This is a genomic window from Colwellia sp. BRX8-4, from assembly GCF_014077345.1.
In the GTDB taxonomy this organism is placed as follows: Bacteria; Pseudomonadota; Gammaproteobacteria; order Enterobacterales; family Alteromonadaceae; genus Colwellia_A.
On record NZ_JACGVS010000012.1, the window covers coordinates 57,672 to 115,342 of the forward strand.

General features: G+C 38.5%; 42 protein-coding genes and 1 pseudogene (2 of these 43 cut by a window edge). 9 read left to right on the top strand and 34 right to left on the bottom strand.

The window, feature by feature from the left end; genetic code table 11:
* The 3 genes in view from xdhB to deoD are tightly spaced (at most 35 nt apart) and all read right to left on the bottom strand, a layout consistent with a single transcriptional unit that may run on beyond the window.
* On the bottom strand, positions 1-1,445 hold the 5' portion of the coding sequence (gene xdhB, locus H4J56_RS11500) for a xanthine dehydrogenase molybdopterin binding subunit (RefSeq protein ID WP_182215973.1). 928 nt of this gene lie to the left of the window's left edge; the window shows 1,445 of its 2,373 coding nt (coding positions 1-1,445); its start codon is at positions 1,443-1,445; its stop codon lies beyond the left edge, outside the window.
* Positions 1,438-2,991, bottom strand: coding sequence for a xanthine dehydrogenase small subunit (xdhA, locus tag H4J56_RS11505; protein WP_182230780.1), 1,554 nt, complete (start codon positions 2,989-2,991; stop codon positions 1,438-1,440). Before xdhA ends, xdhB begins: the two co-directional genes overlap by 8 nt.
* A gap of 35 nt (positions 2,992-3,026) precedes the next feature.
* On the bottom strand, positions 3,027-3,731 hold the full coding sequence (gene deoD / locus H4J56_RS11510; protein WP_182215970.1) for a purine-nucleoside phosphorylase: 705 nt from the start codon (positions 3,729-3,731) through the stop codon (positions 3,027-3,029).
* A gap of 267 nt (positions 3,732-3,998) precedes the next feature.
* Between deoD and H4J56_RS11515 the strand changes: the two genes are divergently transcribed.
* Complete coding sequence (locus tag H4J56_RS11515) at positions 3,999-4,574, top strand: TetR/AcrR family transcriptional regulator (protein ID WP_259364916.1); 576 nt, start codon at positions 3,999-4,001, stop codon at positions 4,572-4,574.
* 235 nt (positions 4,575-4,809) lie between these two features.
* On the opposite strand, the gene H4J56_RS11520 is transcribed toward H4J56_RS11515, so the two are convergent.
* The gene (locus H4J56_RS11520; protein ID WP_182215966.1) at positions 4,810-6,447 is read right to left on the bottom strand and encodes an endonuclease; all 1,638 of its coding nucleotides are present in this window, start codon (positions 6,445-6,447) and stop codon (positions 4,810-4,812) included.
* Between the two features lie 433 nt (positions 6,448-6,880).
* Positions 6,881-7,072, bottom strand: coding sequence for a transketolase-like TK C-terminal-containing protein (locus H4J56_RS19715; RefSeq protein ID WP_259366834.1), 192 nt, complete (start codon positions 7,070-7,072; stop codon positions 6,881-6,883).
* 553 nt (positions 7,073-7,625) lie between these two features.
* On the opposite strand from H4J56_RS19715, the gene H4J56_RS11530 reads away from it, so the two are divergent.
* A complete protein-coding gene (locus H4J56_RS11530; protein WP_182251948.1) occupies positions 7,626-10,865 on the top strand; it encodes a TonB-dependent receptor in 3,240 nt (1,079 codons plus the stop codon).
* 165 nt (positions 10,866-11,030) lie between these two features.
* Here H4J56_RS11530 and H4J56_RS11535 read toward each other — a convergent pair whose 3' ends face one another.
* The gene (locus tag H4J56_RS11535) at positions 11,031-12,038 is read right to left on the bottom strand and encodes an AraC family transcriptional regulator (protein WP_182222433.1); all 1,008 of its coding nucleotides are present in this window, start codon (positions 12,036-12,038) and stop codon (positions 11,031-11,033) included.
* Positions 12,039-12,136: 98 nt separating this feature from the next.
* Here H4J56_RS11535 and H4J56_RS11540 point away from each other — a divergent pair, with 98 nt between their 5' ends.
* Positions 12,137-12,601: an SRPBCC family protein gene (locus tag H4J56_RS11540; protein ID WP_182250863.1), complete on the top strand. Its 465-nt coding sequence runs from the start codon at positions 12,137-12,139 to the stop codon at positions 12,599-12,601.
* Complete coding sequence (locus tag H4J56_RS11545; RefSeq protein WP_182250864.1) at positions 12,592-13,413, top strand: sterol desaturase family protein; 822 nt, start codon at positions 12,592-12,594, stop codon at positions 13,411-13,413. Before H4J56_RS11540 ends, H4J56_RS11545 begins: the two co-directional genes overlap by 10 nt.
* 35 nt (positions 13,414-13,448) lie before the next feature.
* Here the strand turns inward: H4J56_RS11545 and H4J56_RS11550 are convergent, their stop codons facing one another.
* Both H4J56_RS11550 and H4J56_RS11555 read right to left on the bottom strand, forming a co-directional pair.
* Entirely contained in the window at positions 13,449-14,690 is a 1,242-nt protein-coding gene (locus tag H4J56_RS11550) for a CaiB/BaiF CoA-transferase family protein (RefSeq protein WP_182259336.1), read from the bottom strand.
* Positions 14,690-15,871 carry an acyl-CoA dehydrogenase gene (locus H4J56_RS11555; protein ID WP_182222437.1) on the bottom strand — a complete coding sequence of 394 codons (1,182 nt, stop codon included), beginning with the start codon at positions 15,869-15,871 and terminating at the stop codon, positions 14,690-14,692. Before H4J56_RS11555 ends, H4J56_RS11550 begins: the two co-directional genes overlap by 1 nt.
* A gap of 132 nt (positions 15,872-16,003) precedes the next feature.
* On the opposite strand from H4J56_RS11555, the gene H4J56_RS11560 reads away from it, so the two are divergent.
* The gene (locus H4J56_RS11560) at positions 16,004-16,885 is read left to right on the top strand and encodes a LysR family transcriptional regulator (RefSeq protein WP_182215951.1); all 882 of its coding nucleotides are present in this window, start codon (positions 16,004-16,006) and stop codon (positions 16,883-16,885) included.
* Positions 16,886-16,963: 78 nt separating this feature from the next.
* Here the strand turns inward: H4J56_RS11560 and H4J56_RS11565 are convergent, their stop codons facing one another.
* Together H4J56_RS11565 and H4J56_RS11570 are read right to left on the bottom strand one after the other, a co-directional pair.
* Positions 16,964-17,398: a GNAT family N-acetyltransferase gene (locus tag H4J56_RS11565; protein WP_182215950.1), complete on the bottom strand. Its 435-nt coding sequence runs from the start codon at positions 17,396-17,398 to the stop codon at positions 16,964-16,966.
* A gap of 214 nt (positions 17,399-17,612) precedes the next feature.
* Entirely contained in the window at positions 17,613-18,458 is an 846-nt protein-coding gene (locus H4J56_RS11570) for a carboxylate/amino acid/amine transporter (protein ID WP_182215948.1), read from the bottom strand.
* A 191-nt stretch (positions 18,459-18,649) separates the two neighbouring features.
* Here H4J56_RS11570 and H4J56_RS11575 point away from each other — a divergent pair, with 191 nt between their 5' ends.
* On the top strand, positions 18,650-20,833 hold the full coding sequence (locus H4J56_RS11575) for a prolyl oligopeptidase family protein (protein WP_182259337.1): 2,184 nt from the start codon (positions 18,650-18,652) through the stop codon (positions 20,831-20,833).
* A gap of 228 nt (positions 20,834-21,061) precedes the next feature.
* On the opposite strand, the gene H4J56_RS11580 is transcribed toward H4J56_RS11575, so the two are convergent.
* From H4J56_RS11580 to H4J56_RS19920, 16 genes and pseudogenes are all read right to left on the bottom strand, one after another.
* Positions 21,062-21,886, bottom strand: coding sequence for a hypothetical protein (locus H4J56_RS11580; RefSeq protein WP_182222439.1), 825 nt, complete (start codon positions 21,884-21,886; stop codon positions 21,062-21,064).
* 332 nt (positions 21,887-22,218) lie between these two features.
* Positions 22,219-23,004 (bottom strand): tetratricopeptide repeat protein, encoded by a 786-nt coding sequence (locus tag H4J56_RS11585; protein ID WP_182259338.1) that lies wholly within the window; start codon positions 23,002-23,004, stop codon positions 22,219-22,221.
* A 5-nt stretch (positions 23,005-23,009) separates the two neighbouring features.
* The gene (locus H4J56_RS11590) at positions 23,010-23,369 is read right to left on the bottom strand and encodes a hypothetical protein (protein ID WP_182259339.1); all 360 of its coding nucleotides are present in this window, start codon (positions 23,367-23,369) and stop codon (positions 23,010-23,012) included.
* Positions 23,370-23,417: 48 nt separating this feature from the next.
* Positions 23,418-23,630 (bottom strand): annotated as a pseudogene (locus tag H4J56_RS11595) (RHS repeat-associated core domain-containing protein); the annotation flags it as partial.
* A 177-nt stretch (positions 23,631-23,807) separates the two neighbouring features.
* Positions 23,808-25,343 (bottom strand): Fic family protein, encoded by a 1,536-nt coding sequence (locus tag H4J56_RS11600; protein ID WP_182259341.1) that lies wholly within the window; start codon positions 25,341-25,343, stop codon positions 23,808-23,810.
* A gap of 206 nt (positions 25,344-25,549) precedes the next feature.
* Positions 25,550-26,101: a hypothetical protein gene (locus H4J56_RS11605; RefSeq protein WP_182259342.1), complete on the bottom strand. Its 552-nt coding sequence runs from the start codon at positions 26,099-26,101 to the stop codon at positions 25,550-25,552.
* Between the two features lie 613 nt (positions 26,102-26,714).
* Positions 26,715-31,409: an RHS repeat domain-containing protein gene (locus tag H4J56_RS11610; protein ID WP_182259343.1), complete on the bottom strand. Its 4,695-nt coding sequence runs from the start codon at positions 31,407-31,409 to the stop codon at positions 26,715-26,717.
* Positions 31,410-31,988: 579 nt separating this feature from the next.
* Complete coding sequence (locus H4J56_RS11615; RefSeq protein ID WP_182259344.1) at positions 31,989-32,303, bottom strand: DUF4144 family protein; 315 nt, start codon at positions 32,301-32,303, stop codon at positions 31,989-31,991.
* 54 nt (positions 32,304-32,357) lie between these two features.
* Entirely contained in the window at positions 32,358-33,806 is a 1,449-nt protein-coding gene (locus tag H4J56_RS11620; protein WP_220465946.1) for an NAD(P)/FAD-dependent oxidoreductase, read from the bottom strand.
* A 429-nt stretch (positions 33,807-34,235) separates the two neighbouring features.
* Positions 34,236-34,505, bottom strand: a complete 270-nt coding sequence (locus H4J56_RS11625; protein WP_182215934.1) for a hypothetical protein — start codon at positions 34,503-34,505, stop codon at positions 34,236-34,238.
* A 113-nt stretch (positions 34,506-34,618) separates the two neighbouring features.
* Entirely contained in the window at positions 34,619-35,029 is a 411-nt protein-coding gene (locus H4J56_RS11630) for a PaaI family thioesterase (RefSeq protein ID WP_182259363.1), read from the bottom strand.
* 138 nt (positions 35,030-35,167) lie between these two features.
* Entirely contained in the window at positions 35,168-35,548 is a 381-nt protein-coding gene (locus tag H4J56_RS11635; RefSeq protein WP_070376776.1) for a VOC family protein, read from the bottom strand.
* 233 nt (positions 35,549-35,781) lie between these two features.
* Positions 35,782-38,067, bottom strand: coding sequence for a xanthine dehydrogenase family protein molybdopterin-binding subunit (locus tag H4J56_RS11640; RefSeq protein ID WP_182222613.1), 2,286 nt, complete (start codon positions 38,065-38,067; stop codon positions 35,782-35,784).
* Positions 38,068-38,073: 6 nt separating this feature from the next.
* On the bottom strand, positions 38,074-38,568 hold the full coding sequence (locus H4J56_RS11645) for a (2Fe-2S)-binding protein (RefSeq protein ID WP_182259345.1): 495 nt from the start codon (positions 38,566-38,568) through the stop codon (positions 38,074-38,076).
* 639 nt (positions 38,569-39,207) lie between these two features.
* A complete protein-coding gene (locus tag H4J56_RS11650) occupies positions 39,208-40,101 on the bottom strand; it encodes a DMT family transporter (protein ID WP_182222614.1) in 894 nt (297 codons plus the stop codon).
* Between the two features lie 104 nt (positions 40,102-40,205).
* Positions 40,206-42,206, bottom strand: a complete 2,001-nt coding sequence (locus H4J56_RS19920; RefSeq protein WP_182259346.1) for a prolyl oligopeptidase family serine peptidase — start codon at positions 42,204-42,206, stop codon at positions 40,206-40,208.
* Positions 42,207-42,613: 407 nt separating this feature from the next.
* Between H4J56_RS19920 and H4J56_RS11660 the strand changes: the two genes are divergently transcribed.
* Entirely contained in the window at positions 42,614-43,387 is a 774-nt protein-coding gene (locus H4J56_RS11660; RefSeq protein WP_182222616.1) for a hypothetical protein, read from the top strand.
* A gap of 155 nt (positions 43,388-43,542) precedes the next feature.
* Here the strand turns inward: H4J56_RS11660 and H4J56_RS11665 are convergent, their stop codons facing one another.
* From H4J56_RS11665 to H4J56_RS11695, 7 genes are all read right to left on the bottom strand, one after another.
* The gene (locus H4J56_RS11665; protein ID WP_182259347.1) at positions 43,543-44,952 is read right to left on the bottom strand and encodes an aldehyde dehydrogenase family protein; all 1,410 of its coding nucleotides are present in this window, start codon (positions 44,950-44,952) and stop codon (positions 43,543-43,545) included.
* A 59-nt stretch (positions 44,953-45,011) separates the two neighbouring features.
* Positions 45,012-46,652: an acetolactate synthase large subunit gene (locus H4J56_RS11670; RefSeq protein WP_404842638.1), complete on the bottom strand. Its 1,641-nt coding sequence runs from the start codon at positions 46,650-46,652 to the stop codon at positions 45,012-45,014.
* 166 nt (positions 46,653-46,818) lie between these two features.
* Positions 46,819-49,938 carry an efflux RND transporter permease subunit gene (locus H4J56_RS11675; protein ID WP_182259364.1) on the bottom strand — a complete coding sequence of 1,040 codons (3,120 nt, stop codon included), beginning with the start codon at positions 49,936-49,938 and terminating at the stop codon, positions 46,819-46,821.
* Positions 49,939-49,940: 2 nt separating this feature from the next.
* A complete protein-coding gene (locus H4J56_RS11680) occupies positions 49,941-51,527 on the bottom strand; it encodes an efflux RND transporter periplasmic adaptor subunit (protein ID WP_182259349.1) in 1,587 nt (528 codons plus the stop codon).
* Positions 51,524-52,993 carry a TolC family protein gene (locus tag H4J56_RS11685; RefSeq protein ID WP_182250931.1) on the bottom strand — a complete coding sequence of 490 codons (1,470 nt, stop codon included), beginning with the start codon at positions 52,991-52,993 and terminating at the stop codon, positions 51,524-51,526. Before H4J56_RS11685 ends, H4J56_RS11680 begins: the two co-directional genes overlap by 4 nt.
* Before the next feature lie 286 nt (positions 52,994-53,279).
* Positions 53,280-53,723 (bottom strand): CopL family metal-binding regulatory protein, encoded by a 444-nt coding sequence (locus H4J56_RS11690; protein ID WP_310733520.1) that lies wholly within the window; start codon positions 53,721-53,723, stop codon positions 53,280-53,282.
* 45 nt (positions 53,724-53,768) lie between these two features.
* Complete coding sequence (locus H4J56_RS11695; protein ID WP_182242684.1) at positions 53,769-54,044, bottom strand: metal/formaldehyde-sensitive transcriptional repressor; 276 nt, start codon at positions 54,042-54,044, stop codon at positions 53,769-53,771.
* Between the two features lie 102 nt (positions 54,045-54,146).
* Between H4J56_RS11695 and dmeF the strand changes: the two genes are divergently transcribed.
* Complete coding sequence (gene dmeF, locus H4J56_RS11700; protein ID WP_182259350.1) at positions 54,147-55,076, top strand: CDF family Co(II)/Ni(II) efflux transporter DmeF; 930 nt, start codon at positions 54,147-54,149, stop codon at positions 55,074-55,076.
* A 207-nt stretch (positions 55,077-55,283) separates the two neighbouring features.
* Here the strand turns inward: dmeF and H4J56_RS11705 are convergent, their stop codons facing one another.
* The gene (locus H4J56_RS11705) at positions 55,284-55,973 is read right to left on the bottom strand and encodes a tetratricopeptide repeat protein (RefSeq protein ID WP_182259351.1); all 690 of its coding nucleotides are present in this window, start codon (positions 55,971-55,973) and stop codon (positions 55,284-55,286) included.
* 495 nt (positions 55,974-56,468) lie between these two features.
* Here H4J56_RS11705 and H4J56_RS11710 point away from each other — a divergent pair, with 495 nt between their 5' ends.
* A protein-coding gene (locus tag H4J56_RS11710) for a lyase family protein (protein ID WP_182259352.1) crosses the window boundary here: on the top strand, positions 56,469-57,671 show its 5' portion. 183 nt of this gene lie beyond the right edge of the window; only the first 1,203 of its 1,386 coding nucleotides appear in the window; it begins with the start codon at positions 56,469-56,471; the stop codon falls past the right edge of the window.

Here is a 57,671-nt window from a genome sequence, read left to right on the forward strand (position 1 = left end):
TGTGTAACATCAACACTTCCGTCGGTATAAATATTAATCAGCGCCCCTGCTTGATTAAGATGCTGAGCAGTAAACGAAATACCAAATTTAACCGGTGTTAGTGAAATACCTTTTTTAAGAAATTTACTGCCGGCATTAAATTCATCAATTTCTTGGCAACGCTTGGCATAACGAGAGCTATGCTCAAGTTTGGTTATCATCTCAGCTAAATTATTGTGCTCTACTTGCTGATGGTACGGGGTAATATTGCGCGTATCTGTACCGTAAAGGTTAGCTTTACGCACAGCAAGTGGGTCTAATCCTAGAGAGTAAGCAATATCATCCATGACACACTCAATAATCATCATACCTTGTGGACCACCAAAACCTCGAAAGGCGGTATTGGAGGCGGTATTCGTCTTACAACGATTACCGATAATACTAACATGGTCCAAGTAATAACCATTATCAGCATGAAACATGGCTCTGTCGACGATGGCATCTGATAAATCAGGTGAGTAACCACAATTACCATTGACCGTTATATCTATGCCTTCAATAACACCTTGACCATTAAACCCTACTTGATAATGATTTTCAAAAGGATGACGTTTACCGGTCATCATCATATCGTCGCTACGATTTAAACGCAGCTTTACTGCTTTTTGGGTTTTATCAGCAAGTACCGCCGCTAAACAAGACCAACCAGCCGCTTGTGTTTCTTTACCGCCAAAACCACCACCCATACGTTTCATATCGACAACGACGCGATTAAAAGGGATACCTAACACTTCTGCCACAAGTTTTTGAACTTCAGCAGGATGTTGGCTAGATGAATAAACGGTCATTCCGCCATCTTCGGTGGGAATAACACTGGCTATTTGACCTTCCAAATAAAAATGCTCTTGGCCACCAATGGTAATCTCACCACTCAGCTGATGCTTAGCTTGCTCAATAGCAGTGGCACTATCACCACGTTTCATACTATGCGGTGGACGAACAAAGCTCTTAGCTTCTAACGCTTGTTTAATAGTCAGTACTGGTGTTTTTTCTTTATAGTCAATTTTTGCCAACGCTACCGCTTGTTTTGCTAACTCATGGCTCGTCGCAGCGACCGCAAAGATAGCTTGACCATAAAATTCAACGACATCTTTGGTGAGTATTGGATCGCCCGGAAAAACAGGACCAATATCAGTATGACCAACAATGTCATCTAAGGTAATAACAGCAACTACACCCTTGGCGGCGCGTACTGCCGATAAATCTATCGCGGTAATATTACCACTGGCAATTGTTGCCATACCAACAGCAGCATGCAATTGCCCTAACGACTCTAATTTGTCATCGGTATAAACGGCTTTGCCGGTAACATGCATTTCAGCACTTTCATGCTTGGTCGATTGCCCAACCGCGCCAGAACTTTTTTTACTTTCAAGACCTTTATCAATTTCACTTAATTTACGCATGAGTCACTCCTTTCCCTTCAAAGGTATCAACTTCAAAGGTTTCGATTCGGGTTGCTGCATGCGTTTGCTCTAGTTCATAAAAGCATTTTCTCACTAAGTTTTTTGCCACTTGTAAGCGATATTCACTGCTCGCGCGCACATCTGACATCGGAGAGAAGTCTTTTGCTAATGCTGTCATCGCTAAAGCAATATTTTGTTCGCTGGGCTCTTTACCCATTAAAGCTTGTTCACAGGAAAAAGCGCGTTTTGGGATGCCTGCCATACCGCCAAAAGCAATGGTAATATTAGCCACTTTTTTATTGGCAAACTTAATATAGAAACAGGCAAGCACCGTTGAGATGTCGTCATCTAAACGTTTTGATATTTTAAAGACTTTGAGATGTTTATTACTGTTAGCTTTTGGAATTTCAATACGTTCAATGAACTCACCACTTTCGAGTTGTGTTACTTTGTAATCAACAAAATAATCTTCAACAGATATTTCACGAGTACGCTCGCCTTTGCGAAGCACTAACTTAGCACCTAAGGCGATTAACACGGGTGGCGTGTCTCCAATAGGAGAAGCATTACCGACATTTCCCCCTAACGTGCCCGAGTTTCTCACCTGAGTTGAACCAAGGCGATAAAGCATTTGACCAAATTCTGGATAATGCTGGCTTAATAACTGATGGCTTTGCTCATAGCTCACCATAGCGCCAATAGACAAAGTTTCTGCTGTTTCATTAATTTGTGCAAGCTCGCGCACATTGCTCATCGAAATCATGGTTTGTATTTGCGCCATACCTTGGGTAACGCTTAACGCTAAATCTGTACCACCGGCTAACAATTTAGCTTTCGGGTATTGTTCAACCAATTTTGCTAATTTATCTAAGGTATAAGGAAGATAAAGACTCTTGCCATTATTGTGCAGTTCAACAGTTTCTTGTTGCTGAGCTATGAGTTTTAATTGCTTAATAGTCGCCGCTTGCTCGTGCTCAAACTGATCAACGTCATTGTTATCACAAGCTTGTTTTGCCGCTTCAGTAATAGAGCGATAGCCAGTACAGCGGCACAAGTTACCCGCTAAGCCATGCTCGATGTCTTTGTCTAGATCAACAGCAGGAGAATTATCTGTCGCATCAATAAACTTGGCTTGCGCTAAATTTTTCTTTAATGAAAAAAGTGACATTACAAAACCAGGAGTACAAAAGCCACATTGTGAGCCATGGCAATCGACCATAGCTTGTTGAACACTATGTAATTTATTTCCTTGCTGTAAGTCTTCTACTGTAACAAGCTGTTTGCCATGAAGTGCAGATAAAAAAGTAATGCAGGTATTAATCGATTGATAGCTAAGATGTTCGGTTATTGTTTGACTTTTTGCTGAGTGAACCACTTCAGCAAGCACTGCTGTACAGGCACCACAGTCTCCTGAAGCACAACCTTCTTTCGTCCCTTTTCGACTCAACTCTTCTCTTAAATAGTTGAGTACCGTCATATTAGGATCACAATTTTCGATAACTTTACGTTCGTTATTTAACAAAAATTGAATTTTATTTTCTGACATATGGTTAATTACCTATACAAATATGCGTACTAAAACTAAAGAATACTTTCTAGAGTAACTTCAATCATTTCGCCAAATTTTAACTGACGATCTTCTGCTGACATTTTTTCGCCCGTTTTAATATGATCACTTACTGTTAGCAGGCATAGCGCTTTTTTACCTAATTCAGCGGCAACGCCATAAAGACCAGCCGCTTCCATTTCTACCGCAAGAATGCCATATTGTTCTAACTTCGCGAATACTTCAAATTCTGGTACATAAAACAAATCAGCTGAAAAAACATTACCTACTTTCGGCGTTTTGCCTAAACGCTTCGCGGTGCTAACCACTTTTTCGAGTAACTCATAGTTAGCTATAGCCGCAAAATCATAATTATTCAATCGTTGACGATTAACATTAGAGTCGGTGCTGGCACCCATAGCAATAACGATATCTTCAAGTTGTATATCGTCACGAATTGAACCACAGCTACCAACACGAATAATATTTTCAACGCCATAATCTCGGTAAAGCTCAGTCGCATAAATAGACATCGAAGGGATCCCCATACCTGAGCCCATCACTGAAATACGTTTACCTTTGTATTCGCCCGTGTAACCAAACATATTTCTAACTTCGGTGACCTGTTTAACATTGGTTAGGTAGTTGTCTGCGATGAATTTTGCACGTAAGGGATCACCCGGCATGATAACCGTTTCGGCAAAATCTCCGACATTAGCTGAGATATGTGGTGTTGGCATAATAAATTTTCCTAATAGTTCAGAGATGTTTTAATTATTTTATAGCTATTTATTTTCACATAATAGAAATAACCTGACACCAGTGTCAAGTAAAATCATAATTCTGCTAAAATTAAACCCTAAATTGACTATTAACTTTATTGTTGAAATAGCTTATATTTGCCACCCTGCTAATAAATGCTGCAAAGATGATTGATTAATATGCCAATAATAAAGAATCAACAACCAAACACGTCATCAACTGGGCGGGTCAGAAAAAAGAATCAATTGATCATTTTAAAAGCTGCCGAGCAAGATTTCTTAGAGCATGGTTTTAAAGGGGCATCAATAAAAGGCATTGCTGAACGCGCCGGTATCCCACGGGCAAATGTTCATTATTATTATAAAAATAAAGAAGCTATTTACTCTGATATATTATTAGAAATTCTTACCTTATGGGATTCATCCATTATTACCTCGACTGAAGAACCTGCTAAAGTCTTAGGTGATTATATTCTTGCTAAGGTGATGTATTCAAAAACTAATCCTGAAGCATCACGGATATTTGCCGGTGAATTTATACACGGTGCTCCTCGCTTGCAGGAATACTTAAAAACCAGTTTTAAAACTTGGATAGATGAGGTTAAAGCGACTATTGAAGGCTGGATTAAGCAAGGTAAGATGGACCCAATTGATCCACTTTATTTACTCTTTACTATTTGGGGAGCCACGCAACATTATGCTGATTTTGCCCCACAAGTTAACGCAGCCATGGGTAAAGATAAGTTAAGTAATGAAGACTTTGAACAAGTGGCTAAAACCCTTACCCAGATAATTCTTAAAGGTTGTGGTATCAGTAAGTAAAAAATTTACACTGATAGATATAAAGCTAGACGTGCAATATTACGCACTAATTCCTTGAAAGACAGGATGTCTGAGAGAGGCCATCCTGAACATCGTCTCTCCTTCACATCCATGTGACCGTGACATACCGTTCATCCTGAACATAAAAAGGCATTACACTTTTAAAAATGAAATGCCTTAACGTTACTTTGTTAGCTAATACTTTAAAAGCTATGAATAAGAGAAGTTCCCTTAATTAATTACCCCAGATACTGTCAACATATTCAGGGTGGTCAACAAAAGGATTACGGTTGCCTTGATGACCAAGTGCCGCTTCATTTCGATCTATTTCTTTTTGACTGACCGGGTCATTGGTATGCCAACGTAATAACATTTCTAATTGCCATAATTCAAAAACTTGATTACTACTACCATCTAAAATAGCATCACCATACACCGAATTATTCTGCCAGCCGCCAATCAAGTTTTCATAACGCGTCGCCATGTAAAATTGTGCGCGGGCTAAATCACCTTTAAATTCATCAATGGGTTCAAACACAGTACCGCTATAACCTAAAGTCGTGGTTGCTGAGCCTAATTTACTGTTATTAGTTGAAGTAAAAGATGCTGTGGCAACTTCACCGTAAGGGTAACCACCGCGTTTCGAATTAACAAAGCCGTCGGTTGCATAGATGTGATGAACATCAGAGTTCATTGGCTCTACTTTGCCGCCAAACCAGCTTTTTGGGAAAGTATGTTCTCGATTATAACAACCGCCTTCACCGCTATAATTACCACACTGATCGGTGACTTTAATAAAATTATAATTGTCACTCACCAGCGGATTTTCAGAATATATATCTAATATAGAGCCATCATTTTCAAAATAAACATCCAAAGAATGGTTTTCATAGAAGGTCCATAGCGCTGAATAGCCCTGATTTGCATGATCTTTGATTAAATTATAAAGCTCTGTTTTTAACGGGTAACCTGATGTCGAGCTAATGCCGTCATAATAGGTACCAGAATAAGTGCCTGAGCCACTGCCTCCTCCACCCGGAATTCCGCCTGTGTTACCTAAAGTAAAGGTTTTGGTTTCACTACTGTTGAAGTCACCACCGTTAATTAATGCAGTTCCAGCAAGGGAAAATTCATAAGAGCCATTGCCGTAAGTACAGCAAATACCATCACCATAAGTATCATTAATGGTAAAAGTATAATCGTCATCGGCTAAACAATAACTTTCATTATAGCTGGTCGAACTTTCGTAGTTATTACCACTAGCAACTTCTTGATTACTCGTGTTTGTTAATGTCCAACTAGTTTCGTAACCGTAATTATCTGTGGTTAAACTAAAAGTCACATTATTGGTACTGCAACTGCCTGTCCCACCGCCCGATGCTTGAGTAGGTTGAAAATAGTCAACATAGACAATTTCAGAACCATCAAAACCGGCAATGTCGTAAAAACGTAAGCCAACAGCAATATCTGACGTTGCGCTTGCGGTATAACTATGGGTAACTTGTTGCCATTGATTAACTAGACTTTCATTCGAGTAGCCCTGATAGCCATCGATATATAAACGCGCTTTAATACTACCTTCTGTATGGTAAACCCAAACAGAAAATTCGTAAGTTTGCCCTGCAACAACACTAACCAGTTGTTGAATGTCGGTAGAACCTTGTGTACCGGTATTAACGGTAATTTCAGCTGAACTCAAACCTTCTTGAAAAACAGTGGTATTTTTATTCACGCTAATACCAGAATCAATCGTCGTCCAACCCGAGGGGGAGCCTGCTAACCATGTTTCAAAGCTTCCATTATTAACGTCTGCAACAGCATAGTGGCTGGTAGCACAGAGTAATAAAGCAGCAATATTATTTTTATAGTTCATTTATATACCTTATGTTTTTATTAAATAATGGTAACACTCCCTATATTATCCATAATGCTTGCAACTCCGTAATAAAACCCGAATAAAACGTACACAAATACAGTGCAAATTTGACACGACACCAAGATAAATAATCTTAACCAAGTAGTCAACAAATAACAAAAAGTAATAGTGCAGATTGTATATTAATACCACAGCATAAATTATTATCTAATGGCTGTGGCATTACTTTTAAATTATTATTACCAAACGTTAACTTTTTTAACAACCTCATCAACAGTAAAGATAAAGTACGCCATTAATACTTTACCCGGAGCTAACTCTCAAAACGACTAAGACCAACAACGCCGCCACTTAAACCGACATACTTTCTCCAAAAATCGCTATGGGCGGCTTCAATTCCAACAGGTTTAGTCAAAGCGACTGGCAGTACTTATTCTTTATAATCGCTACTTTGCTCATCAAATATATTGGTTGATGGCATAGAAACAACTTGTACTTTTTGTCCTTGCGCGGTCAGTACTTTGCCAGCATTGAAAGTAAGTTCAACTTCATAGCCTGTCACAATTAAGATAACCTCTGGTGCCCCTTTACAAGTGGTTAATACGCAGGCACCTTTTTTCAATATTTGCTAACTGTGATTCATTGCGGGGTATGGCTGATAAATTTTGACGTAAAAAAATTAATGCACTGGTGATTTTTAAAGGCCATTTTCCAAACAACAGTAGATTCAGTGGCATCACAAGGACGCCAAGTTGTCAGGTTAGGTATAGTAGGTAAATGGGTTAGTTGTTCTATCGGTTAATGCGTTGGGTCATCTTCTCCTTGCCCAAAGGAAACATAGCATTAGTTAACTTTTTACGTGGCAAGAGGGTTACTCCTACTTTAGGTTTCATTGTTTATGATACTATTATTTAAAATATTATTTTCTTGTCCAATTGGTCAAGTAAAACTTGACACATATGACAAGATAGTATTATTTTAATGATGACTCTATAGAAGAAAAATGCTGCTCGATATTGAAAAATATTGCTAAATAAAGCTTAAGAGTAAAAATAATTATTTGAAACGTTGATTATTTTATAGAGATTATTTGAACTAACGGATCACTGATATTTCAATGAAAATGTTACAGAATAACGTTGGTTCTTTTTAAAAACTTAGGGAACAAATATAAAATGAACAAACTAAGACTGTCAAAAATAGCCAGTGCGATTGTGATCGCTGTTGGCTTATCGACTTCTGCAATGGCTGCAGATACCTCGTCTTCAATGCGAGGTAAAATTCTAAGCCCTACGGGCGAAGCCGCTAGTAATGTTAAAATCACCGTTATTCATGAGCCTTCAAAAACTAGCCGTGAGTTTATGACAAATGCCACAGGTACCTTTACCGCTAAAGGTTTACGTGTGGGTGGTCCTTATACTGTTATTATTGATTCAGACACATATAGTGATACCACTTTAGATAATATTTTTCTTAATCTTGGTGATACCCATCGTATTAGCCAACAACTACAAGCAGATAATATTGAACGTATTCAAGTAACAGGCTCAAGTTTTCTTCAAAAATCAGGTGGTTCAAGCAGTATTTTTGGAGCAGAGCTTATTCAGAATACGCCAAGTTTTAACCGCGATATTAAAGACATTGCCCGTTTAAACCCATTAGCAAGTATTAATGGTAACGGCGAGTTAATTATTGCTGGTGGTAACCCACGTTCAAACAGTTTAACCGTTGATGGTATTGGCCAGAATGATGACTTTGGACTTAACTATGGTGGCTACCCAACAGAGCAACCACCAATATCGTTAGATGCTATTGCGCAAATATCAGTCGATGTGTCACCATTTTCAGCACAAAAAGGTAACTTTGGTGGTGGTACCATTAATGCAGTTACTAAATCAGGATCTAATGAATTTAAATTTTCAGGCTTTGCTGAAACTTCAACACCGGATATGGCTGGTGATGTTCAAACAATCGATATAGCAACTGAAGTTTATTATACTGATTCAGACGTTGATAAAAAGAACCCCAGAGTACGTAATATATTAGATGATGATGACCATCAAACATTTGTTACGAAAACGGTTGCCCCTATCAAAACACAATCACGTTTTGGTTTTAACGTTGGCGGCCCTATTATAGAAGACGAACTATTTTTCTTTGTTAACTATAGTAACTGGTCTAGTGAGTTGGCCATGGATTATGGTTTCCAAGGCAGCGGCGCTACCCATGAATACGACATTTCTCAAGAGCAATTTGATGACTTCAATACAATTTTAGTTGATGTTTATGGCCGCACTGATTCTTTAGGTGGCGATCAAGAAGACACCAATGAAACGTTATTAGCTAAATTAAGCTGGAACATCAATGATGATCACCGACTTGATTTCACCTACCAATGGCAAGATGATCAAGATGAGCGAAATGCCGGTACCGGTGGTACAACCGTTAGCATGGCATCAAACCGCTATACTTATGCAACTACATTTAATAACTTCGCCACTAAAATTTATTCAGACTGGACTAATGACTTCAGTACTGAAATGGGCATAAGCTACAAAGATGTTGCAACAGATAGCAATACTAATAGTGATATCGGTGAAATAACCGCTATTACAGAATATCGTGGTCCACAGTTTGTTTTTGGACAAGACCAGTTCCGTCATGCCAATGAATCAGCCACTCAAAACCTGACATTGTCGTTAGATGCGACTTACTTGATGGATGACCATGAAATTAATTTTGGTCTCCAATATGAAGATTTAAACTTATACAACTTATTTGGGGCTAATTCACTAGGGTCTTGGGAGTTTGCAAGCTTTAAAGATTTTGCCGCACGTGATTTAGCTAGATATGGCGAATTTACTTATCAAAATTCCTATACCGGCGATACTCAAGACCTTGCTTACGATGTTTCACGTAGCCAACTATCCTTTTATATTGAAGACAACTTCGACCTAACAGACGATATCAATGTTACTGCAGGTGTTCGTTATGAACGATTATCATCAAGCGACAAACCAACACTTAATAGCAAATTTCAAGAAACTTACGGTTACACTAATCAAGAAAATCTTGACGGTTTAGATATTATTTTACCACGGGTTAATATTGAATGGAGATTCTCTGAAAAACTAACACTTTCTGCGGGTATTGGTCGTTTTCAAGGTGGTATCCCAAATGTTTGGTATAACAACCCATTTCAAAATGACGGTATTACGCTGGTTGCTGCATCAAGTAAAGTGGTTGAAGATTATTATAAAGATAGACTTGTTGAGATTGACTTCAATGTTCCTAGCGAAATAATCAGCTCACTTGAAAAAGGCGCTGGTAGTACAAACTATACTGACCCGAATTTCAAACTCCCTTCAAGTTGGCGTAGCCGCATTGCCGCAGATTACACTTTTGACATTGATGGCTTAGGCGAAAACTTTAACTGGTCAACAGAGTTGATGTACCATGTTAAAGAAAATGAAGCTGTTTGGAAAAATACCGCATTACTTTATCCTATTACCGCTGCTGATGGTGAACGTCTAATCTATGAAAGCCGTTACACCGGTGATGTAGAGGATAACTTTGATATTCAAATGACTAACGCGCAAGACAATGGTCGCTCTATTATCTTCTCAACAGCGCTAGCAAAGCGTTGGGACAACGGCTTAAGTATGACCATGTCTTACGCTCATCAAGATATCGAAGAAAATCACGCAGGCTCATCATCACGCGCACAAAGTAACTACAAAAATAATGTTATTAAAAGCCGTAATATTGATTTCGTTGCTCGTGGTAATTATGAAGTTGAGCATAACCTAAAAATTAACTTAGGCTATGAAACTGAGTTTTTTACCGGTTATAAAACCAATATCAACTTATTCTTTGAACGTCGTTCAGGCCGTCCATTTAGCTGGGTAACAGGTAACTATCAAGATGAAGACTTAGGTGATACTCGCGACTTTTATTCAAACTCGGCTTACTTAGCGTACATTCCAACAGGTGCTGAAGATCCAAATGTAAATTGGACCGATTCAGGAATGAAATGGAACGAGTTAGAAGCGCTTTTAGACCGAGCAGGTATTAGCGAACGAGGTGAAATTCTTGACCGTAATACTGGCACACAACCTTGGGTAACAACTATGGATCTAAGCATTAAGCAACAGATCCCAGGTTTTGCAGAAGGTCATAAAGGTGAAGTATTCTTGATGGTGAACAATTTTGCTAACATGTTAAATGATGACTGGGGTGTTGAAAAGCGAATGGGCTATCCACAACAAGCTATTTATGATTTTGCTGGTTTAGATGGTGATGGTAAATATAAAATAGATAAAGTTTATAATGGCTCTGATACTCGCAGTTACGATCGAACAGTATTAGGCTCATCTGGTTGGCAGATGAAGGTAGGTATTAACTACAAATTCTAATACCAATTGGTAAAACTGCTTAATAACAGTTTTGTATAAAAATCGAACGGCTTTGATTTAATTCAAAGCCGTTTTTTTATTTTACGGCTAACTTTTAACTGATAAGAATGCTCACAAATATCATTACCTGCTGGGGTTTATCTAGCGCCCCCCAGAAGAATAAACTTATGTTTTAATTAATTTATATTTTAAGTAATACAGAGGGCTGCAACCATACCAACGTTTAAATGCGCGATTAAAAGAACTTTGATCGTTAAAACCAAGTTTTAAGGCGATAGTACCTAAGGGATATTTACCCATATAGCCTTGTAACCGCCTTTTGCGTTCGCTTTCAAGTAAATAAGCAAACGAGGTCTGTTGTTGTTTTAACTGACGTTGCACCGTTCGAACTGTCATGTTTAAAGCACTTGCTGTGCGTATTAAATTGCAATCGTCCAAATCATTTTTAGCCATTAGGAGATGGCTTATTTTCTCGGCTAAGCACTGTTGGCTTTTAAAACCTGACAATTGCTGCGCCGATACTTGTTTAAGTGCTAAATTAATAGCGGCGTTATCAGTTTTAAAAGGCAGTGCTAAATAGCTACTAGGAAAGATAATTTGATTATATTGTGCATTAGTTTTAATCGGGCAGTTAAACCAATCAGCGAGTCTCTTTATTTCAATATCAGGCCAAGACTCAGTAAAAAAAATATAACTAGGTGAAAGCTGGGAGTTAAGCAATTGGCGAATAACACTGACCCAAGCCGTCATATTACGTAAAATAGCCTGCGGGCTGCAGCTTGCGTCTGGCAACCATCGAATAATAGCAATATCTTCTTGTTGTTCAAATTCAGCCTTGCCGATATCAGCGACCAAACGGTCATAAATTAACAGCGATGAAATTGCGCTTGCTAAATTATTACTCGATTCGATGAGATAACCCAGCACACCAAAATCGGCGGCTCTGATCTGCTGACCTAATTTAAATCCAAAAATTGGCTCATTTAGAGTCTGTTGCGCATAATCAAGCAGTGCATTATAACTGCCTAAACTAATGCGAGGCGCTAACTGTTGTGCTTGCTTATTAGCGTATTCATCAAAGTGTATCGCTGACAAAACGCTTTGACTCTCTAAACCAAGCGTTTCAAGGTAATCAAGGCAACTTGTATAATAATGATCGGCCAACGTAGTCATTTGTCACCTAAAGCTAAAAAATGGTCATCTATGAGCAAGTCTGCCACGGAAGTTTTTTTTATACTAGTGGTAATTATCAAGAGTGGTGCGTTGTAACTATGATCTCAATAACCTTAAAACAGAATATCAATGCAACGCCGCAACAAATTTGCGAGACCTTGCTAGAGCATCAGCAATTAAGTCGTTTTTTTGATGCAACTTTTAGCCTGATTCAACCACAAAATAAAGATGAACTAAAAGGAGGTAAAGGCGCTATTAGGCAAGTAAAAATCAGTGGCATTAAGTTTTCTGAGCGTATTATTAGCGCTGACCATCACCATATAAGTTATCAATTAATGGGTAATAAACCCGTTGCAGAGCATCGCGGCGACATTTATTTTAATGAAAAAGACTTGGCTAAAGATAGTAACATCCCAGCAACCACTGAAGTTACCTACCATATTAGCTGCAAAGCCCCCTGGTGGTTACCGAGCTTTATACTGGCTTTTTTTATTAGAAAAGATTTAGTGCAAGCACTTAAAAAATTAGCGTTACACTTTAAAGGTGACATGGTATGTCCATAGAAATTATTTTACTGGCGCTAAGCCCAGTCTTTATTATTTTTGTTACGTTAGAATTTATTAAATATCGCCGTTATTACGATATCAAAGACAGCTTCGCCAACACGGCACTGGCTCTGATGCATCAAGGTGCAGATGCTGTCGCCTTACTGATATTAATGCCCTTTTTTTATTGGCTTTATGATTATCGACTATTTGATATAGCGCTAACCCCTATCAGTATTTTTGGCGCCTTTATCTTGCAAGACTTCTTGTATTATTGGTTTCATAAGGCATCGCACCATATTCATTGGTTATGGGCCGCCCATGTTGTTCATCATAGTTCGACCAAAATGAACTTTACTACCGCCTTTAGACAGAGCTTAATGTATCCGCTTGCCGGTATGTGGCTATTTTGGTTGCCGATGATATTAATAGGTTTTGACCCCATTACCGTATTTACTGTAGTGGCACTTAATTTGGCTTATCAATTTTTTGTGCACACTCAAGTTGTGAATAAGTTAGGGTGGTTCGAAAAAGTTTTTAATACCCCATCGCATCACAGGGTTCACCATGCAATAAATGCAGGTTACCTTGATAAAAATTTTGCTGGGGTTCTGATTATTTGGGATAAATTATTTGGCACCTTTGCCGAGGAAGAATCAGAGAAACCTTGTAAATACGGTATTGTTGGACAACTGCACAGTAATAACCCACTGACGATTACCTTTCATCAATGGCGTTATTTAATAAGCAGTATGTTGACCAGTAAAGGCATGAAAGCAAAACTGAAGGTACTCTTTGGTTATCCGACCAGCTCCGTTAAAGAGAAATAAGTGAGATAACCGCTAAGCTTTGCTGGTTCTTACGACTAAGCAACAACACCTTGCTCAAAAGCACTTGAGATAATGGCGTCATCATAGTTAAGCATATCCTTTAAAACAAAGTAGGTATGCTGTCCTAACTCGGGTGCTGCACTATGGTATTGCAGAGGTGTCGCCGACAGATTAATGGGTGATGCCACAACATCGATTAAATCGCCATTATCGTTTGGCAGTTGCTTAACCATAGCTCGGTGTTTTATTTGAGGATGGTCAAATACTTGCTCTAGGGTATTTACCGGTCCACAAGGTACTGATATCAATTCAAGTTGCGCTATCCACCACTGCGTTGTTTGTGTCTTTATTTTTTTAGCCAATGTCGACACCACATCGTCTCGATGAAGAACCCGTTGAGCATTCGTGCTATAGCGGTCGTCTGCTGCAAACTCGTTTAGCTGACACAAATGACAAAACCTTGAAAATTGGCTGTCATTGCCGATGGCTAAAATTAAGTCACCGTCTTGGGTGGTAAACGTTTGATAGGGCACGATGTTTGGGTGTGCATTACCTAATCGAGGTGGGTTTTCATTAGTGGTTAAGTAATTCATCGCTTGATTAGCCAGCATTGCTGTTTGAACATCAAGTAAAGCCATATCAATATATTGACCACACTTGGTGTGATGCCTAGCCATAAGAGCGGCTAAGATAGCGTTACAGCTATATAGCCCTGTCATAATATCCACGACTGCAACCCCAACCTTCATTGGACTGCCTTGCTGTTCACCGGTAATACTCATTAGGCCACCCTCGCCTTGTATCATGGCATCGTAACCGGGTTTGTGAGCATAAGGACCCGTTTGCCCATAGCCAGTAATTGAACAATACACCAAATTAGGATTAATTTTTTTCAACTCAGCATAATCTAAACCATATTTAGCTAAATCACCGACTTTAAAGTTTTCAATAAAAACGTCTGACTGCGCCACTAAATCTTTAATGATCTGTTGACCTTGCTGACATTGAATATCAATGGCAATAGATTTCTTGTTGCGATTAGCGCAATGAAAGTACGCCGCTTGTGGCGGTTGACTGGCTGTTTGGGGTTTTACAAAAGGAGGCCCCCAAAAGCGGGTGTCATCACCTACTTTTGGCCGTTCAACTTTTATCACCTCAGCCCCCAGATCAGCGAGCATTTGCGAGGCCCAAGGCCCCGCAAGTATCCGGCTTAAATCGACTACCTTGATACCTGCTAATGCCGATGGAGGGTTTACGTTTTTAGGAGTATCTGTCATTAGCAAAAAGCTTGTAAACCGGTAATGGCACGACCTAAAATCAGGGCATGAACATCATGGGTACCTTCATAGGTATTAACCGCTTCAAGATTCATCATATGGCGAATAACCCCATACTCATCACTGATGCCATTGCCACCGTGCATATCACGTGCAACACGAGCAATATCAAGCGACTTACCACAATTATTACGTTTCAATAGTGAAATTAATTCAACCGGACATTGATCCGCATCCATTAACCGTCCCATTTGTAAGCAACCTTGTAGACCAAGACTTATCTCAGTTTGCATATCGGCAAGTTTCTTTTGAATTAATTGGTTAGCAGCCAAGGGGCGACCAAATTGCTCACGGTCTATCGTGTAAAGTCTTGCGGCATTAAAACAGAACTCTGCAGCCCCTAAAGAGCCCCAAGCGATGCCATAGCGCGCTTTATTTAAACAACCAAAAGGCCCTGCTAAGCCTTTAATCTCTGGGAACATATTTTCATCGGGTACAAAAACGTTATCCATAACAATTTCGCCAGTGATTGAAGCACGTAAAGAAAATTTGCCCTCGATTTTCGGTGCTGTTAACCCTGTCATACCTTTTTCAAGCACAAAGCCGCGAATTATTCCTTCAAACTTTGCCCAAACAACAAACACATCAGCGATAGGCGAATTGGTGATCCACATTTTACTGCCCGTTAAAGCATAGCCACCCTCAACTTTCTTGGCGTGCGTGCTCATTGAAGCAGGATCACTACCTGAATTAGGCTCAGTTAACCCGAAACAACCCACCCATTCGCCGGAAGCAAGTTTAGGTAAATATTTCATCCGCTGCTCTTCTGTACCATAGGCATAGATAGGATGCATAACGAGTGATGATTGCACACTCATCGCGCTACGATAGCCACTGTCAACGCGTTCTACTTCACGAGCGATTAAGCCATAGCTAACATAATTAACTTCACTGCCACCATACTTAGCAGGCAAAGTAGCCCCTAGTAAACCCAATTGACCTAATTCACGCATTATTTCTCGGTCAAAATGTTCATGTCGATTGGCTTCGAGTACTCTGGGCATCAATTTTTCTTGGCAATAATCATAAGCGGTATCGCGTATCATACGCTCTTCTTCGGTTAATTGATTATCAAGGAACATCGGGTCTTGCCAGTTGAAAGGCGTTAATTTGTCGCTCATCAGGTAACTCCATTAGTAGGCGGTTATGCGCTAAAGTTTATATTTATACGTTAACTCTATCCTCAAAATAAAAATAAATATAATATATAGTTATTATATTTATCATAACTTTTACTTATCAGTAGGCTTAATATGAATTTAAAGCGTTTAGCATATTTTTGTCAATTAGCCTTATTAGGCAATTTTACTCGGGCTGCACATAAAATAGGTATTGCTCAGCCAGCGTTGAGTATAGCTATTCAAAAGCTAGAACAAGAAGTTGGTTTGAAGCTAATTAATCGTACCGATAAAAACTCCTTATTAACCGCTGAAGGTGAAGTGCTCTATAAACTGGCAACACAATTATTAAGCCAAGCAAAACAAGTTGAATTAGAGTTAGAAGAACTGAAAGATTTAGAACGAGGTACCATTCGCTTTGGTGTTTCCGCGATGATGGGCTCATATTATTTTCCGAAAGTATTAACGGCATTTAAGCAAAAGTATCCAAAAATAAAAATACACTTGATTGACCAAGGCACAGCGGCACTCGAGAAAATGTTAATGAATGGCGAACTCGACTTAGCCTTGATCCGCGGTGATTTAGAGAATCAACAACTGCGTTATACCGAACTTATTGATGAGGAAATTGTTGCTGCTATGGCGATTTCACACCCGCTAGCAAAAGAAGAAACTTTATCATTGGCACAATTTTGTCAAGAGCCACTGGTGTTGTTTCATCAAGGTTATTTTTTACGTGAAGTGGTTAGCCACTATGCAAAAGCGCATAACTTATCATTAGACATACGTATGGAAACGAATCTTATTGAACTGCAAAAATCATTGGTTCGCAATGAAGTAGGTATCACTACCTGTTTATCGCGTATTTTGCAAAATGAACAGCAGATAACATCAATTCCGTTTGAACCAAAACTCGCCTTTAAATTGAGTTTGGCATGGAAAAAAGATCATTACCTTTCTAAAGCGAGTAAAGCTTTTATGACTTGTTTAACCTCTACACTCGATCCCATCAACTAAGTATTTTTTGCTGGCTATAGCTTAGGCTTAGGCAACATAGAAAATTATCTTCGTTGTTTTGGTCTTTATAGATTGACCTTATGTTGAACTTAATATGCCAACATCGATTGCCTGCTGTTCATTACTAAAAATAGCCATTGCCGTATTCATTTGTTTAAAGCCAAGCTTTTTATAAAAACCTTCTTTACCCGGATTAGCATATAATATTATTTTTTTATGTCCGAAAGATAACTCAACTAATTGATTAATCATTTTACGCCCTAAGCCCATCCCCTGATATTCAGGATGAATGGCAACGTCACATATATATGAACAATCAAGTCCGTCAGCTAAAGCTCTCCCTGCACCAATAAGCTTTTGTTTTTCATAAATAAAGCATTTAAACTTACTGTTTGAAAAAACAATATTAAGGTCGTCTTTGGCTTTATTACCTAAAGGCGCAATACGATATAACCTTGATAACTGCTGCCAATCAATGTCGGCTTGGTCGTAGACCCATGAAAAATTCTGCATATATTCCTTATTTAACATCACAACAAGTGGCTAACAATTGTCGACTATTATCGTAAAATAATGACTAGTCTTTTTATCATCTTTTATCAATAAAAGAGAAACCGTAAGCACGTTATAAAGCGCTGTTCATTGTTTCAGACAACTAAATTTAGTCATTGCCCTTTTGAATAAAGTCGTACGTTGAAACTAACAATAAGTAGAGCCTTTATAAATACTATTCTCTATTATTTATATGGTTGAATAATAATGCGGCTAAAATAATTCCCGCGCCAATACTTAACTTCACTAGGTCGGCATCTCTGTTCCAAATAAGTACGTTCACAATAATACCTGCTGGAATAAGTAAATTATTCATCACGGCTAATGCACCGACATTGACTAAGGTAGCACCTTTATTCCAGCCAAAGTAGCCTAAACCCGACGCTACAATGCCTAGGTAAATAAGGACACCCCATTGCGTTGCTGTATTGGGTAATTTATCTGAATTGCCGAATAAGGCATAGCAAACAACAGCAACGATTAATGCACCAATAAAAAACCAACCAAAGACCGTTTTATCATCTAACTTGCTATTAGCCATTAAGCGTTTGTAAGTAACTTGTCCAGTTGCAAAACAGATGTTGGCGGCTTGTACGAGCAGAAAGCCTGTCCAAAAGTTGCTGTTAATACTTTCATAACGGATAGCTACAGCGCCACCGACGGCGATAACGGCAGTTAGAAAAAATTTAGGGTTAAAGTGTTTTTCAAGGGCATCATTTAATAGCGTAATATAGATAGGCGTCATTACCGTAAACAATAAGACTTCCGGTACAGATAAATATAAAAAGGAATGATAATAAAAGCTATACATAACGCCAAGTTGCACAGCGCCTATCATCATAAGCTTTAGCGCTAAGGGCTTTGGTGTTTGTGTTAATTTCAAAAAAGGTAAAAAGACTAAGGTAGCAAGCGTTATACGCATAAGCACGCTAAACCATGCATCAACCTGCCCTGCCAAATAAACGCCAATTAAACTAAATGAAAATGCCCATAGCAGGGTAACTGCAAATAAATAGCCCATAAATTCTATCGTTAAGTAATTAATGACCGCAGTCTATCTGTTATTAATTACGGTATAAACAATAAAAGATCGCAACAAGCTATATAAAGACTAAACCAAGCAAAATCAATTATTTCAGCTGCGACTTGAATGTAATGCCGAACTCTGTTTATATTGATGCATATTCAGCAAAATCTTAATAGAAGGGAACTATGTCTGTATTGAATCACCCCAAGAAAACCCTATTTTTATGCGCAGCACTTTCACTCACCGCTTGCCAAAATGATAAAGAACCTAATAAGGCCCCCGTAATGAAAGTGGAAAACCTTGATAAAACTATTACCTATGACACCTTAGGAAAAACTGATCAAGATCATTTATATCTTGAGGAAGTTTTAGGTGACAAAGCATTAACTGAAGTAAAAAGCTGGAATACCCGCACCCTCGACCGCCTAATGGCAGACCCTCTATTTGAAAAAATGAATAGCGAAGTGTTGGAGATTGTTAACAGTAAAGACAAAATTCCATACGCGTCTTATCGAAATGGAGAAGTGCATAATTTTTGGCAAGATGAGCAACATGAAAGGGGGATATGGAGAAAATCGACCCTCAGTAGTTACCTTTCAGACACTCCGGTTTGGCAAACTGTTTTAGACTTTGACGCTCTGTCAAAAAGTGAAAATAAAAACTGGGTCTACAAAGGCAATAACTGCCTTTCACCTGATTATGAAATTTGCATGGTCAGCCTTTCTGATGGCGGTAAAGATGCCGTTATTCAACGTGAGTTTAATACCAAAACTCAAACTTTTGTAACCGATGGTTTTATCACCCAAGAAAGCAAAGGCAGTATAGATTGGCTAGACAAAAACACCTTAATTATCGGGGTTGATTTTGGTGAAAACACCATGACAACATCTGGTTACCCTATGGTTTCTAAAATATGGCAACGCGGTACTGCTTTATCGAGTGCCGTTGAAATTGACCGTGGCGAGCAAACAGATGTTGGCTATTGGGGGGGCATAACAGAGCTAAGTGATGGCCGCCGCGAAATTATTACTACCCGGGCATTAACCTTTTATGACACCGAATATTATTGGTTTCCACGCAAAAGTGATGGCAGCATCAGTGAAAAAATCAAATTACCAATACCTAAAAAATCAAATTTAAGTGGTGAGTTTAAAGGGCAAATGATTGTCAAATTAAACGAAAACTGGCGTGGATTCAAACTAGGCGACCTAGTCAGCTTTAACATTGATGATTTTATGAATGATGGCAAAATTGACCTTGTTAACCTTGTTTTTAGTCCTGATGAAAAATCTTCAATTGGTAACTTTGACGTCACAAAATCTAAAGTACTGATGAGCATCTACCATGATGTAACCGGCTCTGCTCATCAATTCGATTGGCATGACAATAAATGGACCTCTAAAAAATTAGACTTTCCAGCTAATGGCTCCGTCTCAATTGGCAGTACCAACAGTAAAGAAGAAATTGCTTTTATTTCAGCAGAGAGCTTTCTTAATCCTGACACACTTTATACTTATAACACCGCAACAGGCGAAAAAGCTAAAGCGAAATCTTTACCTAGCTGGTTTGATGCTGAAAGCATGGTTAGTGAACAATTTTTTGTTTCTTCAACCGACGGTACTCAAGTTCCCTACTTTGTTGTTCGACACAAGAACACAAAGTTAGATGGTAAAAACCCAACTCTTTTGTATGGCTATGGCGGCTTTGAAGTTTCTCTAAACCCTAGTTATTCGGCTACTCGCGGAAAGTTGTGGTTAGAAAGAGGCGGTGTCTATGTCTTAGCCAACATTAGAGGCGGTGGCGAATATGGACCTAAATGGCATCAGGCTGGTTTAAAAACCAATCGCCAACGTATTTATGATGATTTTATTGCTGTCGCTCAAGATTTAATCACCAAAAAAATAACGTCTCCTGAGCATTTAGGTATCGAAGGTGGCTCAAATGGAGGCTTGTTAATGGGGGTGATGTTTACCCAACGTCCTGATTTATTCAATGCGGTAATATGTGCTGTGCCCCTGCTTGATATGATGCGCTATCATACCCTATTAGCAGGTGCCTCATGGATGGGCGAATATGGCGACCCTGAAAACGAAATTGAAGGTAAGTTTTTGCGGAGCATTTCGCCTTATCATAATATTGACCCTGCTGTAGATTATCCAGAAGTCTTCTTTATAACATCGACTAAAGATGATCGTGTCCATCCGGGACATGCTCGAAAAGTAGCGAAACGCATGGAAGACCAAGGGCATAAATTTTTATACTATGAAAACATTGATGGTGGGCACTCTGCTGCTGCCAACCTTAAAGAAACCGCCAAGCGAATCGCACTGCAACATACTTATTTAATGCAAAAGTTAGCAAATAATTAACAGTTTTATAGCGTAAAACTGATGATAGTGGCAGGATAATTCGCAGCACTTGTCTAATTATCACCGTAGGTTTTTTGAAGTCTGTTTAACGTCGTTAAACAGACTTTTTATTAATAGCAGTAACGAAGTCTTGTTATCAATAGCTATAAGGAACTTCGTTTCCGTACCTTTATTTAAAGTACCTTTCGAGGCTAATATGGGTAAATAAATACCCACAACCTTAGAACTCTAGCTTTTGTCTTTTGATATTTGATGAATAAGTGATGTACCCCAATCATTCATTCCATCGCCAATAGCACCGACCATCAGCGACAAATACTTTTTCCCGGTAGCTTGCTTATAAAAATTACTATATTCATTTAGATCTTCATTACTGATGTCACGATAAATAAAATATGACGTTAAAACCATTTGCTGTTCCATTGAAGGCTTTATATTGACCGCCATTTGTTCTAATTGAGCATCGAGTTGCGTGGCAAGCTCAACATTTTCTGGTTGGGTGATTTTCAACGCTTCAAACATATTTTCTAACATCGCCATCATCAAATTCATCCCTTGTTCTACAATTTCTGATGACTCAACATAATGAATAATTACTTTTGTTCTCTCAGGAGATGGCGGGCTTGATTGCAACTCAGCCATATAAAGCATTAAGTTTTGCTGAAACTTTGGATCGGTAGATTGAAGCTCAGCACTTACAACGCGAGAAGCAAGATCACTATCCAACCACTTAAGAATCGGCTGTAGTTCAGCTAATGAGACATTCTTCCTTATGTTTTCAGTCATTTTGTTTAGCATCACATCAGGATTTAATGACGATACAAACACTTGCATAAATTTTTCATGTTCAACTGGATTTTTAGCCGTTAAAGCCATTTGTTGTCCCATCGCTTGCAATTGTAGCGGTAGTCCTTCAATTGACTGGGTTATCCCTGATTTATCCATTAACTGATATATTTGTTTATCTGTTATCTGATCATTGGCATACGATGTTGTGATGATAGTCGACACTAAAATAATGCAGCGAGCTATAAACGTAGTAAATTTTTTCATGTTGTTCTCCAGGTTTATTAAACTATATGTTTAAAAATCTTTAGTGACTTTACCATTAGAAGTAAGTCGCTAAATTCCATTAAAAACTATCTATAAATACAAGTTATGCCCCCTTTTCATTATCAACCCCACAAACAAAATTCTTACGAACTGTGCGACCGCAAATGAGATAAAAAGGTGTATCCAATAAAATAATTTTTTGTGAACTAGGCTTAGGCATAACGATCACCCGACTTATTAAGGGTAACTTAAGTCTAGTTTATTAAAAAAAAACAGCATAAGTTATTATGGGTGGCCTAATAAGTGGTGACACCTGACTTTCAACTGCGGAGTTATTGTTCCTCTTTATTCTCTTTTGCTATTCTTTCTAGGTAATTCTTCTTCCTTTCATTTAATCCATCGATAAATTCTTGAGATTTATACCCATTTAGTTTCGCTTTTTCAAGCCATGAATGGGCAAGTTCAAACTCAACATCCCCTTTGTTATCACTCCACCGATGAGCATACATTTTACCTAGCCAATACATTGCTTCAGAATCACCACTTTCAGCTGCTTGACTTAGCAATTTATCTGCTTTTGCCGAAAATGTATCAATCATAAAAAGGAATATTCCATATTGCTTTAATGCCATTATGGAACTATCAATAATGGACTTTTCATACCAATATATAGCTAATTCATTATTCTCATTTTTTACTTTTGCTTCTGTTGCATCAATAGCTCTAATAGAATAATTATTTCCTACAAGAAGTTGTGCTTTTCTATGGTCATTCTTAGCCGCGCCAAGAAGCCATCCAAGAGCAACATCGCTATTTTTTTCTAACAAGTTTCCTGCTTGATACATTGAACCTATAGTAAATTGTGCTTCTGTATGGCCTGCGTCACCAGCTTTAATCATAAATTTAAATGCTTCTGTTAGATGTTCATTTAATTTAGGATCATTGTTACTATTAACAAAGTTAAATATTTCATATTGACTATTAATGTCTCCGTCAATAGCAGCCATTTTAAGCTCCTGATATTTTATAGTAATATCATTTTCACTATTAGCAACCTTCTCATTGGTTTGCCCAATTACGCAATACAAAATGACGAATAAATACAACAATACTTTCATGATTATTAATTCCCTGTTGGAGAGGTTAGTGCGATATCCCCAGCCTGCTTAAGTAAGACTTTAAAGTTGTGAACAATCCCAGAGGCAGGAACTTGTGCCTGAACCGCTAGATCAACTTTACTAACATTCAATAGAACTGCACCAGTAAGATTACCATTTGAATCAGCAGATACTGAAGGAGTAACATTCAACTCATCTGGCCCAAGTTGTTTTCCGAGCGCTACACTATGCGTTGTTTCTCCTGTAGCTTTATCCTTACTTGCGCCAAATGATATTGGGCCAAGTTCATCAAGTTTTGTTGACGCTGTGTCTGATGTAGTTCCGTCTGCACTGGTTGAGGTAATTGAACCATCAAGATTTACCATTGTTACTACAAGATCTATTTTAACCGTAATATCTTTGAGTATTGGTTTTTAAACTTCACTTTTATATGAATCTTCACCCTCCATACCTGTCGGGTCAGTATATTTATAAGGGTTATTATTCGCATATGTGTATCTACCAAAAGAGTGTACCGAATTTCTAGGATTCCAACCAATCGGGTCATTACTATAAAAACGTCCGATAACTGGATCATAGTATCGTGCCTGCATATAAATAATCCGAATCTTGATCCAGACTACTTTCTTTTGAAATGGGAATAAAGTGCTTTGTAGAGAGGGCCTTACTTCCTTGGCTGTATTTTAAAGAACATCATCAATTCGTCACTGAATCGCATAAATTTAGCATATTTAATGAACAGTTAGTAAACAGTATTGTTCTCTCATATGCTTACTAACTATTCATTCTATTAATGGTTAAGTTTAATCAACCTCAAACACCTCTTGATATTTACTTTCTATTTCTTTTACTTCGACATCAGTTAGTGCAGAGAACTCCTTAGTTTTGGCCCTCTTCGATAATTGACCATTACTCTGACGCAAAAAATTAAGTAGTAAACTTAAACTCTTCTGAGGCATGTCGAATCGATTATTTACATAGTTCCAAATCTCATCGTATCTTTCGAGATAAAGAACTTCCTCAGGAAGAACTGTGTCTACTGTCTCTTTTACACACTCAAACAAAAACTCTACTTGGCACGTCATATCACCATATCGATATAAGTCAGCCGTTTCGTTTGTTACATGAACATTATTATCTTCGGTCGGTTTCCATTCGATATACTTTAAGCGCGGTTGTGTAAACTGCTCTAACACGGCTTTGTACTCTTCTATTCTTTCTAAAATCACCGCTGAAACGGGAAAGATTACGCCTTTAGGTGTGAAGCCACTTTCAGCTAATACATGATGAATTAAGTAGCGATGAATTCGTCCATTACCATCTTCTAACGGATGAATAATTACAAACGAAAAGGCAATGATTGCAGCAGCTAAAACAGGATGAAATCCTGAACCTTTCATTAGTTCATAAGCACTTAGATAAGCAACGAGCAGTTCATCTATATCTTCTGGCTTTGCAGATATATGCTCAGGTATTGGTATGTTGGTCACACGATCATGCTCACCTACAAAACCGCCAACGCAACGAATTCCCGGCAGGATAAATCGACGATCAGGAATTACGACTTCTTGCAAACGTTCTATCTCATCTACGGTTAATGGTTGCATGCCTGCTTGACCGATGATTTTCCCCCATCGCTCTATACGATTATGAGGAGGCGATTCTCCTTCAATGGTATACGAAGCCTTAGAATCTGAAAGCAGCAGAAAAGCAGCGGCTCTTGAAAGTAAATCACTGTGAACAGCTCCTATATTTTTTGCCGCTTTTTCGTCTAAATTCTCCCCAATATATTGAACAAGCTTCTCTGTTTTTTTAATTAAAGGACAAAAACCATTAACACCAGGTAAGTTGTTATTTATTCGTTGGCGTGAAACTTTGGTTTTGGCGCAGCCAAATTGTAGTTCTTCATTTAGCGCGTCAACATAGTTCCCAGTAGTAATATCCTCAATGGGTAGTACTTGCGTAGTAAGCCATTCATAGAAAAACCAAATTCGACGGCTATAAGCACCTGTTATTTCATTTTCAATTGAGGCGGTAATGTCTTCTGTTGCCAAAGCGCCAAAGAAACTTCGCATAATAGCTAAATCTACACCTTCGTATTTCAACGCAAATGTTAATTGTGCAAACCAATGGGATTCAGGCTGATAACGGCTTCCCCATATTAACCACCTTCCTTTACTGCGCTTAGCATTCTTAGCTGGAACAATTGCACAAATAGCATTAGGAGCAGGAACTCTTAGTTGGAATTCATTGATAAGCCAAGCATATCCAACCAGCTCTGCCCCAGGCTCTGGGTATACTTCTTCATCAAAAAACTTTGCGCGTTTAGCTAATACCATATTACCAACCTAAAAATGATGATTTACCATGAAAAACGATTATCACCCATGAAAAGTAATTATATAAAGTATTACTTCATGAATAATAATTACAAACTATATTATGACTGAAAACTTAAATCAACTGCGTGAAAAACAATTACTAGGCGTGAAATATGATTATAATGAATTAGGTGACGTGAATTCTGGTTATTTATTGGTGAGTGTCATAGTAATCCCTTCAAAGGTAAGAACAATAACTTAATCAAAATAAAAGCCATTAAAGCGATGCAAGCAAGTGCAACATACAATCTTGGATCATTAAACTCGAAATCCAACGACCCACTACCATCGAAGGTTTTACCTAGCATGATCGAAAACAATACAAAGAACGGAATATTTATAAGCGCCTTTACCCTGAAATTATGATAGAAGATCAATGAATGAAATTTAATACCTTTAGGTAAAAGTACTACTGATAAGCTGAGCATGAGAACCACTGATACAACAAACGTTTGAGCCAACAAATATATGCCTAGTGCAATCTCATCTACTACTTTTATCGTTTTTAGTTCATATAAAAATGGCACATAGGTGCTTGCTAGTTTTGCCAGTACAACAAATAAAGCTAATGATGTGACCATATCGCCAATAGCTTTTACTTTGTTATCTTGAAAACTTTGTTCTTTAATGCTTGAATTTCGAAGCAGAGCTAAAGCCCGTTGTGAAAACCCCAACAAACCAACTCTATCCAGCATTTCTTTAATGATTTCTTTCAACTAGTAACCCCTTAAGATTTTATAGAGAAATTCATTCTACTCTAAAGCGCAAAAATTCACTCATTAGGGATTATGCATTGATTAAGTGCTGGACAATATTATTTAGCATTGAAGCAACAAAAAGCCTCGCGAGTGCGAACCACTAGAACAGCAGAGTACGGGGCTAATGTTCAATCCCTTTTGGCTTCAAAAGCAGCCAAAAATAAAGCCCCCGACAGGGGCTTTGGATTCAATATCCTAAATGCTAACTTTAAAAAATGATTACTAATTTTGAGCTAAACAATTAGCAGGCTAATGAAGACCTACAACATACATTTGATAGAGCGCTGTTAAGCCAATAATTGTGTATATGACAACCGTTGTTAAAGCAAAATAGATTAGTATTTTTAGTTGACCATCAAACAGCCCATGCCTCCATTTATTTATCAATATCCCTATAAGTAATAATATATTTGCAGCTAGAATGACAAACGAAAAATTTATCAGGTAGGAGCCGTCACTAAGATCTATTAGGTTTGAAAGAAGCCTCCTAACAGGAGTAGGAAATAGAGTCAACAAAATTATGATATCTAATAATGCGACTGAGAGAAGTGCTATAACGTTAATAGGCATATTAATTTATCTCCTTATCTTTAAATTCAACTTGATCTCTATTGCTATTACCGGGAGATGATTTAAGGCTATCAGGAAGGATAACTGTCGAACCTTGAGCCTTATCAGCAACAGCGGAAGCCGCACTATTACTATTAACTCCAGTGTACGAATACTCCTTATTTTCAACCACTGAAGTTGCAGCATTATCTACGTCTGAATCATTAGCTATGATTTGAGTTATATGATCTCCCAAGTCTTCAGTATTAGAACTAAGAGCTTCCCATGCTGCTCTGTCAGTAGCTCCGGTAGTACTTGATGTACCCTGAGTTTTTCCTGTTACTTTCCCCATTATCCCTTTTCCATTATTTCCATACGAATGAATTGTTGCATTCTTATCCCCAACAAAATCAGCATTTGAAACTATGAAATTGTGATTGGCAACCATACCAATAACAGGATTATTAATTGGCCTACTAACTAGAAATGAAGCTTCACCAGTAGGATCTATGTACTTATAAGGGTTATTATTCGCATAAGCATAACGGTTAAAGCTATGAATATCACGGAATCCTATCGGATCATTTGAGTAGAAACGCCCTATAACTGGATCATAGTATCGTGCCTGCATATAACTTAAGCCGATATCAGTATCGAACTTATGTCCGGTATAACCTACATCATCACTTTGTGTTCCAATCGTTTCACCAAAAGGTTGATAGTGTAGAGTTTTTATAATCACTCCCGCTAAGTTACTAAATGCCGCAGGACTGCCTAAATAATCAGTATGAATGAATTCTACACTGGAATTTTTTGTAGCGACTAATTTACCACCTAAACGGTAGTAATCTTTGTTAACACCACCAACTTTTCTAAACATTAGCTGACCAGATAAGCTGTACATCGAATAACTTAAGCCTGAACCATCGTTTGTTTTCACTCTTCGGTTATGGCCATCATAAACATAAGTATTGCCACTTGCTTCGTCCATTTGACCGGCAACATTATACGAAAAGCTATCATGACCATTTGAGGTGACATTCCCTCTACTGTCGTAAAGAAAGTTATATGATTTACTTCCTGTGGTGTAATTTAAACGGTTTAAGCTGTCATAAGCATACCCAATCGATTTAGAACCTATCTTATAGTAGGTAATATTACCTTTGGTGTCGTAATTAACATCTCCTGTACCCGAGTAACTATCGGTGATCAGGTTTAACCTATTAAGCCCGTCATAAGTTGCTTTTAAGTCATAGGCATTATTTTTTTGGTCATCCAAGAACGTCAAATTATTATTTGAGTCGTAGGTCATGGCCTGTTTTATCGCATAAGTACCACTTCTTACATCATAGGTTGAAGCAAGTAAGCCAGCACTGTTTAGCGTAGCAGAATACACAAAACCATTGCTATAATTATGAGACTTAATAGCACCTAATGCATGATACTTAGCATTCGTTGCGTAATTACCCACTCGCAATTGTTGACTTAACGCATTATGCTTGACATTCATCACTTGCCCGCTGGGATAAGTGATTGAACTTTGATTACCTAAATTATCCGTTTGATAAATTAAGTTGAAGGTATTTCCGTCTATAGATAAGCTTTCAGAGGCCAATCCCCCTAAACTATTGTATGAATAATGATTAGCAACACTTCCGGTATTAAGGGTAATTAACTGACCATTTCTATCATAATAAAAGCTTTTGTTTGCTCTATCATCCTCATATGTTTCTGAAATAGTATTTCCTCTGTATCCATAGACGTAATTCGTTTTATTTGAACTACTTACTAAACTATCGCACGAGGTGGTACTAGTACTAATTGACGTTCCATAAGCTTTCCAGCTTAACTGTCCGACACTATCAAATGAATAAGCTCTCGGGCCAACATCCTCTCTAACAACTTTACAAAGCTTTTGATAATCATCATAAACGCGGTATTCATGCTCTCCGCCTTGGCTAACGCTGCTAACATTACCGTAGATATTGTAGGCCATACTTGTACTAACATCAGCGGGTGAGTTAATTAAAATAGGCATTGATTGACTAGGTGATGCATAAGACAAATAAGTGGTTGTGGTAACATTGCCTTTATTATCATTAACTTCTACTTTGTCATTAACCAAATATCGATAAGATATTTGACCTGAAATGGCATTGTTATTAACCGTCTTTGGACGCCCTAGTCCATCATAGCTGTAATTAACACCATAATAAGTAGACGCAGAACTTGTCTGCTGACTTTGAAAAGTTGGTTTATTTAAGTAGTTAAAGTTTGTTCTTACATACCTTGTTGTATTACTACTATCGCCGTTATCCCACTCTTTTACGGCCAATGGCCTCAATAGTCCATCATAAAAAGTCTGTTTACGGTAGTCACCTTGAATAACCGTTTGAACCGTCATACCTGAAACTGTTCCTGGAACGCCAATACCACCTGATGACTGTGAATATGAAATATTGGTATTTGACCATTCTTCGTCACAAGGGTCTATTAAGGTTAACCGCCCTAAAGTGTTATAGCTGTAGTTTTCACAGTTACCTTCAAAATCCGTTACTCGAGTAACCTGAGCATTGGCATTGACTATTCGATAACCATATTGAGAAACTGTACTGCGGCTCGTAGGTGTCTGAATAGTTCTAGGAATTCCACGATAATAATTTGAGTATTTTACCCACTGATTATTGGCATTTCTTGTTATTTTATTAGGTAGACCATTCGATAAGTAGGTGTAATTGGTATGCCAACGACCAAAAGAGTATTGGTTAGCGGGTTGTGATTTGTAGATCCCCGCAGCAGAGTGATAAGTCGTTTTTGCTACTTCTTCATAAATAGTACCGTTAAAGACCTTTGTTTGATATGGCCGACCAATTAGCCAGTATGTTGGATCATTATTATAGGTGGTTTGAATATATTTATGTTTGTTACCATTAGCATCATTGTATTGGTGTGCCTGCGTTGGGTTACCATAAATATCATATGAGGTGGTTAGGTGAGTAAAAACATCTTTACCACCTACTCTATAGTATTCTTTTACTTCAGAAGCAATTAACGCTCTGTTTGAATGAGCAACACCACTGCTTAACTCAAATCCCACATTACCAATATTTTGACGAGTAAATGTTTTCTTTGTTTGGAGCAGCATCGCGCCGTTTGTATCAAATTCTTCTACAGCGGCTAAGCTACCATCTAAGTAACTGGAGTAATCACGGTTATGATAATATTTTGTTCGACTGTTATCTGGAGCTATTACTTGTGTCCATTTATAATCTTTATTATTGATATTGCTCGGTAATGTACCCTTTAATAACATACTACTTTGGATATTTTCATTAGCGGCAAAACCTGTGTTTTCAGAGTAATCATAATTCCATGTCATCTTGGACATTCCCGGTCCATCTAACACTTTTTCAATAATAGACATGGTTGCGTAGCATTGTGGCTGTATATAGGGGCCGTTATTACTGGTAGTGGTTACAAGCGTGTTACTTCTTCCTTGAACTTTTCCTTCAAATTGAAATGTGCCAGTTACACCATCAGGGTGTGTGATACTTGCAGTACTGTTTTTTGGTGTATAATTTATGGTGTATACACAATCATCCATTTTGTCACCGTTCCTGGTACCAACAGTTGGTTTAGCATTTCTATATGGGCTTAAATCAAAAAACCAGTTTTTACCATCAGGTCTGGTGACAGAATCTAGCCCTTCCGTACTCCCATATGAATATGTCCAATGACGTCCGTTATAAGAAACTTTAGTAATATGATTTAGATGGGATCCCGTTCCATAAGTCATAAGAACTGTTCTGCCATCACTGGACGTTATTGAAGTTAGCTTGTTACCAGAATAATTATACTGAATCCAATTACCGAAACGATCTTCTACTTTTGAAGCCAACATAAAGGCTTGATACCGAGAAGTAACTTTATAATCTCGATAAATACCCTTAGAGGATATTAATCTCATTTTGTCAAAAGTGTACTTAAGCCCATCGGGTGAGTGACCGATAAAGCCTTCGCCATTGCCACCTGAACGAGTAAAACAATCGAACTTCCAATTAGATTTTGTTTTTCTACCGTTTTTTTCAACTAACTTCTCTTGCCGACCCGGTAAAATAAGAGAGTCACCGTTCCAGTATTCATGAGATTCAAACACGTTACCATGATCAGAAATTCCGCCAGGGTTTAAGGAACCAGAGCATTCTTTGCCTATTCCCCATGAACCTGAATATCGAGAACCATTAAAAAGTAGTGTGGTATGAATCGCGGGAATTTCAAGTAACCAATCATCAAAAAAAGCTGAATTATAAGCAGTTAAACCGGCAGCTTCAGGATAGAACTTTCGAGCTATGACAATGTCGGGGCCAATCCCTTTAGCCACCAAATCAGTATGGCTAAATCCTATCGTGCCAGAGTTAAGGTCAATATGCTCGCCAAGTAAGTCGGTTGTATAAGGCGTAACAGAATCTTTTACAGACATACGCGCTAAGATATCTTCATTGGCAATACCATAAGCATCCCCACCACCAGGTTCGTCTCCGGGATCACCACCGCTAGGAGGAGCTAAAGTAGACATTTTTGTTGATGACTTGTGCGTTGTTGGTAAGTTTTGGCTAACAATTGCTGAAGTAATTTCCGCAGTCATTGCTTCATTGAATGGAATTTGTTTAGCAAATGCCATTATAGGTAAAATTAATGCTATCGTTAAATATCTCATAGAAATCCCTTATCTATTAATAATTACAATAATATTCAGTTACTTATTTTAATAACTTATAAATAAAAGTTAAAAGACAGCCAATAAATTAACCAGGTACACCCAAACTAATCTACTTTTTCGAACGCTGGTTAAAAGATTATTTCATTTTATTTAAAGCTGTAAATGCTTAAGTCTTCCAATTTCAAATAATGAAATATTCGCATAACTTTTTGTTTACTTGTTTGTATGGATATTAAGAGCTGTATATTATCCATACAAAAGTAAATTAAAAGTTAATATAACGTAAACATAAAATAAATATAGTTGCTAAATATCGCTAAAGCAATTTATGCGTAGACATTAATGAGAGAAAAGAAATAAAGTTATGGCTGTGTATAAAGTTTTATAAAAGGCGTATTTATAAAATAATTTTATGTGTTTGATATCATGAGTTAATTAACAAAATGATGATGCTATTAAATAAATAATAGCGTGTAATAATAGGCATTTATTATGTTTTATATAAAAAAATCGCTAATTAACCCTAATAGATAGGCTTTAAGGGAGTTGTACCACTCATTAGCTGTTCACTTTGATTTAATAGCGTAGTGAATTAATAGCATCTGCTACTGTTAAGAAATATATTTTAGTGAGACAAAGCTCCGCCTTACTAAACTCATGAGCACGGATCAAATCTAAAACTTCCGCTATAATGACTGTTCGCCCTGTTTTAACTAGCACTCGTTGTTGTGATACACATTCTATTAAATAGTAAACACCCATAGAATCTATAACATAATCCTCATCGCTAAGAATTAAATCCTGACATTCTGAAATAAAATCTAGCGCAGAGGCTAAATATGTAAGCTCATCTTCGCCTTCTAACTTTAAAACACATGGCCAACAGATCATAAAAATTCTCTATAAATATAACGGAAAAAACAAGCCTGCTCAGTCAATGTTTACTTACAAGCCATCTCTTTGAAGGCAACGGCCCCTGGGTTCATCACCCTCATGAAGCACAGTGTCGGTATGTAGGAACTTTGCCGCTTCTGCAGAATCTTTCACTTTAGAGGCACTGCGCGCTAGCATTTCTGCTTCAAACTCATTGAGGACACTTTCCCTTATGCCAGCATCTCGCCATTGAGATAATGGCCGACATCCTATCGATATGCCTCGTGCAAGCGACAACGCATCGAGAAGCGCTTGATTTGCTCCCTGTCCTTTGAATGGGCTCATCGGGTGAGCCGCATCACCAATGAGCGTCGATTGTTGCCCTTGCTGCAATAATTTTGCTTCGAGTAATGGCCGGTCATACACGGGATAACCAGAAACTTGAGCCACCAAGGTAGCAGCTAAAACTTGTGGTATAGGGTCATGCCACTGAGTTCTTCGACACGCTTCGTCTTTTAATGCCTGAGGACCTTTAGCGCTTAACGCCTTAGCTTCCGCTTCAGGCATCGGAAAACTCAGCTGCCACATCACAGAGTCAGACGCATAAGGCATCATATAAATACGTTCATTACCATTCGCCGTTTGAAAAACAGTCGCTGAGTCCAGCAGTGAACTTTTAAGTCCTTCGAGTGCCGCCAAAGGACAAATACCCAAGATAACAATACAGTCTAAGTAACGTAGAGGTGTTTTATCATCAGTTACCAGTAATTTTCGCACTGAACTGCGAATACCATCAGCGCCAACAACAAGATCGGCCTTGGCGCTTTTCAATTCACCTTCGACCTGAAAACTCAAATCAATACCTCCCCCCAGCGACTCCTTATAACCTACTAATTGGTGACACCATTTTACTTGGTTATCACCGACGAGTTGCTTAAGTAAAGCTAAACGCAAAGATTGGCGAGCGATATGAACATTGGTGCGTTTAACCGACGATTTCACCGCAGAGGGGTGCCACTTTCTGATCCCCCATTCACCAATAACTTTACCCGTGGTGGTATGAACAACATGCCTAGTTGAAATAACGCCTTGGGTTAACACAGAAATGCCAAGCCCTGCTATCGCTCTACTGGCTTGTTGTAATGTCAGTCCGTAACCCTGAGAGCGAGTATCAAAGCCACTGTCTCTTTCATAAAGTGTAAAAGGAATACCGCGGTGTAAACAAGCAACTGCTAGCGCAACACCGCCGATACCGCCGCCGATAATAGCAATATGTGGGTAGTTTTCTTTATCTGCGATGGTAATATTTTTCGCCTGAACAAGGCCAGTTCCATTGCAATTTAAACAATCAAATAAATGTCCCTTAGGACGAACTGGAGGTGTACCTTCGCTTTGTTTTTGTTCAAATTCATCCAACTGACGCTGATACTGAAGTCGCATTTTTTTGCGTGGTCTTTTATTTTTTTGACCAAGCCCTTGGCACTGCTGACAAATGGTCCAATTAATTTCTTCGTTGTTCAACTTTATAAGTTCCTGTTTATTTGACCTGATTTTAACTTCACTTTTGCGGAAAAATTCGTGTTAACAACTCATGTTAGAGTTAAATGCCAAGCGGTACATTTCACTAAGGCTATAACAATTAAATGGCTTACTATATCGTTGCAATTAATAATAGCAGTAATTATTTAGCCATAATTTTGCAAGAAAAACTGATGGGCTAGGATTTTAGACTGCTTTTTATCAAGAAGACATTCATTTGATGAAAACATTAACGCTATAGCGAAAAAACAGTGAATATATAGATTCGATATTCGATAAATACGCCACTTAACGTAGCGACTTGTAATCGAATAAGATGTTACCTTTATTTTAGCGTTCAGCTTAGCATATATAGTACCAACGCCAATGGTAGAGTAATTAATAGCCGATTAAATTAGCAGTCGATAGTGTTTATTCTTGCCCAGTTTTACATATTTTTTGAATGAGCATTGAAACCGACAACGCAATTAATAAGCCCATAAAAAAATAGATGGCGATTAAGTACTTCCCTAAATCAGATGCTTGTATTTCACCATTAACTAATACACATTCACCTTTGCTGTAATTGAAGCTACCACCATTATCTAAGCATTGATCAACCAAAAAGAAATCATTAACTAACCAAATAGCAACAAAACTAATGATGACACCGATAAACTGTGGGATAGAATTTTTTTTCATAAGTTCCTAAAGACATAACAGAAGGTCAAGTAACACGTCATTGTTGATAATAGTGTAATACAAAATGAGGCTCGAACGATAATTATCCCTGCTTCTTTATAGACTTATTTAATTTATCTTGCTTTAGGTATTGAATAAGTTCCAACAACATGTGCTACAGGGTTTACATCACCTTCGGAGTATAAGGATACCTCTCCAACAATGAGTGACTTCCCTACTTTTAGTAAGGTACATTTACCAATAATATCTTTGCTTGAAGAGGGTTTTCTCAGAAAGTTAATGGTTAGGCTGGTGGTCACAGCAAGAGAAACGATGCCTATTTCACCAAGAATAGCCACATATAGAGCACAATCGGCAACGGTCATTAACACGGGGCCAGATACAGTTCCACCTGGCCTTAATTCATCAAAACCTACGGAATGCCTTATTGTTGCTGATTGTTCTCCAACAGCTTCAACAATGCACTTGGCCTGTGGAAACTCTGTTCTCATAAAGTCTGTTACTTCTTGCTTAGTCGCCAAGATAGTTCTCCAAAAAACACTAAACTAAAGGCAAATAATACTGACTGTAAGATGTCTAAAAGCCACTACTTCGGACATGCTTCAAGCTGTTTTGCCCTTACTTTTGTAAATTATTATGGTAGTAAAAATTAACACTTATTTTTAAACGATTCGATGAAGCGCACAAATTTTGTTATCTGAGGGATCACGTAAATAAGCGAGATAAATCTTACCTATCGTTCCATCTCTTACACCCGGAAGGTCTTCACACGCACGACCACCATTAGCAACACCCGCTGCGTGCCATGCATCAGCAATAGCGGTACTCTCAGCTGCGAAACCAATAGTAGAGCCATTACCATGACTAGCAGGCTTACCATCTATCGGCTTACTTAGTGCAAAAACTCCGTTTTTGGTAAAATAAAAACAACGACCTTTGGCGTCAATTACACCAGGCTCGTGGCCCATGGCACCAAGAATGGCATCATAAAAAACCTTTGATTGTGCGACATCATTTGCGCCAATCATTATATGACTGAACATTTTTTTCTCCCTATTAATATTAATCAGGCCATTAAAGGCCAATGAACTTGTCGGCTATAATATTTATTTTTTAGCTAGCCAATTTAATAAGACAATTAAGTACTACCTTATCTTTTACTGACTTATAAAAAAAGCCTTTAGTGACGTATTATCGACACAAAAGGCTTTGTTATTATTACCTATGACCATCTTTCTTATTGGCCATATTAACTATTCAAAAAACTAATAATATTTTATGTACTTACTAACGCCGCTGACTTAATAGGTAAATCTCGTACTCTAACTCCTGTTATCTGAAAAATAGCATTGGCGATAGCGGGCGCTATTGACACAACGCCTGGCTCACCTAAGCCAACAGGAAACTCTTCGCTTTCAACAAATTCGATATCAAGCTCAGGCACATCATTCATTCTTAATGGAGTGTAGGTATTTAAGTTAAGATTACTTACTTGACCATTTTCTATCGGGCTTTGTTCGTGTAATGCTAAGCTTGTTCCCCATAGCATTGACCCTTGTACTTGAGCTAAAGCGCCATCAGGATGAATAATAACGCCGGCATCAGCAATCATAGTCAATTTCTTAACCGTGATTTTGCCAGAGCTAGGTTCGACATGTACTTGAGCGGCACAAGCCATCCAAGCCGGCATGGTACGTTCTTGTCCCGCACTTATCGCAACACCAATCGCTTCGTTTTTTCCTAACTTAACATTGGCGGTCTTTTCTTTTAGCCTAGTTAATACGTGAGCTAACCGCTTAGCACCACCAACACTTTCTGGTGCTTTACCCGCTTGCTTTCCTAAACCATCAAGCATGGATAAACGAAAATCAATAGGATCCATTTTACTTTGATGCGCTATTTCATCAATAAATGATTCTAATCCCCAAACAATCCAACCCTGCCCTACGGATCTTAACCAACCAGGCAACATAGTTTGTTGTGCTAGGCTATTGTTAGCCACGCGCACACGATGGTTTTCCATGCTGTACCAATGATCTGCACCACTGGTGGAAAACATATCGACACGAATTTTTTTATCTAGACTTTCAGGCATAAACCCTGGCGCCATTGATAAGGTTGGCCAACCCGCAGCAAGTGCGTGTTGCATGCCGGTAAATTTATTTTTTTGATCAAATAACGCTTGAAACGAAACAACCGAAGGCGATCTTGGTTGGTCAAATCTAGAGTCATCTTCTCGGGTAAAGACCATTTTTACCGGTTTGCCAATAGCTTTAGCCGTTAATACAGCTGGAATCGCATAATCGCCAAATAAACGACGACCAAAGCCACCGCCTAAGTATTGCTGATGCATAACAACATTTTCATCTGAAACTTGTAGCGCTTTAGCGATCGCTGGCAAAGTTAACGACTGCCATTGATTACCGGTATAAACGTGCCACATACCATTTTTTTCTTCTACCGTTGCGTTAACTGGCTCCAAAGCAAAATGTAACGCGGTATGGGTGCGGTAAACAGCATTAATAGATTTATCTGCTTTGGCACTCGCCGCTGAAAAGTCGCCGTCATTAATAAACAACCCACCTTCGTTTTCATCAGCAACTAAACGCTCACCTTCTTTAATAATATCTTGCTCGCTAACTTTGGCTGTTTTACCCGCTTGATAGCTTACTTTTAACGCATCGCCGGCTTTAATCGCGCCGTAATAAGTATCAGCCTCGACACTCACCCAGCCCTGAATGTTTTCACTTGGGTCTTGCAAAATATGATAGCCAAGATAACCTTTAACCTTTTTAGCCGCACTATCATCAACATTGGTGACCTTAGTGCCATAACGTGTTGGTGGAACAATAGGTCGAGCATAAACCATCCCTTCCAACTCAACATCAATACCATAAACCGCCGAGCCATTGGTTTTATCGGGAATATCGAGGGCTAAACTAGGCTTGCCGACTAATGTTCTTTTACTGGCTGGTTTTAAGGGTAAGGCATCAATTTCTTTTGGTGTAAAGACACGATTAAAGGTGCCCTGAGTGACAATTTCACCAAAACTTAACGATTGTTCTTGATAAATTACTGCACCATTTTCAACACGACATTGCTCTGCTGGGCAATTCAATATTTTTGCCGCGGCTTCTATTAGCGCAATACGACCGGCTGCCCCAGCCTGAGAAAGTGGCTTAAACGTTTGAAATACTGACCAAGAACCGCCCGTGACCATATAACCCCATTTAGGGTCAGTGTCTACATGAGTAATAGAGACTTTAGACCAATCTGCGCCTAACTCATCCGCCACAACACGTGCGAGTGCCGTACCAATATGCTGCCCCATTTCTGCCTTAGCAATATTAATGTTCACATCGCCCTGTGGGTTAATTTCAAACCATACCGTTGGCGAAAATAATTTATTTTTCAGAGTTTCTTGTGGGCTTTGCCCGATATTGGCGGCGCTAGCTAGGGGGGCGAAAGCCATTAATAATGTACTACTGACCGTACCAACTAAAAAACGACGGCGAGATAAGCTGACATTGTTTTTTGCATCTTTAATATTTTGCATTGTCATACGCCTTTATGATTGTTGGATTGAAGAGCGTGGATCAAACGTTTGTACATCGGCTGACATAACATCTGCAGCACTTTTAATGGCGCTTTGAATACGGATATAGGCCATACAACGACATAAATTGCCGCTCATATGATCGACAATTTCTTGGTCACTTGGCGAAGTATTACTGGCTAGCAAAGTTGCGGCCTGCATAATTTGTCCAGATTGACAGTAGCCGCACTGAGGTACTTGTTCATCGATCCAGGTTTGCTGCAATGGATGATTGTTGTCTAAACCTTCAATCGTGGTGATATTTTTATTTGCGGCGGCTATTAATGGAAAAGAGCAGGTTCTGATCGCCGCACCATCGATATGTACAGTACAAGCACCACACATTCCAATACCACAGCCAAATTTTGTGCCTTTAAAGCCAAATTCATCACGGATAACCCATAATAAAGGCGTGTCTTCCTCTGCAGTAGAGGAAACATTTTTCCCATTTAACTTGAATGCAATCATAACTTTCTCTCCAAAACTGAGCTAAAAAATTATCAACTCATCTATTTATTAAGTACACCACTTATTAAAGTAGCTGATTTTTATTTCTGATTATCTCTGTATTAACAGATTGAATTATTTTCAACAGCGCAAACTTCTACCTTAAGATAAACTTTGAACAACTTATTGATAATTATATAATGATGCGTTTATTTATAGTTAACTTATGCCTAAAAAATCAAAAGTTTAAGCAATAATATTTATTACTACCTTCATAGGTTAGCACCTTAGGTTTATTTTTCCTCATTAAGGGAAAATATTAAACTAAGCTAAGCGTTCGCCATCAGAATTAGCGCTGTTTTCGACGTGACCGCTATCACCAAAAAGGTATAATAGTACAAAATTACTATTATTGTAGTCACTTAGTTTAAGAATGTCGCATACGATCGAACCCTATAACTGTACTATTGGGCTATTTCGGTACTATTGAGCTTTCGTGCGATGCTGCACAGTGATGTGGATCAATCCCACTTAACCCTTGGGATTATCGGTTGTATGAATGAGGCGGTTAAACGATTATCAATGGCGATGTGCATTAATGTTAAGCTAAGACGCTAACTTTTCAATAATGGTCAGCTGAGTGCTGATTAAAAACATGCATTAAGTGATGGGTGGCTTCTTTGCTGCTAACTGAACAAAATAGTATCGACCTAAGATCACCGTTAAAATACCACCAAGCACTAAAGCGGATGACTCAACCAAACGTAATGTAATCAGTTCATTGGCAAACACTATTCCGCCTGCAGCAGCAATAACAGGTACAAACAACTGCACAACAGCGGCTTGTGTAACAGAGAGTCCCCGCAGCGCTATATACCAAACAAAATAGCCTATGCCAGAAGCTATACCACCAGACAATACCGCAAGTAATATCCCCATTGGTGTTATATGAGCATCATTAAGTCCAAAAATTATCAGTATTAAAATAAAAGGAGATGTTCTCATAAAATTATAGGCGGTATCACTAAGTGGATTTTTAGATGTTCTGCCAGCAAGGGTATAAAGTCCCCAAGCAATACCTGAAACAGCCATAAGTATAAAGCCTTTAAATGATGGTGTTACTAGGCTAGGCACGATTAAATAAACAAAACCAGAAAATGCAATAATGAGTCCTACCCATTCAGTAAAATGAAGTTTATTACCTGAAATTACACTCGCCATAATCATCGTTATTTGTACTGCGCCAAATAAAATCAGTGCGCCTGTTCCTGTATCTAATGAGATATAGCCAAATGAAAAAGCGATAGCATAAATAAAGAGCATACCTGCCGCCAACCAACTGCCTTTAGATTTAGGTTTTGTTTCATTTGATTTACGTGTTAGTTGCAGCACAAGAATTAATATAATAATGCCCGAAAGAAGCCGTATAATAGTAAAACTGCTTGCGTCAATGGCATTATCACCTAATGCTAACCTACATAGCACAGAGTTTGCCGCAAACGCTAAAAGGGCAAAAATAGTACTCGCAATAATTTTTATAAAATTGATGTTCAAAAAAAATCCCACTTAAAAAACACTAGATTACTGACTTAGGTAATATCTTGGCTGCAATTAGCCAGTAAATCTCCCTTATACCATTGTGCACAAGGGAGCAGCCATTATAAAGTAACCGGATTATGTTTGTTTAGAAATTGAAGCACTTTTTCATGATATATAATTCGGTTGTCAGACTTATAAAAATTATGCCCTTCATTTTCAATTTCAAACCATTCGTACGACTTGTTATGCTTCTTTAATTGCTTAAGTAATACTTCTGCTTGCTCTAAAGGTGTTCTGTCATCCTTGGTGCCATGTACTAATAAAACGGGTGCTTTTAATAAATTAATCTTATGAATCGGTGAATGGGCTTTTTGGATGTTTTCTAGACCGACTCTTTTAATTAATACTTTCGCTACCTCAGGCTCTTCGTGATCAACCAATAATGGCAAGTCATAAACCCCTGATCGAGCAATAGTACACTTAAACAGATCAGGTTCAATAATGCTGCTTTGAATAGCACTATAACCGCCAAAACTTGCGCCCATGATGCAGAGACGGCTTTTATCTATATATTTTTTGTCGACCAAATAATTGATGCCATCTAAAATGTCATACTGAATTTTATCTCCCCATTGGCCAAAACCAGCGGCTTCAAATTTCCAACCTAAACCTGTTGAACCACGATAGTTAACCTGAACCACTGCATAGCCTCTCGAAGCTAATAATTGAACTTCTGGATTAAATCCCCAATAATCTCGAGCATGTGGGCCACCGTGAACTAAAACAACAGCAGGTACTGCGGCAGTAGTCGTTTTTGTTGGTAAGGTTATATATCCTTGAATGGGGGTGTTATCTCTCGCGTTAAATTTAAACGAGTATTGTGGATGTAATTTTTTAGTATCAATACCCTTCTTGCTATGTGCAACGTAACTCAACTTATTGGTTTCACGGTCAAATAAATACCATAAGGTCGGTTGAATGTCGCTCGAAAGAGAGATTAAGGCTTTGGTCTCAAATGTCTTATCCCAGCTAACGTTAATGTGATAACCGGCAAATTGTCCTAAGAAGTCCGAAAGTTTTTCAGCCATAGGATGCTTTTTATCTAAAATTTTATATTGCGGGTACTCGTCAAAGTAAGAGACGGCAAAAGGTCTACTTTGATTATCTAAGTAAAGCCAGTTGGTATCATAACCATCCACGGTATATAACGTCGATAATTGCTCAGTTTTTGGATTAAATAAACAAATAGAAATAGTATCGTTACCACAATAATCACTTACCACTAGTTGCTTTTGATCTTTATAAGTACTGATAATAGATAAGCTAGAGCTTGCATTTTTAGGTTTATAGTACAACCAAGACTCATCATCAAAATCATAACGCGCGATAGTAATATCATCATCTTCCGTGTTGCTGCTAAGCCATAACTCTTGGCTTTCATCGAAGTAATCTAGCTGAGTCGTTTGATGGTTTGCCTTGCTATCTTCAATTTTTGCTAACGTTTCTATTTGACCCTCATATATATTTAACTTAAAAACCCACATACCTTTATCATTATATTGTGACGTTGAAATAATGATATGTTCGGGGTCATCCTTTAACATGCTGATTATTTCAGGATGCGCCAAATGTTTTTCGTAATCGTGGTCTTTAGTGCCTTTTTTTATTTTTCCTCGACGAACAAGTGAACGGACACCAAAAATAAAGTCACCTTCATCTTCATCTATATTAATGCTATAAATTTCACCATAGTAGCCCTTCCTCTCTTGATTTCTTTTTTTACTGGCAAGAAAAACCAGTAATCTTTCATTATTTGCCCATCGGTATTGACCGACACTGTCTTTATTGGCAAAGGAAATTTGATTAATCGCTTTCATCGTATCAACAGCAACGATGATAAGAACAGGCGTCCCTTTTTGATCTTGGATCAAAGCAAGGTGTTTACCATCAGGAGATAAACTAACATCACGGTAATCGTCTTCCTCAAAGAGTGTATTAATATCGAGGTTTTTTACCGCTAGTTTGTTTTCTATATTTTTATTTTCCAACGCGATAGCCATGGAACAGTAACTGAAAAACATGAAAACTAAGGTCAGTATTTTTTTTGTTTGGGGATACACAGAACATCCTTTTATTATTATATTTCTGTTTATTATATCCTTGCGTTTTAATAAAGGGCAATATTTATTCGACAGTTTTACCATAGCCTTTATAGCTAACTTATTATAATAAAATGAGTTTTTATTAAGCATCCATAACGCTTGCTTGGATAAAACGGTGAGGTAATAAATAGCAGAAAATCTTCTGGCTTTACCGACAAGCCAAGTAACAGTAACTCAAACGGTTAAAGCACAAAGTTATTGCATGAGCATGCCTCAATAAATGGCTTTTATTTAATTTTTCACCTACACTTTTGATGAACCAACTCAAATAATAATACGATTACTTTGTATTATTATTACTCTTCCATATTCCATTTAGTTGTTGGCGGTTGTCATGGATGAACAATCATATAAAGGAAGCCAACATGACTAAAAATCTAAAAGTAATATTATTTTATTTTGTACTATTAACCTTGTTCTTAATGTTAGGTTGGGTGTCAGTACCGGTAAGTGCAGAAGAAAAATCAGTAAAAAACATTGCTAATGTGTGGTTATTTGTACCAAAACCAGGACAAACAGCTAATTTTGAACAAGCGTTTATAGACCACATTGCCTATCGAAAATTAATGAAAGACCCACGAAGCTGGTCTGTTTATCAAGCTGATATGGGGGCAAATATGGATGCTTACATCGTTCGGTCTTGTTGCAATACTTGGTCAGAGCTTGATGATTACCGTCAGTGGAACATTCAAGCGAAAGCCTCTGAAAACTGGCGTAAAAATGTCAGCAAATATATTTCTCATTATGAACACCACCGCGCTGAAAATGATCTAAACAACAGTCATTGGCCAGCAGATGTTACTTATAAATATATCGGTGTTAATACCTATCAGCTGAAGTTAGGACACAGCGAAGCTTTAGAAAAAGATAAGAAAATCATCAGTGATGCGGCTAAAAAAGAAAATTGGCCATATAATTGGTTATGGTATGACAGAGTCAATGGCACACTTGAAATGAGTCTGGCTATTCCTTACATGACTTATGGAGCTATGGCGCCACCAGATATTAAGTTTAGTAAATTACTAGCTAAACATTTGGATAGTCCAAAGAAAGCTAAAAAAGTACTACAAAGATGGTCATCACACTTTGATGAAATTTCTTATAACATTTACATATTACGTGAAGATTTATCGATGTAAGGTATTTGATGACTAGGCGCCGAATGAAAGTGCGTATAGAGCGAATAAAAAAGCGTCTTTGGTAACAACTAAAGACGCTTTATTTTATAAAGACTATTTATTTCACTATATTAAAGCTCACTGTATTAGCGCTTACTGTATTAGCGCTTACTGTATTAGAGCTTAATAACGGCCATCTTATCCTGAGACATATCATGCATAGTGTAAGCTATGCCTCCGGTATTATATCCTGAGCTTTTTCGCCCAGCGAAAGGCATCCAATCAACCCTAAAGGCAGTATGGTCGTTGACCATTACAGCTGTAGCGTCTAATTCCTGTATCGCCTTCATCGCAACATCAAGATTTTTGGTAAACACCGATGCCTGAAAAGCATAGTCTAACGAATTAGCCTGAGCAATAGCCTGGTCAATGTCATCATAGCCATAAACACAAATGACTGGACCAAAAACTTCCATGTTAGAAACTTTTGCATCAACTGGCGGTTCAAGCAGTACTGTTGGCGCATAAGTAGTATCACCCAAGCGTTTACCGCCGGTAACAAGTGTTGCGCCACCAGTCACGGCTTCATTAACCCACTCTTCAACACGATCGACTTCTTTGGGACGAATTAATGGCCCACATTCAGTTGTTTCATCAATAGCGTTACCAACAACGAGCTTTTCAGCGCCATCAGCTAACATTTTTGCAATGGCTTGAGCTTTATTTCGAGGCGCAAAAATACGTTGTACAGAAACACATACTTGCCCCGAATGATAAAAACCACCTTTGAGCAAACTCGGGATCATTGCTGCAATATCGGCACTTTCTTCGATAATAACCGGGGCAACGCCACCATGCTCTAATGCACAGCGTGTTCCTGGCGCTAATTTAGAACGTAACATCCAACCAATTTTGGCTGATCCAATAAAACTAAAAAAGGCGACGCGAGGGTCGGTGATCATTCTTTCAGACGTTGATGTCTCGCACGTAATAAAGCGACACCACTGAGGTGGTAATCCCGCTTCGTGCATAATATCAACGAATGCCTGACAAGATAATGGTGTATCTCGAGCCGGTTTAACTAACACCGGACAACCTGCAGCTATCGCAGGAGCCACTTGATGAACAATTAAATTTAATGGATGATTAAATGCTGAAACAGCAACCACAACTCCAATAGGCTCTTTACTGGTGAAAGCAATTCGCCCCGCTCCAGCTTCAGTTAAATCCATCGGTATTTGCTTACCTGTTAATGCCGATATTTCTTTTGCGCAAAGCTCTACACCATCGATAGCTCGAGTAACTTCTACACGAGCATCGACCAGCGGCTTTCCGCCTTCACTTGCGATGAGTAACGCTAATTCATCAGCTCGTTGTGAGATTAACACCGCCGCTTTTTTAAGAATACTTATCCGCTTAAAGGCAGGTAGCCATTGCTTACGATCTTTGAAGAGTTGCTGGGCAGTCTCTAAATATTCATCAATTTTATCCCACGTTACCGTTGGTACTGACCCTACATAAGTTTGGTCATAAGGGTTAACCACATCGAGTGTTTCAGCGGTACTATTTTTGTCTAAGTCGGCCATAATCTGCTCTTTATTAAGTTAAAAAATGCTTACTGACAAGCGATATTAAAATAAAAGGTTTATATTAAACAAACCTTTGCTGCCAATTCATCAATCAATACCCTTTGATTCTCAGAGTAATCTACGGGTAGTTCAACAAGATGAACACCTCCCGCTGAGAATGCTTTTTCATAGGTAGCAATGATATCTTCAGCAGAGGTAATTCTGTGCCCGGTTGCGCCGTAACTTTCTGCGTATTTAACAAAATCAGGGTTATTAAATTCCAAGCCCCAATCTGCAAAGCCAGAGCTGGCTTGCTTCCAACGGATCATTCCATAAGAGTTATCATTTAACACGGTGATCACTAAGTTCAAGCCTAAACGAATTGCTGTTTCTAATTCTTGTGAATTCATCATAAAACCGCCATCCCCGCATATTGCCATCACACGTCGGTCAGGGTTTAACATTGCTGCCATCATACCTGATGGCAAACCAGCGCCCATTGTAGCGAGGGCATTATCGAGTAATACCGTATTAGGTTGATATGCTTTATAATTACGGGCAAACCAAAGTTTGTACATACCGTTATCTAAGGCGATGATATCTTTTTCACCCATGACTTTTCGAATGTCTGCAACAAAGCGCTGAGGAATAATAGGAAAGCGATTATCGTCAGCTCCTTCTTCAAGATGCTCATCTATGGCGAGTTTTACCTTATCAAAATAACTTCTATCAAACTTTACTTCTCCTGCTAACTTATCTTTTAAAGCAGTCACAGACGCCGCGAGATCACCAATAATTTCTGATTGAGGAAAATATACTTGATCAACTTTCGCAGATTTATAGTTAACATGAATAACTTTTTTACCCCCTTGCTCCATAAAAAACGGCGGTTTTTCAATAACATCATGTCCAATATTAATAATTAAATCTGCACGTTCAATCGCACAATGTAAATAATCACCAGATGATAACGCTGCAGTGCCTAAAAAGAGACTTGAGCGTTCATCAACAACGCCTTTTCCCATTTGAGTGTCAAAAAAGGGAATACGTGTTGTGTGAACAAGATCACACATTGCCTCTCGAACATTTTGACGATTCGCGCCCGCTCCAATAAGTATTAACGGCATTTTAGCGGCCTTTATTAACGTAACCGCTTCCTCGAGTGCCACCTCATTAGGACCTGCATAATGACGTTTATGGGGTGTCATAATCCCTGCCGTACAATCTTCAGCAGCAATATCTTCAGGCAACTCTAATAATACAGCACCGGGGCGCTCTTCTTCACTGAGACGGAAAGCTTCACGCACTAATGACGGAATCGTATTGCCATGGACAATTTGTTTAGACATTTTGCAAATGGGGTCAAACAAGCCAACTACATCAATAATTTGGAACTGGCCCTGCTTAGATTTTTTAATTGGCTTTTGTCCGGTGATCATAATTAAGGGCATACCACCTAAGTGAGCATAGGCCGCAGGTGTAGCTAAATTTGTTGCTCCTGGACCTAATGTTGCCAAACAAACGCCAGCTTTATTAGTCAAGCGTCCATAAGTTGCCGCCATAAATCCTGCGCCTTGTTCATGGCGAGTTAACACTAATTTTATCGACGACTTGCGAAGGGACTCGAGCATATCGAGGTTTTCTTCGCCGGGAACAGCAAAGATATGATCGACCCCCTCGGCTTCTAATGCTTGCACAAATAAATCGGATGCTTTTATTTTGTCATTTTCGTTCATAGTTTTCCCTCATTAGTTTGTACACAATGCTTTATAAAACTTTACCCAACTACCCTACCATCAATGAGACTTAAAAGTACGGGCGCTATTTTAAAACGCCATAACCTCGATGAATATTAGGGTGATTGCTAAACTATTTTTATCGCCACTATTTTATCGATGACGATCGCCATAAATAGAACAGCGTTGGTAAAACCAGTAATGTTAAAATAACCGCGCTCAACATACCGCCAACCATAGGTGCGGCAATACGACTCATCACTTCAGAGCCCGTACCTGTGCCATATAAAATAGGGAGTAAACCAACAATAATAGCAGCAGCAGTCATCATAACAGGACGAACACGCATCCCAGCGCCATGTAAAACAGCCTGTAGTACATCTTCTTTTTTAGTGATGATACCTTCTAAGCGGTGTTCACTTAGCATCGATTGGTAAGCCTGATTGAGGTACACCAACATAATAACCCCAATCTCTACAGCAACACCGGCTAACGCAATAAAACCAACGCCAACAGCAACTGAGAAGTTAAAGCCTTCTAAGTACATTAACCAAATGCTTCCTACCATCGCAAAGGGTAAAGTTCCCATAATCATCGCCACTTCAATAACGTTCCTAAAATTCAGATAGAGTAAAATAATAATAATAAATAAAGTTAATGGCACCACATAAGTCAGCTTAGCTTTAGCACGTTGCATATATTCATATTGTCCAGCCCAAGTAATAGAGTAGCCAGCAGGCAAGATTAATTTATCAGCAATCACTTGTTGCGCCGCTTCAACGTAGGTTCCGACATCAACGCCATCAATATCAACAAAAGCCCAGCCATTGAGTCGAGCATTTTCAGATTTAATGCCCGGAGGTCCATTTTCTACTATGATATTGGCAACATCACCTAACGAAATACGTTGTCCGTTTGGCGTCACTATGGGCAGTGAAGATAATTGTTCAGGCGAATCACGATAATCTTGTGGATAGCGTAAATTAACGGGATATCGCTCTAAACCTTCTACCGTTTTAGTAACATTCATTCCACCAATAGCCGTTGCCACCACTTGTTGAATTTCTGAGATATTTAGGCCATAACGAGCAGCTTTTTCTCGCTGGATATCTATTTTAATATAACGGCCACCGGCAACTCGCTCTGAATAAACGGACGCTGTGCCGGGAACATCGGCTAAAATGACTTCTATTTGCTGACCTATTTCTTGAATAACGTCCAGTTGTGGCCCCGCTATTTTTATGCCTACCGGTGTCTTAATACCGGTTGCCAACATATCAATACGCGTTTTAATAGGCATAACCCAAGCGTTGGTTACTCCGGGTAGTTTGACTAACGCATCAAGTTCTTTCTTTAAGCTCTCTGTGGTTACGCCCTCTCGCCATTGGTCATGAGGTTTTAACTGAATAAAAGTCTCTATCATAGTCAGTGGCGCAGGATCTGTTGCGGTTTCAGCTCGACCAACTTTACCAAACACGGTTTGTACTTCGGGGACGGTTTTAATCAATTTGTCGGTTTGTTGAAGAAGTTGACGAGCTTGACCAATAGAAATCCCTGGATAGGTTGTCGGCATATACATCAAGTCACCTTCATCAAGTGGTGGAATAAATTCGCTACCAATTTTATCCAATGGATATATGCCAATAGCCAACACAGCTAATGCCGCAACTAAAGTGATTTTTGGAAAATGTAAAACCTTCTTCAAGGCTGGCATATAAATAAAGGTCAGAAATCTATTAACCGGATTTTTATGCTCTGCTAACACTTTACCGCGAATAAAATAGCCCATAAGTACCGGAACTAAGGTAATAGCTAACGCCGCAGAAGCCGCCATAGCATAGGTTTTAGTAAAAGCGAGTGGAGCAAACATTCGTCCTTCTTGTGCTTCTAAAGTAAATACCGGCACAAAACTGACGGTAATAATTAATAAGCTAAAAAATAATGCCGGCCCAACTTCACTGGCTGATTCTGTGACGATTTGCCAGCGATTTTCTTTTGTTAATGGCGTTTTTTCCATATGCTTATGCATATTCTCTATCATGACAATTGCGCCATCAATCATCGCACCAATAGCAATAGCAATACCGCCCAACGACATAATATTCGCGTTAAGCCCTTGCAAGTGCATAATGATAAAAGCGGTTAATATACCTACCGGTAAACTAATAATTGCCACTAAAGAAGAGCGAACATGAAACAAGAAGATAATACACACTAATGCGACTACGCCAAATTCTTCGAGCAACTTGTAGGCTAAATTATCTACTGCGCGTTCAATTAAGGCAGAGCGGTCATATACAGGTACTATCTCAACGCCTTCGGGCAAACCTTTTTTGAGTTTTTCCAGTTTATCTTTAACACGATTAATGACTTGCTGTGCGTTTTCGCCAAAACGCATCACCACAATACCACCAACAACTTCACCTTCACCGTTCAACTCAGCAACACCACGACGCATTTGCGGACCTGTGCCTATATCGGCAACATCTTTTAATAACAGCGGTGTTCCTTTCTCGTTAACCCCTAGCGGAATGTTTTCTAAATCACTGACACTTTTAATATAACCTGTTGTCCTGATCATATACTCGGCTTCTGCCATCTCAACAACTGATGCACCTATTTCCTGATTACCTTGTTTAATGGCCTGTTGTATATGAGAGAGAGGTATACCAAAAGCACGCAGTTTTTCTGGGTTAATTTGTACTTGATATTGTTTAACCATGCCACCAATAGCAGAAACTTCCGAAACGCCAGGCACGGTTTGTAACTCAAATTTTAAGAACCAATCTTGTAAACTCCGTAATTGGCTTAAATCATGTTGACCAGTTTTATCGGTTAGGGCATACAAATATACCCAGCCGACGCCTGTAGCATCGGGACCCAATTGAGGGCGAGCATCACTGGGTAAGTTTGGGGCAACTTGACTTAAATACTCAAGAACTCTTGAACGTGCCCAGTAAAGATCGGTATCTTCATCAAAAATAACGTAAACATAAGAGTCACCAAAAAATGAATAGCCTCTTACCGTAACTGCGCCGGGCACGGACAACATCGCTGTAGTAATGGGATAAGTAACTTGGTCTTCAACAACTTGTGGCGCTTGACCCGGGTAACTTGTTTTTATGATGACTTGCACATCAGATAAATCTGGTAGTGCATCAATAGGCGTTTTGCTGACAGAATATAAACCAGCAGCCACCAGTAATAATGTAGCAAGTAAGACAAAAAACCGATTACCAACAGACCATCGAATAATAGCAGTGATCATCATTATTTCCTTTCGTCGTTAGTCATGTTATTTATATCGACACCAGGTGCCGACATTGCCATAGCACTAACAATAATAAAATTACCCGCGCGAATTTCAAAGGTAAACATCACATAGGCATTGATTGAAAATAAGGTCATATCAACCTTTTCATCGACAATAAAATCGACTCTATCGGCTTCTCGATCCCATTTCACAATGGCTTCTCGGTCGATAGTCACCATTCGATGATTTACCATGGTCGAAATAACGGTACCATTGACTGTTGCAGAGGAAACACTCTCTTTGATAACGTTATCATTGCTATCACTCATCGTCATCGCTATTGAGTCATTTGAGTCAGACGTTGTTTGTTCCAGCTGATAATGCATACGTTTAAAGTCAGAAGATTTACTCGATTCAGAATCCAATAAGAATTGTGCCGAGCTCACGACTTTATCGCCATCAGTAAGGCCGGTTAGTATTTCAACACTGTCACTGCCATAACGCCCAACAGAAACCTCAACTGACTTAAAACTGCCTTCTCCTAATGCCAAAACAACTCTGTCTTGATTACCCGTTCGAATTAACGCTTCTTTAGGAATAATGAGTGTTCGTTTATCACTTGTTGTATCTATGGCAATTTCTGCAAACATATTAGGCTTAAAGTCACCCGCTTCATTATTAAAACGTAAACGTACTTTCACAGTACGTGTTTTAGCATCAAGCATTGGGTAAATATAGTCCACTTGTCCCTGCCATTTTTGACCCGGTAAATAATCAAGTGTCATGGTAACGGGTAACCCGGTTTTAACTAGACTTGCTTGCCTTTCAAACACCTCAGCCTCAACCCAGACTTCCGATAAATTAGCTACCGACATTAATGTTGTACCTGGCTTTACAAAAAAACCTTCACGGATATTTAGACTTTCAACAACACCAGTTTGTGGTGAATAAAAAGTTATTTTTTGTTGTACTTTTCGCGTTTTCTTTAGTTCTTTAATCGCTAGTTTAGGTAACTGTAGTGCTGATAATCTATTTTCTGCCGCATTAATTAAACGATTGTTTTTTCTCTCTAATGCCAGCAGTAGCTCTTCTTGGGCATTAACTAACTCAGGAGAATAAATATCATATAATGGCTGATTTTTTTTAACTGGATCTCCAACCGCTTTAACATAGAGCTTCTCAATCCACCCTTGTACACGAGGGTGAATATGAACAAGCTTATCTTCGTTATACGTAACATAACCGACGGTATTAATTTGGCTATTGAGCTTTTTATATTGAACATTTACCGTGCGTACGCCTAAATTATTAACAACATCAGGTGAAATACGAATGGTGCCGGGACCTTCATCGGGTCCTTTGCCACCGTCATCGTAAACGGGTACTAAATCCATGCCCATCGGTGATTTACCCGGTTTATCTTTGATATAATTGGCATCCATTGGTGCGACCCAATAAAGTGGCACTTTCTCTTTAGACGTAACATCCGATACTGAGTTACTGCCCGAAGTGATAAGTTTAGTGAGAGCAACAGTCAGCATCCCACCAATAATAATACCAAGAACTAATGGTTTAGCGTATTTGGTTGAGGTAGATGTGCTCATTGTTTTTCTCCCGAAATAATCGTATTTCGTCTACTTTTGTCTAAAGCCAGTTTGCTATTTTTGTTTTGTATAGCGACCGAATTGGCACCGCCAATAAAAAGATAATTAAGCTCAAGCCTTATCTTCTGCTCTTCTACATTAAGTGTTAGCTCGTCGATTTCAGCGTTTAGAACGGCAATACGTGAGCGAACAACTTCTGAAAAGTCGCCATCATCATTGGTATAAGCAGTCAAAGAGGCTTCTGCTTGGTCATGTATTTGTGGTAATAATTTATTTTTATATAAATTTTGTCTGTCGTTTAAGCGCAATAGTCTTCCTTTGGCGCTCGAGTAAGCACCTAGCAGTTGTCTTAGTAATAGTAACTTTTCGGTTTTCACCGCTTCTGCTTGAGATATCGCCGATTGAACTTCTTTGTCTTGTCGGTTTTCAGTAAAAAGGGGGATGTCAAAAGTTACGCCTATAGAGAATAAATCGGCGCGACTTCCTCCCATAGCATCATCGCCACGATAGCCATAACTTGCATTTACACCCCATTCAGTTTTATATTTTTGCTGCGCCAAATTTATCCCTGTTTTGGTCGCAGTCACCTTCTTATCGACAGCAATAACCGCCGGGTGATTTGAAAAATATGGCAGCAACTCTCCTGGTGTAAGCCAATTTTCTTTCAAAACTAAGTGACTATTCATTAACTCTAGTTGCGGTAATTGATGACTGACTACAATATCATGTGAAGAAAAGTCAGTTAGTAATGACGCTTCATCTATAGTACTACCCGTCTTATAAAATGTGTTTAGCCAGGGTAAAAGCATGCCTTCATAGTGATTTTTCTGCTGTGCTAATTTATCTAACCTGTCTTCTAAATAGGTTAATTCTAATTGCGCACGAACAATATCTTGTTGACGAGTTTTACCTAAAGCCGATGAATAGCTTGCAGTTGCTACATCAGCTAACTGTTCAAATAACGATCTATTTTTTTCAATTAAAACAATACTTTGCTGAACTCGATAGGTGTCCAACCATAAACTTCCTACGGTAACCGCAACCTTTGATTCTCTGTCTTTACGTTGATAGGGAAACGCTTCACTTTCAATTTTTAGTTGTTGGCTTTTAATCGCTAGACTGTCGCCACGTGGAAACATTTGTGAAATAGCCACTTTAATTTGCGTCATACCTTCTTGACCAAAGTCAAAACCGTTAGTCGGTAAATTTGCCAAGCCAATTGACATTTTAGGATCGGGTAAGGTACTAGCAGCTGAGCTCATCGATTCAAGAGCGTTTTGTTGATGAACATTCCCCGTTAACCAAGGATCATTTTTTTGAGCGACCTTAACTGCCTTTATAAAAGACAATGGTGGCGGGCTCTTAACCATTTTAACATCAGAGGCGCTGGCAGAAATGACAATCAAAGCAAGCAGCCCTGCACTGTATTTTAAGTAAAACTTACTATTGATGTTGTGATTATTCATCAGCATATTCCTTAATGGAACACCGTTTGTCAGAACCCATGTTAACGGTCGCGTCACAGTAGCAAGTGCAGGCACTTTATTATCTGAGCCAACAACAAAGTCTGCCATTAATTTTGGTGTGAATTTTTTTGAAAACATAACCCCTCCAAGAGGGATATCAATTAATATTTTTGATTAATTAGGTTTTTTATCAGTGATAAGTTGTTATAACAACGCAATATCAAAAGAGCCTAATACAAGAGTAATGATATAAATGGTCCAAAATTTGGAGGCATTTATCCTGTATTTAGCTTAATATTGGTGGGCGGTACAAAGATGCTGGTTGTTGGCTTAAAGCCAAACTAGAAGAAGAAAAGATCTTAGCTGAAAAATTAGCAACAGGTCCGTTACCTGCAATACCTTTGATAAATGCGATAACCATAGAGCAACCGCCAGCAGAGCATTTACATGAAGACGTACAACAATCTTCTTTTGTATTTTCTGACTGCTCAGTTGAGTCACTAGCCATAATGTGGTCGCTGTGATCCATCATAGACATATCTTGTGGCTGCGCATTCATTACCTTCATACCTATCATTTGATAAGCCATACTAGTAGAGGCCATTGCCTGACCAACAAAGGCCAAACATACGAACAATACTATTAATGTTTTAGGGAAAAGAAATCTCAAAGTAGCCAACAAAATATTATGATAATAATAAATGATTACATAACTGTTTTTTTTATTCAATAAAAAATATTAATCACTACTTTTCATCGGTGTTGATTACGGTGATTATTTTAAGTAACTTTTAAGAATAGAAATAACATCTTCTACTTCTGCTAATCGTTGCTCTTTTGTCATATCCTCCGCACCTAAATGCTCTCGTAAATGAGCTTCTAGCACTTCTTTCATCAAACCATTAACCGCACCTTTTATTGCAGCAACCTGTTGCAAAACAGCCATGCAATCGGGCTCTCCTTCTAAAGCAGTCTCTAGAGCAATTGATTGGCCTTTTATTCGTCTAACACGACTAAGCAGCTTTTTATTTCCGGCGGCAGTATGTGACATAAATTTCCTTTACTTGAATTGTAGTATACTAGGGTATAGTATATTTCAAAAAATATATTGATGCTATGACTAACTGCATTAAGCAACCGATGGAGATATTTAATGAAAAAAGATAGTGGTATTCAGTGGGAACACTCGCACGATTTTGGTATTGACAGTAAGCTTCATGAAAATAAAGTAAAAATTGTTTTTTGGCTAACAACCATCATTATGGTACTTGAGATTGCTGCTGGTACATGGTCTGGTTCTATGGCTCTGCTTGCTGATGGCTGGCATATGGGTACTCATTCTGCCGCTTTTCTTATTGCTATTTTTTCTTACTCTTATGCTAAAAAGCATGCCAGTAATAAAGACTTTAGTTTTGGAACAGGCAAAGTAAACTCTTTAGGTGGTTTTGCCAGTGCAATTGCATTAGCGATTGTCGCATTGATGATGATAATTGAATCTGCTCAGCGATTGTCAGCCCCGCTATCAATTCATTTTAACGAAGCAATCGTTGTTGCGATTATAGGGTTAGTGGTGAATGTTGCCTCTGTTTTCATCTTACATGATGATCACCATCACCATGACCACAACCACGAGCACCAGCACCAGCACGACCATACGATGAAAGCCGCCTACTTTCATGTACTGGCGGACACCCTCACCTCTTTATTAGCGATTGTTGCCTTATTGGTGGGTAAATATATTGGTTTATTATGGATGGATCCACTCATGGGGATTGTCGGTGCCATTGTTATCTTGCGTTGGTCTTATGGATTAATTAAAGAATCAAGTGAAGTACTGCTTGATAAATCGATAAAGAAATCAACCATGGATGAAATATCAGCGGTATTAAGTGAAAAAAATAGCGTGATCAACGATATTCATGTTTGGAAAATAGCAAGCGCACACCAAGCAGCAATTCTTAAAGTAACCTCTGCCGAGCCTTTAGATTCAAACGAATATGAACGTATTTTAAAAGGATTTTTACCACAGTTATCACACATATCTATTGAAATACGCCATGATCAAAGTGAATGCATGACCTAACTTGAAGCGATAAACATCGGTAATTTTATGACTTGATGATGTAATAGCGGTTAAAGTTGAAATTTACTTTTACGATGTTTCTCATCCTTAAAATTAAAATGCAGCCACATTAGCAGCCCCAAAAGGGTTGCTAATGTGGGATAAGCTTTATAACCATTGCCCATAGTATTGACAGCATATGGTTAATATCTAGCTATTAATTGATTATTAAATTTTAGCGCTAACCGCTAATGTTAATTCATTCAACAGTGCTTGCTCGTTAACAACATGAATTAAAGGAACTAGGGTATTGAATGACGTTGGTAAACATTTTACCGTGCAAGTTTGCAGCTCGGCATTGTACAAAATATAATCCCAGTAGAACTGATGAGTCACTGCAATATGCTCGATGCCATCATCATTTTCTCTGTTAAACAACAGCTCTTCTTTTGTTTGGCTCGCTTTACTCAGTAATGCTTTTATTGAAGGTCGTTTTTCAACTTGCTCTTCATTTAAAAGCAGCGTTAGCAAACTAACATTACGTTTAGTGTTTAAGACATTAAACCTTTCGGTTTTTTTAAACCAAACGAGTGCTTTTTCAAGATCTTGCTCCATGTGTAAACCATACATCATATTATAAGCAAGTTGATACATTGCACCAGGCTCACCATCTCTGGCTGCTCGGATCAGTAACTTATTGGCTAAAGGTATATTTATTTCACGCCCATGACCTCTATAATTCATGATTGCCATCGCTAAGTTTGCCAAAGACGAACCTTCTCTAGCATATGTCTTAAAAAAGTTATATTCCATTTTGCAATCGCGCTCACAATAACTATAGTTTATTGCTGATTCCGCATTGGCATTAAATAAAAAACAACCAATTAAAAATCCCGCTAATAGCTTGATACTTTTCATATTATTCCTTCATATAAAGTAAAAAAAGTTTTATAGAACCAGACTTAACTCATGGTTAAAATCTGAATAAATTTAATATAACAATATAACAATATAACAATGGTATTTATAAATTAATTTAATTAACGACTTTTGCGTAGTAGCCATAAATAATTTAAGTGTCTGCTAGAAAATATTTTAAGCAACTATCGAGTTCTATATGGGCCTTGATTGCCACAATTATTTTGATACCTGTAATTGCTCGCCCGGCGGTAAAAAGGTACTTATTGCACCTAAACAATTAGCGTCTTTAAATTGGCAAGATAAAACGGTAACCTGTAGTCTTAATGTAGAGCAAATAAACTCATTCGCACAGTATCAGAGAGAAAAATTGAATGATGCTAATTACCTAAAGCGGTTAAGGCAAAACTAATATTTGAGAAATAACCCTATTCAATAGACTCTTTTCGACCTTTCTCTATGATTAATGTGCGTGATACTTAAAAGGCTAACTAAATGCAAAAAAAAGACGATAAAACAACAGTTAATAAAAAGCATATAACTGCCTGTTTATACGGTAATGAAACAGCTAAATCATTAGCCAACTTCACCATTAGCGATTTAAAAATGCCACGCGCTTTCCTTTGGGCATTAGGCACAATCAAGAGCGCATCTGCACAAGCGAACCAAGAACTGGGTCTACTTGATGCTGATAAATCTGCAGCAATTCAATTGGCTGCCAAAGAAGTTGCGGATGGTTTCCACGATAATCAGTTTCCCGTTGATGTCTTCCAGACAGGGTCGGGAACCAGCACGAATATGAACGCAAATGAAGTGATTGCTTCATTAGTTAAGTTAAAAAGTAATCAAACCATAAACGTTCACCCTAATGATCATGTAAATATGGGACAAAGTTCTAACGATGTGATCCCCTCTTGTATCCACTTAAGTGCAGCAAAACTTATCGCTGAACAGTTATTACCCTCGCTAGAACACTTACGTAACACCTTAGACAACAAAGCCGGTCAGCATCATGACACCATAAAAACAGGCCGTACTCATTTAATGGATGCAATGCCATTAAGTTTTGCTCAGGAAATAAGTGGTTGGAGTGCTCAAGTGAGTTATGCCTATGACCAGCTACAAAATAACTTACCAAGTTTATACAAGCTTGCCATTGGCGGCACAGCTGTAGGTACTGGAGTTAATACACACCCAGATTTTGCCACTATTGTCACTCGTACCTTAACCGAGAACACCGGTTTAACCTTCATGCCTGCCGATAATTATTTTCGGGCAATTAGTGCACAAGACACAGCGGTATGCATTAGCGGTATTCTTAAAACCACCGCGGTTAGTTTAAGTAAAATCAGCAATGATATTCGCTGGCTAAGCAGTGGACCATTAAATGGATTAAATGAAATTCGATTACCTGAACTACAAAAAGGTAGCAGTATTATGCCAGGGAAAGTCAACCCTGTGATCCCTGAAGCGGTTTTAATGGCTTGCACACAAGTCATCGGCAATGACACAACCATTACGTTGTCAGGACAATCTGGCAACTTCCAACTTAATACCATGCTACCTTTAATCGCTCATACGTTAGTGCAAAGTATTCAACTACTCAGCTCAAGCGCTAACGCACTTGCTGATAAAGTTATCAAAGATATAAGCGTGAATCATGACGAAATTAAGCAAAATTTAGCAAAAAATCCAATT

Bases quoted from the DNA above. Each gene is read 5' to 3' on its own strand.
- H4J56_RS11570 (WP_182215948.1), bottom strand. From the start codon at position 18,458: ATGGGCTATTTATTTGCAGTTACCCTGCTATGGGCATTTTCATTTAGT.
- deoD (WP_182215970.1), bottom strand. From the start codon at position 3,731: ATGCCAACACCACATATCTCAGCTAATGTCGGAGATTTTGCCGAAACG.
- H4J56_RS11540 (WP_182250863.1), top strand. From the start codon at position 12,137: ATGATCTCAATAACCTTAAAACAGAATATCAATGCAACGCCGCAACAA.
- H4J56_RS11610 (WP_182259343.1), bottom strand. From the start codon at position 31,409: ATGAGATATTTAACGATAGCATTAATTTTACCTATAATGGCATTTGCT.
- H4J56_RS11600 (WP_182259341.1), bottom strand. From the start codon at position 25,343: ATGGTATTAGCTAAACGCGCAAAGTTTTTTGATGAAGAAGTATACCCA.
- H4J56_RS11565 (WP_182215950.1), bottom strand. From the start codon at position 17,398: ATGCAGAATTTTTCATGGGTCTACGACCAAGCCGACATTGATTGGCAG.
- H4J56_RS11665 (WP_182259347.1), bottom strand. From the start codon at position 44,952: ATGGCCGACTTAGACAAAAATAGTACCGCTGAAACACTCGATGTGGTT.
- H4J56_RS11555 (WP_182222437.1), bottom strand. From the start codon at position 15,871: ATGAGCGACAAATTAACGCCTTTCAACTGGCAAGACCCGATGTTCCTT.
- H4J56_RS11680 (WP_182259349.1), bottom strand. From the start codon at position 51,527: ATGAGCACATCTACCTCAACCAAATACGCTAAACCATTAGTTCTTGGT.
- H4J56_RS11625 (WP_182215934.1), bottom strand. From the start codon at position 34,505: ATGAAAAAAAATTCTATCCCACAGTTTATCGGTGTCATCATTAGTTTT.
- H4J56_RS11575 (WP_182259337.1), top strand. From the start codon at position 18,650: ATGTCTGTATTGAATCACCCCAAGAAAACCCTATTTTTATGCGCAGCA.
- H4J56_RS11695 (WP_182242684.1), bottom strand. From the start codon at position 54,044: ATGTCACATACTGCCGCCGGAAATAAAAAGCTGCTTAGTCGTGTTAGA.
- H4J56_RS11550 (WP_182259336.1), bottom strand. From the start codon at position 14,690: ATGACAGATACTCCTAAAAACGTAAACCCTCCATCGGCATTAGCAGGT.
- H4J56_RS11675 (WP_182259364.1), bottom strand. From the start codon at position 49,938: ATGATCACTGCTATTATTCGATGGTCTGTTGGTAATCGGTTTTTTGTC.
- dmeF (WP_182259350.1), top strand. From the start codon at position 54,147: ATGAAAAAAGATAGTGGTATTCAGTGGGAACACTCGCACGATTTTGGT.
- H4J56_RS11615 (WP_182259344.1), bottom strand. From the start codon at position 32,303: ATGATCTGTTGGCCATGTGTTTTAAAGTTAGAAGGCGAAGATGAGCTT.
- H4J56_RS11535 (WP_182222433.1), bottom strand. From the start codon at position 12,038: ATGACTACGTTGGCCGATCATTATTATACAAGTTGCCTTGATTACCTT.
- H4J56_RS11590 (WP_182259339.1), bottom strand. From the start codon at position 23,369: ATGGTAAATCTTGATGGTTCAATTACCTCAACCAGTGCAGACGGAACT.
- H4J56_RS11545 (WP_182250864.1), top strand. From the start codon at position 12,592: ATGTCCATAGAAATTATTTTACTGGCGCTAAGCCCAGTCTTTATTATT.
- H4J56_RS11585 (WP_182259338.1), bottom strand. From the start codon at position 23,004: ATGAAAGTATTGTTGTATTTATTCGTCATTTTGTATTGCGTAATTGGG.
- H4J56_RS11645 (WP_182259345.1), bottom strand. From the start codon at position 38,568: ATGATTGCATTCAAGTTAAATGGGAAAAATGTTTCCTCTACTGCAGAG.
- H4J56_RS11705 (WP_182259351.1), bottom strand. From the start codon at position 55,973: ATGAAAAGTATCAAGCTATTAGCGGGATTTTTAATTGGTTGTTTTTTA.
- H4J56_RS11685 (WP_182250931.1), bottom strand. From the start codon at position 52,993: ATGAATAATCACAACATCAATAGTAAGTTTTACTTAAAATACAGTGCA.
- H4J56_RS11635 (WP_070376776.1), bottom strand. From the start codon at position 35,548: ATGTTCAGTCATATAATGATTGGCGCAAATGATGTCGCACAATCAAAG.
- H4J56_RS11520 (WP_182215966.1), bottom strand. From the start codon at position 6,447: ATGAACTATAAAAATAATATTGCTGCTTTATTACTCTGTGCTACCAGC.
- H4J56_RS11640 (WP_182222613.1), bottom strand. From the start codon at position 38,067: ATGACAATGCAAAATATTAAAGATGCAAAAAACAATGTCAGCTTATCT.
- xdhA (WP_182230780.1), bottom strand. From the start codon at position 2,991: ATGTCAGAAAATAAAATTCAATTTTTGTTAAATAACGAACGTAAAGTT.
- H4J56_RS11580 (WP_182222439.1), bottom strand. From the start codon at position 21,886: ATGAAAAAATTTACTACGTTTATAGCTCGCTGCATTATTTTAGTGTCG.
- H4J56_RS11660 (WP_182222616.1), top strand. From the start codon at position 42,614: ATGACTAAAAATCTAAAAGTAATATTATTTTATTTTGTACTATTAACC.
- H4J56_RS11560 (WP_182215951.1), top strand. From the start codon at position 16,004: ATGAATTTAAAGCGTTTAGCATATTTTTGTCAATTAGCCTTATTAGGC.
- H4J56_RS11530 (WP_182251948.1), top strand. From the start codon at position 7,626: ATGAACAAACTAAGACTGTCAAAAATAGCCAGTGCGATTGTGATCGCT.